This window comes from Nocardia cyriacigeorgica, assembly GCF_010868145.1.
Classification (GTDB): Bacteria; Actinomycetota; Actinomycetes; order Mycobacteriales; family Mycobacteriaceae; genus Nocardia; species Nocardia cyriacigeorgica_D.
This window is the reverse complement of sequence record NZ_JAAGUY010000015.1, coordinates 1-56,693: the sequence shown is the minus strand read 5'-3', so window position 1 is coordinate 56,693 and position 56,693 is coordinate 1. Positions and strand designations below refer to the sequence as shown.

Genomic DNA, 56,693 nt, shown 5'->3' with positions numbered 1-56,693 from the left:
GATCAGAACTGAACGTGGCGCACTGGATCGCGGAGCAGGGGCCCGGTGATCCCGCCCAGCCGGCTCGTGTCACGCGAACCCGTTGAGCGCGACGGTTTCTCGATGACACTCTGGCGTTCGCCGGGGTTGATGGCGATCTGTTCTCCGATTTCGAGCTGGTTACCTTGGGGTCGGTGGAATGGGATCTGGCGGCTCTCGGCCCGATCTGGAAGCCGCCTACGATCGTGGTGCGCGGCGCAACAGCATGCGGACGTTGGACGCGGGCGTGATGAGGTTCGTGAACGCCATTGGCATGCTGCGCGTCGTCGCCTATCTCGCGCTCGCCCCATAACTTCCAGTGTTGGTGGAGTACATGACGTCGGCGATCGAGCATTGGCGTGCGACGCCCTTCGCCGGGGGATTCGCCGAGTGATGCTCCCGATGTGGGCCGGGCGCCGCCTTACCGCGGGCGCGGCACGTTCTGCTCGAAGTTGCTGCGCCCTGTGACATTGCCGTGCTCCAGGTAGAGCGCGACGACGATGTGTTTGTTGTTCTTCGTGCTGAATCCGACACCGAGTCGCGTGCTCGCCTTCCATACGAGCTGGGTGAAATGGCCGGTGTTGTTGGCAAAGCCCGGGTTGTTGTAGTCGTAGTCGGCGATCTCGTCGTACCAGACCTGTGTCGCGACCTCGACATTGTGCACCGCATCCGAGGTGCCGCCCGTGGCCATGAAGAGGTTCTCGCCGGCGCCGTTCTTGTGCGGGCACGAGTGGTCGATCGTCCCTTTGTCGGCGTAGTACTGGGCGCATTTGCCTGCCCTGGTGACCAGATCCTGGGTCAGGGACATGGCCGGTGACCCGTGGCGGGCCCGATAGTTGTTGTGCGCGTCGAGCCCGGTGTGCGCGTACTGCGGGAAACCTTGCCCGGCGGCGGGACCCGCGATCGCGACGAGCGCGGCGAATACTCCCGCAGTGGTAATCGACAACATCCGACCAGTACGCACAGTGACTCCTCGATGTGGGTAGCACATGAGCAACAGACGATTCAGAGCTGGAATGCCAACGGCCCGCGTAGATCTGGGGCCGGAAGGAGCGTACCGCTCACCTCGTGCCAGGGCGATGTGCACGGAAACCCCCGTGATGGGAAGTCGGAAGCGAATGGTGTTCCCTCGGCTCGGTGCGGTGGACTCGAGCACACTCGACCCAGCGGGCGCCATGTGCCGCCGCGGGCGGGCCTGTGGCGAATACGCCGTTGCCCGCGACGACGCGTTCGGCGGACACGCTTGACCTGGAGTGCACTCCAGGTCATAGCCTGTGTCGCATCGGCTGCCGATCTGAGGAGATCATCGAATGGACCTCGGCTTTCACATTCCCAACTTCGACATCGACGGTGGTACCGGCGCGATTGCCGGCGAATTGGCCAGAGTGGGTGCGGCGGTAGAGGAGTCCGGTGCGACCTGGCTGTCGTTCATGGACCACTACTTCCAGATTCCGCCGACTGGTATGCCGGCAGAGGCGAACATGCTCGAGGGGTACGCCACCCTGGGATATCTGGCCGCGCACACCTCCACGGTCGAACTCGGCCTGCTCGTCACCGGTGTGACCTACCGTCATCCGGGCCTGCTCGCCAAGATCGTCACCACCCTCGACGTGCTGTCGGGCGGGCGTGCGGCACTCGGCATCGGTGCGGCGTGGTTCGACCGTGAACACGAGGGTCTCGGTGTCCCGTTTCCTGCCATCTCTGAACGCTTCGAACGCCTCGAGGAGGCGCTGCGCATCTGCGCCCAGATGTGGGATCCGCAGAACAACGGGCCCTTCGGCGGCAAGCACTACCAGCTCGCCGAAACCCTGTGTTCCCCACAGCCGATCCACCGTCCGAAGGTGCTCATCGGTGGCGGTGGTGAACGCAAGACGCTGCGCCTGGTCGCCGAATACGGTGACGCCTGCAACCTGTTCGCCACCTCACCCGCCGAGGTCGAACACAAACTCGGCGTCCTGCGCAAGCATTGCGACACCCTCGGTCGCGATTACGAAGCCATCCGCAAAACCGTCATGGCCGACCACTCCTATGCCACCCCGGACACCAGAGACGAATTCGTCAGGGTGATGGCCGACTATGCGAAGCTCGGCATCGACATGGTCGTGACGATGCCACTCGACGGCTCGCCCGCGAAGTGGATCGACAGCATGGCCCCGGTAGTTCCGCAACTCGCCGAACTCGGCTGAACCGCCGGCCGAGTCTCAGCGGCCGGCCGGTCCGAGGATGCGGTCGAGCAGGTGGTCGACCAGTTCGGCCGCGAAGATCGTCGCCGGATCCATACCGGCGACTCTTTCGGCCCGCCGGATCGGTCCACTGCGCCTATGTCAGCCGGTGCTCCTCGATCGCGGTGCTGAAGGCCGAGCCGTTGAGATCGAGGTACAGCAGGCGTTCGGTGACCGAGATGGTGGCATCGGTGCGGCGGTCGATGGCGGCGGCTGCGGACTCGATGACCTCGCGGTCGAAGCTGTAGAGGGGGATGGTGTCGGCGCGGTGGATGCGCTTGCCGGTGAGGGCGGCCAGGACTTTGGTGGGGTCGCGGTGGGTGTAGATGGCGACTCGGTCGGCGAGTTTGGCGGCGCGGTGGATGCGGTCGGCGTCGGGAGCACCGATGTCGATCCAGGTGGTGAGGCGGCCGGTGAGGTCGCGGACGAGGACGGCGGGTTCATTGGTGGAGGAGACGCCGCCGTCGCTGAAGGTGATGCCGTCCTCGTGTTCCAGGCAGTAGGCCAGCAGGCGAGTCAGCATGAACTCGGCGGTTTCGGACGGATGGCGCGCGACCCGCAACTCCAGGTCCTGGTAGACGCCGCGATCGACGTCGGCCAACTGGATGGTGAAGGTGTACAGAGTCGCGCTGAGGGCCATGAGCGGGAGCTTACGGTGGGCATGCGGCAGCTCGATGTCCGGCCGATCGCGCGCCACCAGCGGCCGTCGGCTGGAATGACAGCGCGCCGTCGACGGTCGCGAAAACCTCCGAGCCGGTGTGCTCAGCCGAGGTAGTACGCGAGGGTCACGGCGAAGTTCGCCGTGACGAGCGTGAGAGCTACCCCGGCGCCGATGAGATCGAAGTCGCGGACACGAAGATGGGCGATAATCGCGCACCCGAAATGCAGGACGAGCCCGCCGGCCGCGGCGATGCCAACGGCGGGCAGGGCGAACCCGGCGACCAACCCCAGCGCCCCGGCGAGAAACACGGTGCCGATCGGCCGCGTCCACGACAGCGGTACCCGAACCTGTTCGGCTGCGGCGACGGTCACCGGATGCCGGGTGAAGTTCATCCACACTCCGCCGAATGCGCCGAGCGCGGTGATGCAGGTCAGAGTCACGTACAGGGCGAACACGAGTGGGCCTTCCTTCTTCGACGAGATGCACATTCAGCCTTGCCGCCGACCCGGTTGCCCGTCCAATACCTGCATCCATAACCTGATGGCATGGATGTGGACACCCGGCTGCTGCGCTATTTCGTGGTGGTCGCCGACGAGGGCAACCTCAGCCGCGCGGCCGAACGGTTGTACGTGTCCCAACCCTCGCTCACCAAGCAGATCCGCCGGTTGGAGGAACTGCTCGGTGTGCCGCTGTTCGTCCGATCGCGGGCCGGAATGACGCTCACCGAACCGGGGCAGGTGCTGGCCCGTTCCGTGCCGCTGTTGCTGGTGGACTGGCAGCGTGCGGTGGCGGAAGTGAAAACTGCTGCGGCCGAACAGGATCGGGTGCTCAGGGTGGGATTTCTCGCCAGCGCGGCGAACGAGGCGACCCCCGACATCATCGGCGCGTTCGGTGAACTCCGGCCCGGCTGGCGGGTGGAGATGCGGCAGAGCTCCTGGGGGGATCCGACGGCCGGGCTGGCGGCGGGCGACGTCGACGCCGCGCTGCTGCGCGTGCCGTTTCCCGGCCAGGAATCCTGGCGTATCGAAGTCTTGTTGACAGAACCGCGCGGGGTAATGCTGCCGAGCACCCACCCCCTCGCCGGTGCCGACACCATCGCCTTCCATCAGCTGTGGGACGAGCCGTTCATCGCCGCCGTGGGCACGACCGGCGAATGGCGGGACTATTGGCTGGCCACCAGCGAACGCCAAGGGCATCCGGTACGGATCGGCGCCGTCACCGAGCACACCGATGAATGGCTCAGTGCGATCGCCAATGGTTACGGCGTCGCCCTCGCTCCGGAATCGTCCGGGCGCTACTTCCAGCGCCCTGGTGTCGTATACCGTCCGGTGACGGGTATTCCGTCGACTCAGGTGGCTGTCGCCTGGGACCCGGCGACCGGCGCTGCGTCCGCCGTCCACGACTTCATCGCGAGCTGCCTGCGCTTTCGCCAGGAGTGAGCGCCGGACCGCCGGCTGCTGTTGTCCGGTACTGGGGTCGACGCCGGCGCCACCACGACTTGCACGTCGCCGCTGTTTGCGCGGCGTCCGGAGGATCGGTGACGTGGCTCCGGTATCGATCGCCAATCGACGCAAAACCGCCCCTGGCGACGGTCGGTCTCGCTAGAGTGCCCGTAATGAGACGGCAGCGTCTCAATGCGGGAGCGGTGCGGCACCACGGTGTCATGCCGCCACAGTTCGATACCGAGGTCATTCCGATGCGCACAACACTCCATCGTCTCGCCATGGTGCTCGCACTCTCCGTGCCGGCCATGCTCTCGGCGGCGACCGTTCACGCGGCTCCGGCAGCTGGTGCGGAGTACGTGGCGCTCGGTGATTCGGGAGCCGCGACGACTGGAGTCGTGGACGTCGACCCGACGGCGCCGTTGGCGTGTATCCGATCGAACTCGAACGCACCGACGCTTGTGGCGCAGCGATTGGGCCTCGAACTGGACGACCGGACGTGCAGTTCCGCCAAAATCCCCGACCTGACCCGCTCACAAGCTCCCGGTGCCGGACCGCAATTGGACGCGCTTGGCCCGAATACCCGGATCGTCACACTGCACATCGGCGCCAATGACGCGAACATGACCCGCTACATCCTGGGCGGCTGCCATGCGGGTGCGGTGACCGGCGGTTGTGCGGCCGCCGCCGACCCACAGTGGGATGCCGATATCGACGCGATCGCCCCGGCATACGCCGCAGCGCTGGACGAGATCTCCCGCCGCGCACCGCATGCCACGATCTTCGTCGATGGCTGGCCGACCTACCTCGGTGCGTCCAGCTGCCCCGCGATGCTCGGTCTGCGCGACACCGACGCGCCCTACATCCAATCCAAGTTCGCCCGCCTCAACAGCGTCGTTGGCCGCGAAGCGGCAGCGCACGGCGCGATCTACATCGATACCGTCGTCGCCTCGCCGTCGGCGGGTATGTGCGCCGATCCGTCGGTGCGCTGGTTCGACCCGATCCTCGCCGATCAGACGCTGCTGCCGTACCACCCCACCCTGGCGGGCCACCGTGGCGTCGCCGACCGCATCGTCGCCGCGATAGGTGACGCCGGGATCGTCAACCGCTGACTTCTCCGCCAACGAACACCGGAAGGATCCTCGACGATGAGGCCGACCATCGCCCGGCGCGCCCTGCTAGCCGCGACCACCGTGCTATCGCTCGCGCTGGGCGCGGGCGTCGCCGCTGCCGCACCGGACAGCGCCGCCCCCGCATTGCGGCCATCGGTGCAGACCGTCGAGCAGGCACTCACCTGCACCGGCGACCTGAGTACCGGTCCGACGCCGCTGCTGCTGTTGCACGGCACCACCTCCACGTCCGTGGCGAACTGGTCGTGGAACTGGGACCGCTACCTGGACGCGCAGGGCTGGGCGCACTGCGATCTGCAATCACCGGACAACGCGACGGCCGATATCCAGATGAACGGTGAGTACGTTGCCCGCGCCATCCAGATCATGTTCGAACGCGCCGGGCGCCCGATCTCGATTCTCGGCCACAGTCAAGGTGGCATGGTGGCGCGGTGGGCGCTCGCGTTCTGGCCGGAAACCCGTGCCATGGTCGACGATTACGTCGGATTCGCCTCCTCGAACCACGGATCGCAGCACCCCGTGCAGGACTGCCATCGCACGAAGAAGTGCTCGGCCGCGCGATGGCAGCAGACCGGAGGCTCGAACTTCCTCACCGCCCTCAACAGTCAGCCCGAAACGTTCGCCGAGGTCGATTACACCGTGGTCGCGACCGAATTGGACGAGATCGTCATGCCCTACACCTCGGCTTACCTCCCGTCGGGCAGCAACGTCACCAATGTGGCGGTCCAGGACCTGTGTCCCGGTCGGCTGGTCGAACACTTCGGTATGGCCTACGACAACACCGCCTTCCAGCTGGCAGTCGATGCGTTCACTCATGACGGTCCCGCGCAACCCCATCGGGTGGGTGGCGCGGGCTGCGCCGACATGCTGATGCCCGGTGTCGATCCGGCGAGTTTCGTGCCGAATTCCGCTATGGCGCTGAACGAGTCGATCCAGGCGACGCTGTTCGCGCCGACCTTGGGCGGGGAGCCGCCGCTCATGCCTTACGCCCACTGAGGGGAATAGCGTACGGCCACCGCCATGCCTCGATGTCGAGCTCTCGTCCGGACGCGGCGCGGGGAGAAGACGTCGCCGTGTCGACGTTCATGGCGCTCGGGCGGCACATCACATATGCGGCCAGTCCGCCGGAACCATTCGTTTCGCCTGCACCAGCGGGATTTTCGCCTGATGTCGGATCGGGCAGTTGGTGGTGAGGCAGTGACGATGTTTCTGCATCACCAGATGCGCGGTGGTGACGTCCATGACCGGGAGTCTGGCGTGGCCGAGCAGCGGTTCCAACATGGATTCGGTGATCATTCGAAGGTCTCCAGATTCTTCAGCGGCCAGCGGGCGTACACGTGGAACGGATCGAGGGTGATCACATCGACCAGTTGCTCCAGTGCGCGGAAGGCGTAGTCGAGGTGCATCAGTGAGGGGACGAAAAGCGCTTCGGCGCGGTACCGGCGGATAGCGTCGGTGATATCGGATTCCCATAACGACGGTTCCGGCCCGAAGACGAAAATCGGATGCCCCAGCGTGTAGCCGAGGCGAGTGGCGAGCCGATGGATGCGCGCCTCGTCCCAGCGTGTCGTGGTTTTCAGTTCACTGCGAAACCGGATGAGCCCCAGCGCTACCGGTGTATCGTCGTCCACGTCATCCTCACGATTGGTTGGGAGCCGCCAGGGCCGGGGCGAGGGGCATCGCCATCCACAACCCGCGCTCCAGGCATCGTGCGAATGTCCGTTCCGGGGATCGGTAAGGGGTCCCATCCTCCCGGCTCGGCTGTCCCGGCCCTGGTGGCCGGCGACAGGAGAACACGGCTCTGCCAGCGGATTCCAGGTTTTGAGGGGTGCTCAGAGGAGTTCGTCGAGTTCCCCAGAGGGTCCTCCGTCAGCGGGCCGAATCCCATCCGCGAACGAGCGTGAATCCATCCAGAAGGGGGAAGGGGAACGATGACCACCAAGCCGATGCCGACCAATATCCCGCGCAGGCAACTCGGTCGGCAGCTACGGGAAATCCGCCAAGGAGCGGGGCTTTCCATCGAACATCTCGCCCGGCTGCTCGGGCGCGGCGCGACGACAGTGCAGAGGTTGGAGACGGGAACGGCGAACAGCATTCGTGTCAGCGATCTCGAAGGGATCTGCGAGCTTTGCAACGCGGAGGACAAGCTGGCGGGACTTGTGAGACTGTCGCAGGAAGCTGGCAAGCCGGACCAGGGATGGTGGCACCAGTACGAGGAGTTCCTCGCCGACAACTTCGCGTCGTATCTCAGCCTGGAGGCGAATGCGACGAGGTTGACGCAGTATCAGCCGTCACTGTGCCCAGGCTTACTCCAAACCCCGAGCTACATCCGAGCGTTGAGTCGGCTGAGTGATATGCCGCCCGAGGAGATCGACGACGCAGTAGCCATCCGAACGCGGCGGCAGAGGTTGGTCACACGGTCGAGGTCACCATTGCCGCTGGATGTCGTAGTGGAAGAAGCGGTCTTGCGTAGGGTGGTTGGCGGTCTGTCCGTTATGGCCGAACAAGCTCGGCACATGGCGGATATGTCGGAGAACGTCGAGCTGCGAGTGATACCAATCGGCGCACCCTATCCGTACGGTGGTCACATCGGATCGTTCGTGATCCTGGAGCTCGTGAATGAGCCATCGGTTGTTTACCTGGAGCAGCTGAATACCAACATCTACTACGATCACGTCCGCACGGTTCATGGATATCGGCAGGCGCACCAAGCATTGAAACGAGTAGCGTTGTCGCCTGGGGACAGCAAACTCCTCCTAAGACGAATAGCAAGGGAGTTTATGCAGTGAGCGTCGATGTCTTTGGGGCCGAGTGGTTCAAGTCCTCCATGAGTGCGCCGAACAGTGAGTGCGTCGAAGTCGCACATCTCGAGGCTGATCGCGTAGGCGTCCGCGACTCCAAGAACCCCACCGGCCCGGCCCTCATCTTCACCCCAACCGCCTGGGACGCCTTCCTCACCACCACCCGCTCCGGCCGCTTCGACCACCCATAACCCCGGCCCCTCGACCAGGAAGGGCCGCCCACCTCCGCAAGTAGTCTGCCAATCGGACGAGGGGGACATGAGACCGGCGGCATCGGCGTGTCACCCGCCTCATGTTCCCCTCGTCGGCCTGTGCTGTTGCCCATTGGTTGGAGCCGGCGGTCCCGCGCTCTGCTGCTCCTTCGGGATGTCGGTGGGTCCCGCTAGGGTCGCGGCCATGTCGGATGTGTGCCTGCGCCACGAACCTGTTACGGCCGAGAGCTACGGTGCCCCACCTCGATCGAGCGCAATGTATCGCGCGACTTCGGCGGCGGTGGTCGACCCCGACGATGAAGAATGCGGTTGCATCTGCACGGTGTTGCACTTATAAGTGAAATGCCCGTATCGTTGGCTCGGAACAGATGTCTTTGTACTGCGGAAATGAGAGGAGGCCAGGCTGTGGACACGCTACAACGTGATGGTCGCGCCACCGTGGCCGTGAGCCCGCGTGAGATCGAGCAGGCCCGCGAGGTACAAGCGTTTCTCGACGACACCGGATCGCTCCTCGCGAGTCTGGCGGTCGCCGCCGGGCCGAGTGCGAGCCGCAACCTGACGATGCCGTCCGAACTGTCGGCTCTCGTCTTTCACCTTGTCGATCTCATCGGTCGTGGCTGCACCGTCACCATCGGCAGCATCCCTAACGAAGTCACCACGACTGTCGCGGCACGGATGCTACGACTTTCCCGTCCGTCGCTGATGAAACTGATCCGGGACGGAAAGATTCCAGCCCATAAGGTCGGGTCGCACACGCGTCTGTACAGCAGGGACGTGCTCGAGTTCCGGCGCGCACAGCTGGAAGCGCAGAGTCAGGCCTTCGATGAACTGCGAGCGCTCGAAGAGGAGTGGGGAATCCGCGAGTGAACGATGACGAAGATTCCAGCGCGCGACGCGGTCGTCCGGTGCCCGGCGCTCACTGGGAGACCGAGTGCTGACGCGCGTTCTGGTGGACGCAAATATCCTGTACTCGAGGACGTTACGCGACTGGACCTGCATGCTCCAGGTCCGGGGCGGAGACCAGATGTTCGCGCTCTTCTGGACCGAAGACATCATGGCTGAGACGCTGTACAAGCTACGCAAAGCCAATCCGTTTCTGTCGGAGGAGCAGATCGGAGGGACTCGGCGTCGCATCATCGCAGCGCTGGGCGACGGGAGCCTGATCACCGGCTATACGATCGACCGTGCACTTGATTACCCCGATGTGTTCGACGCGCATGTACACTCCGCCGCACTCCACGGTCGGATCGACATGGTGTTGACCTCGAACGGTTCTGACTTCGAGGAGATTGATGACCTCGAGTACGAGGTCTACGGTCCAGATGCGTTCTTCGAACTCATCGACGACTCGAATCCGATGCTGATCCGTAAGGTCATGCATGAACAATTGGCGTACTGGGTGCCCCGGAAAGGCAAGTCTCTGCCCGAAGCTCTCCGTGACGCCGGCGCACCCGGATTCGCTGAGCGAATCCGTTGTTACCTCCAGAGCGCCGACGTGACCAGTATCCTTGCCGAGCAGCAAGTTTGATCGCTGCCTGATTCAGCGTAGCTCGCTAGTCTGTAGTGCCATGGGTTCGGCGTTCCGGGTGTGAGCGCCGTTGGCGCTCCTGGCTCGCCGATCCGGCCCCCGGCCAAGCGGCGGCTCTCGGATGTCGGTGGGTCCCGCTAGGGTCGCGGCATGCGAGCTAACGGAACGTTCAGCGTCAAGTCGTTCACGCCTACCGATGTCTCTCCCGAACCCGCGATCGCGACCGGTGCTCCGGTCGGGTTGGCGCGGATGGAAAAGCAGTTCGAGGGTGAGGTATCCGGACGTGCCGCTACCTTGTTCACCTCCGCATTCGACGAGGAACGCGGGGCGGGCACGTACATCGCGATGGAATCGTTCGAGGGCTCGATGCAAGGCGCGGCCGGCACCTTCTGCTTCGCCCATTCGGCCACCACCACGGGAACCGACCGCTCGGCGGAGTTTTTCGTCATCGTCGCGGGCAGCGGCACCGCCGCCCTCGCGGGCATCACCGGCACCGGCGGAATAGCCGTCGACCCCGACGGCACGCATCGCATCTGGTTCGATTACGAACTCGGCTGACACGACCCGCTGGTCATGGCGCGGATCGGTGGTACTGATGTGGCCGCTACGGACCCACTTCGCCGCTCCGCGCCAGTAGGTTGGGGCGATAATGCCCGAACTGCACGGAATCAACCATCTGACACTGTCCACCGCTGATCTCGACCGGCTCGTGCGGTACTACACCGAATTGCTCGGGGCGAGACTCGCGTTCGAGCGCGCGGCTACCGGCACTGATCCACGGATCGCCGTCGTCGATGTCGGTGGGGCCGATCACCTGCTGATTGTCGAAAACGGCAGCGGCTCGACAGCCGAACTCGACCCGTTGGGACGGGCCGGGTGGGGCTTACGAGTGGGAACATACGAACAGTTGGTGCAGGTTCGGGACCGACTCCTGGCCACCGGGTTGACGGTCGGGGAGATCGAGACCCTGCCGACGCAATGGACGATGACCGCCCGCGATCCGGACGGGCGACCGGTGGATATCCGTGCTCATCGCCCGCGCCCATCCTCGCCGTAATCGCTTGCTAGACGCGGCGAGTCCGCGTTGTGGTGCTCTCGGTGGGGTTGGGACCTGTCGGTGCCGGCGTGGGCCAGAGCGCTGGGGGACAGGCGTCCGACGATGGCCGGGGCCTCGCGGACGAGGGTGTCATCGGTGAGTGCCGCCACCATGAACAGGGCGAAATCCACGCGGCGGGTGAGGTTCGAGGCGAGGATCGGATCGCCGACGTGGCGGCTCCATACCGGTAGGCCTTGGCTCTCACCTTCCTCCAGATCGCTGCCGCGGACCAGGGTCCAGCGGCGGTCGCTGGCGAAGATGCGCCGGGCGGCCTCGACCTGGTCGTCGATTTCGACGGCGCGGACCAGGCGGGCCAACCAGGTGGTGATGCGGACGATCGTCTTGAACCGCCACGAGTAGCGGTCCTTGTCGTCGGGGGCGACGTGCCAACCGCACGAAAAGATCAGGCGCGCATCGGGTTCGGCGTAATCGAGGACGGCCTGCGCCGTGCCGGAGGAGTACTGCTGGATGCCCCATGGCGCCAGCACGGTCAGGACGCCGTCGCATCCGGCGACAGCCGTGCGGATCACCTCACGTTCGTTGGTCTGGCCGGCAACGATGGTGATTCGGTCGGCGTAGGCGTCGAGTTTGCCGACGCTGCGTTCCCGGCACACGCCGACAACCTCGTAACCGCGCTCCAGCGCGTGCTGAACCATGTACTGCCCGAGCTTGCCGGAGGCGCCGACGATGCACACCTTCCGGATCTGATCCGTGCTCATGTCCTGTGCTCCTGACTGCCTTGCCGTAGGGCGTACTTACGTTGTAAGTCACGGTAGGCTTACAACGTAAGTAGGTCAAGGGAAGGAGCTGAATGAGCGGGCAGGGCAGCAGGCGCGCACACCGGGAGCCGCTGAGCCGGGATCGGGTGATCGCCGCCGCGATGACGCTCGCCGACGAGAAGGGGGAGGCCGGAGCCACCATGCGGGCGATCGCCGGTCGGCTGGGCGTCGAGGCGATGTCGCTGTACAACCATGTGGCCGGGCGGGACGGCATCCTCGACGGGATGGTCGACGCGGTGTTCGGCGAGATCGATCTGCCGGCGCCAGGGGCCGACTGGAAGCAGGCGATGCGCGAGCGCGCCGCCTCGACTCGTGCGGCCTTGGGCAGGCACCGGTGGGCCGTCGGACTCCTCGATTCCCGCAGCCACCCCGGTCCGGCGACTCTGAGCCATCACGATGCGGTACTCGGCGTGCTGCGCGCAGCGGGCTTCTCCGTCGCGATGGCGGCGCACGCCTTCTCCGTAATCGACAGCTACGTCTACGGATTCGTCCTGCAAGAGCTCAGCCTGCCGTTCACCAACCGCGCCGAACTCGACGACGTCGCGGCCGACATCCTGCACGCCGCCCCGACCGACGCCTACCCGCACCTCAGCGAACTCATCACCGACCACGCCCTGCGCCCGGACTACACCTACGCCGACGAGTTCGACTTCGGCCTGACCTTGATCCTCGACGCCCTGCATCCCGACGAGGTGTGAATCGTTCCCGCCGCCACCGATGACTCCTGGTCGTGTACGTCGTCCTACCGAATACACGCGCTCGAGCGCATCCAGTTGGAAGTCATTGGAGGACACGATGAACAGCGAAGTCACCGACTACATCGGCAAGGCGGCGCCGTGGCAGGTCGCGGTCTGCGATGACCTGCGGGCCATGATCCACCGGGTCATTCCCGACGTCGAGGAGAAGATGCAATACAACAAACCGCATTTCCTCAAGGGCGGGCAGCACGCCGCGGTCATCCACGTCGCCAAGAACAAGGTGTCGTTCATGGTGTTCAACGCATCCGAGGTTGCGGCGGTCAAGGGCGTACTGCGGTCGATGGGCAACGGTGACCGCAAGACCGCCGATGTCGTAGAAGGTCAAGCCGTCGACTACGACCTGCTGGCCGGAGCGCTGGCGACGGCGAGCGAGGCCCTGTGACTCGAGCTCAGATGTACTCGGGTGGCGCCTCTCGTGGCTCGGACAGCCGATACGCGCGCTCACCGGCTCGCATCTGTTGGCGCGCTGCTTCGACGCGGGCCTGATCGTAGCCACCGCGCGGATGCCGCATCTGGTCGTTGGTGTAGAGCTCCATCGGTCCAACCTCCGTAGCCGCCGTCCCTGATAGGGAATCGGTACCCCAGCCGCCGCACGTACTCTTACCTGAACATCGGGCTGTCTGGGCGCGACGATCGGCATAGAGAGTCGACATCCCGGACAGCATCCCGGAATTGGCGTGAACGCGTGGAACCATGCGTCGAATGAGGCGTGTGACGCGGGGTTTCGGGTGGATGCTCTCGGTTGTGGTGGGGGCTTGCCTATCGGTGGTGGTCGGGGTGCCGCAGGCCCAGGCCGCGCCGGGCTGCACAGTGCAGGTTCGGGCAGTGGCGCTGCCGGTGGACGGAGAAACCGCCACCGGGCGGGTGTACGAGCCGAGTGGATGTGCGGGGCCGGGCGGTGGACTGGTGGTCGCGGTGCACGGGCATGACGGGTCGTCGGCGGACTTCGCGGAATACCTGAGTTCGATATCGCGGCGCAGTGCCACACCCGTGCTGGTGATGGATCTGCGCAGCGCGACCAGCGGTTGGCGGACCGGGGAATGGAATCTGTGGGCAGGCTGGCGCGATGTCGTAGCGGCGACGCAGTGGTACAAGAGTGAACATCCGATCAGCCGGACCGTGCTCTGGGGCTGGAGTCAGGGCGGAACGACGAGTGGGCTCGCCGCGGCACATGGTCCGCGGGGACTGTTCGACTACTGGGTGGACAACTACGGCCCGGCTGACGTGTTCACCCGATGGATGGGCGCGGCGGGTGACCCGGTGATGCGCGCGCAGATCGAACGTGATGCGGGTGGATGCGCACCGATGGTGTGCCCGCAGGCCTATGCCGAGCGGTCGCCCGCGCTGCTGGCCGGGCGGATGAGTGTGCGGCGGGCTTTCCTGATCCACGGTATCGCCGATCCGATCGTGCCGTACGCGGCGTCGATGCAGATGCGCGCCGCATTGCTGGCTTCGGGTAAGCCGAGCTCGTTGTACACGGTGGTCAGCGGCCGCGACCTCAACGGGGCCGTCATGCCCGGTGATCACAGCATCGGCCCCGCGTTCTTCGAGGGCGGCTGCGTGGTCGAACGCCTGCTTCTCGGCGCCGAACCCGTCGACGGCCCCGACCGGGACTACGTCGTCGACGTCGCCGCCAACGTCGTCACGGCCCCGCCCGCCCCACTGAATGCCAAGTGCGCGGCGTGATCGCCCGCGAGTGGCACCTGGCTGCGCGGCGTCGGGTTCGATGCCGCGCAGTGCCGGGGTTCATCGGCAGGCAGTCGCCGGGAAGCCGTCGGCGTCACACGAAGCCGCGTGGCACGACGCCGACGACTACGAATTCGCAGCATCGAATCCGTAGCCGCCCGCAGATCTGCACCACCTGCGTGAGCGCGCTGCCCGTCCGTGGCGGTGATACCGGTCGATGCGTGATGACTCGGCGGTTCGGCTAGCCGCGTCAGCGATCAGCGGGCGGCTGCGGTGGCTTGCCGTCAGGGCCGACCGGCGGCGGGCACGGCTTGCCGTCGGCGCCGATCGGCGGCGGCAGCGGCTTACCGTCCGGGCCGATCGGCGGCGGGAGCGGCCTGCCGTCCGGGCCCAGCGGGGGAGGCGGGCAGCCGTCGGCCGAGACGGCGGCGTGCGTGCCGCCGCCGACGGGCATGGCCATGGCCGATCCGGTGGCGATCATGCCGAAACCGGCGATCGCCGCCGAGACGAGGACGCTTGCGGTCCGAAGCCTCATATCGAAATCCTCACTCGAATGTGGTTGTCTTACAACGACTTGGACGCAGAACGAGGCGCCGGGTTCCCGATCGGTCTGCAATGTGACGCCAATCACCCGGTGCGGTGGTATGGCCACTCTGCCGGCCGTGTCACTGGGCACCCCCATGCCCTGAGCCCTGCACTCCGTGATGCCGTCCGCGCGGCAGTGGTCAGGGCCTCCGGTGTTCGCGGCGCCGGTGGAACATGCGTGGCCGCGCAGTGGTTGTCCGGGAGGACACTGCGACGAATCGAGGACCCATGAGTAAGCCTGCGGATCCGGCCCACCGCTGGGACGACGCCGAACTCGACCTGGACGCGTACCTGACCCGGATCGGCTTCGCGGGAGAGCGGATGCCGACACTGGCTGCCCTGCGGGCACTGGTGGCCGCGCACACCACCTCGATTCCGTTCGAAAATTTCGAGGCGGTGCTCGGCAGACCGGTGCCGCTGGATGTGGAGTCGTTGCAGGACAAGCTGGTCCGGCGGCGGCGCGGCGGGTACTGCTACGAGAACGCCGGGTTGTTCGCGGCGGCACTGGAACGACTCGGATTCGGCGTCACCGGGCTCAGCGGGCGGGTGACGATGGGATCCGGCGGGCTGCGCCCGGCGACGCACGCGCTGTTGCGGGTCACCACCACCGATGACGATCGAGTGTGGATCGTCGACGTAGGTTTCGGTGCCGGCCCCGCCCAGCCGTATGAACTCGCCGAGTCGAAGGGTGAATTCACTCTGGGGGACTGGCGATTCCGCCTCGAACGCGGCCACGGCGAACTCGGCACCGACCTGTGGACCCTGCACCAGTTCGCCCGCGACGGTTGGGTCGATCGCTACACCTTCACCCTGAACCCGCAGTACCGGATCGATTACGAGGTCGGCAACCACTTCGTCTCGACTTCACCGCGCTCGCCGTTCACCCAGCGACCCTTCGTGCAACGCTTCCACCCCGGCGCCCACCACATCCTCGACGGCACCACCTGGACCACCGAATACCCCGACGGCACCAGCGAATCCCGCGAACTCGAACTCGGCGAGCTCCCCAAGATCCTGACCGAGGTCTTCGATATCGACCTCACCGATGAGGACGCCAACGCACTGATCACGGCTGCTTGGACTCGGCGGAACCAGCCCAACTGAGGCTTCGTCGTTCCCAGTTCTGACAACACTTCGATGGCCGATTCGATGCGCTGCGGAGCGGCATCCTTTGCCCTGGTGGCGGGGCCTGAAGCAGTCGGAAGCGGGTACGCGGCAGGCTACGCTCTGCCAGTGATCTTGTGTGTACTGCTGTGGGCTCATCCGGGCCAGGACGAGGCGCTGGCGGACTATGAGGATCGGGTGCTGGCATTGATGCCGCGCCACGGCGGTCGGGTACTCAACCGGGTCCGCATCGTCGATCCGCAGGATGGTCCCACCGAGGTGCAGGTGCTGGAGTTCGACGCCGAGCAGGGGCTGGATACCTTCCTCGCCGATCCCGACCGGTTGCGTTGGGAGGATGTCCGCAGCGGTTGCATCGACCGGACCGAAATATTTCGCGGCATCGGCGCGCACATCTGACGATGACGACGGCAATCCGAGACACGCTCGGACCGCGGTCCCCGGCATGACATGGTCTGCATGGTTACCCTCGGGCGGGTGCGCACCGATCGGAAAGTCTTCGTGCTGCTGGCCTCCATCGCCTTCTTCTCGGCGGGGTGCTCGTCGGGGCCGGAACAGCCCGACACGGTGGCGGGGGAGTTCGTGGCGGCGCTGAACCGGGACGATCTGCCTGCGGCCGCGGCGCTCACCGATAATCCGGCGCAGGCCGGGGACGCGTTGCGCGGGCTGTACGAAGGACTCGGCTCGGAGGTCGTTTTTCACGTCGAGAGCGCCGACGACGACCGCTTCACCCTCGCCGCCACCTGGAAGCTCGGCAAGGACGGCAAGGACGAGTGGACCTACACCACCACCGGCACGGCGGCCGAATCCGGCGATGACTGGAAGGTGCGTTGGGATCCGGCCACCATCGCGCCCGGCCTCGCGACGGGACCGCTGACCTTTGCGCCGGTCTATCCAGAACCCGCACGGGTACTGGACGCGACCGGCGGGGAACTCATGACCGAACAGGTCGTCACGCTCGTCAACCTCGCGCCCGGCGCCGACACCGCGGCGGTCGCCGCCCTGCTCACCCCGCTGGCACCGACCATCACAGCCGAATCGCTGAACGCCGATCTGGCGAAGAGCGGTGGCCAACCGATCACCCCGATCAGCTTGCGCGCCACCGACATCGCCCCCATCCAGGACGCGCTGGCTGCGGTCCCCGGCGTCACCCTCGCCCCGCAAACCCGCCTGCTGACCACCGACAAGTCGCTGTCCGGGCCGACACTGTCGGGATTGAACGAGCTGTGGCGGCAGCGCGCCGACGACGCCGCGGGCTGGGCCGTGCGCGCGCAGACCACGGAGGGGACCGAACGCATCGCAGGCCAGGATGCGCAACCGACCACCGACATCACCACCACCCTCGACATCGATCTCCAACAGGCGGCCGAGGCGGCGCTGACACCCCTGGCGCAACCGGCCGCCATCGTCGCCCTGCAACCGTCGACCGGCAAGGTGGTGGCCGTCGCGCAGAACGACGCCGCCGACGCGCAGGGCCCGATCGCGCTGACCGGGCTGTATCCACCCGGTTCGACCTTCAAAACGGTGACCGGCTCGGCGGCGCTGGCCGCGGGAACCGTCACCCCGGACACCGTGCTGCCGTGCCCGGGCGAGGCGAACATCGAGGGCCGCCGCATTCCGAACGACGACAACTTCGACCTGGGCGAGGTGCCGCTGCACACCGCCTTCGCCCGCTCCTGCAACACCACCATGGCCCGGCTCGCGGTGAATCTGCCGCCGGACGCCCTGGCCACGACCGCCGAACAGCTCGGACTCGGCATCGACTACGTCACACCCGGCCTCACCACCGTCACCGGTTCGGTTCCGCCCGCGAACACACCCGCTGAGCGGGTCGAATCGAGCATCGGGCAGGGCACTGTCACCGCGTCGCCGTTCGGGATGGCACTCGTCGCGGCTTCGCTCGCGCACGGGAGCCCGCCGACCCCGATGCTGGTCACGGGTGCGCCGGGTGTCGCAGACCGGACACCGCAGCCGCTGGAAGCGGGGATCGCCGACCAGGTGCGGTCGATGATGCGCGAGACCATCACCGCGGGCACCGCCACCCAGCTCGCCGACATCCAGGGCCTGCTCGGCAAGACCGGCACCGCCGAGTACGGCGACAACTCCCATGCGCACGGCTGGTTCGTCGGGATCGACGGCGACCTGGCATTCGCGGTGTTCGTGGCGGATGCGGGCAGCTCCGCGCCGGCGGTCGAGGCGGCGGGTCGCATGCTGCGCGCGAGTCGCTGACCAGGGGCGTTAGGGTGCGTGCCCACGGGTGCGCGTGTGTGCCTGCTGTGTGGGGTTGCTGACGGGATGCGCTCATCGCCGGATGCGGTCCCGGTGCGGGACTGATGCTGCGCGCGGGTTGCTGAGGTCGGGTGGGCCAGACGTACACCCGGCAGCGTCGGCGGATGCGAGGGTTTGGTGCGCAGGGGAAGGTGACCGCATCCGGGCAAGATCGCGTGATGACGGCGGCGTCTGTCCCGGCGAGGGTGCACGGCAGCGGCACCGGCGGCCGATCGTGCCGGGCGGCGGGCCGGACATGCCATCGGCGTGTTGCACGGCGTGTCGCGGAGTGTGCGGAGATATCCGCCCAGGTATGAGCACAGTGCCCGCAGGTGGCGGGGTAGGGGCGGGCGCTGACGGGGCTCGAGGGGTGTATCAGTGGCCGGTGCGGCCCGCGCGCCCGCTACACTCGTGCCGAACGCGCGAGCGGTCAGTACGCGATTTGTCACATTTCGAGAAGGTTCGGAGTAGGCGCCATCGATACCGGTCAGTTGATCGCGGAGCATTACCGCCTGGTCGAGCGGATTGGTAGCGGCGGCACAGGCGTAGTTTGGCGTGCCATCGACGAGCGCCTGCAACGGTCGGTCGCGGTCAAGCAGATTCACATCAAGCCGAGCCTGCCCGAGGCCGAACGTGACGTGCTGCGTCAGCGTGCCATCCGGGAAGCACGCAACGCGGCCAGATTCCAGCATCCGAACGCGATCGTCGTCTTCGACATCACCGAACACAACGGCGACCCCTGCCTGGTGATGGAGTACCTGAAGTCGCGCAGCCTCGCGCAAGTGCTGTCGGCCCAGGGCGCGGTGCCGTTGAACCAGGTTGCCCGGATCGGTGAGCAGGTGGCCTCGGCGCTGATCGCCGCGCATCAGGCCGGAATCGTGCACCGTGACGTGAAACCCGGCAATATTCTGCTCGACGACCACGGCACCGTGAAGATCACCGACTTCGGTATCTCGCGTGCCGCGGGCGATGTCACCCTCACCGAAACCGGCCTGATCTGCGGTACCGCCGCCTATCTCGCACCCGAGGTGGCACGCGGTGCCGATCCCACACCCGCCGCCGACGTCTTCGCCTTGGGCGCCACCCTGTTTCACGCGCTCGAAGGTGAACCGCCTTACGGCGCAAGCTCGAACCCGCTCGCCGTGCTGTACGCGGCGGCCAACGGACAGGTCAGCGAGCCGCACAACGCCGGTCCCGCAACCGATTTCCTGCTGCAACTGCTGAGCCCGCAGCCCGAGGACCGGCCGACGATGCGGATCTCGCGCGATCAGCTCGCCGCCTTCGCCGACGCCGGTGAGGACGCCGTGCCCGCCGGATTCGTTCCGGCCAGTGAGGCTTACGGCCGCCGCAACGGCGAAGGCGCCACCGAGGTCGTCGCCACCAGAGCGCTGCGCACGCGTGCGGCCGCCGCGGGCCCCGCGACCGAGCGCCAGCGTCCGCCGGTGCGCAGCTCCGCCGCGGTCGACACCGCCGCGCACCGGCCGATGAAGCCGTCCCGCGACCAGTCCGACACCGACGCCCATCCGCGCACCACCGCCCAGCCGCGACCCACCTCGGGCGCAGCGGGGAAGAGACGCGCGGTGCTCATCGGTGCGCTGGCCGGCGCGGTCGTGGCCGTGTCCGCACTGTTGGTCAGCGCGTTCAACAGTGGGGATGAAGGGTCCTCGCCGCAGGACTCGGCGTCGTCGTCTGCGGTTGCGCCTTCGGATGATCCGAGCACGTCGGCTGCGATACCCGCTCTCGGGAGCACTCCGAGCGTCGGCGGCAAGGTCACCGATATCGGTGCCGCCGGACAGTTGGTCGAGCGGTTCTACAGCGATCCGCAGGGTTCCTGGTCGTTGCTGACACCCGCCGCGCAGAAGGTCTACACCGATCAGCAGGGCTTCCGGAAATACTGGAGCGCCGACGGTCGCACCATCCAGAGCTTCGGCCGCATCTACGCCCCCGGTGGCGTCAACAGCGACGGATCGGTCGACATGCTCGTCACCGGCCTCACCTACGGCGGCGAGAGCAAGAACCCCAGCCTGCGCATCATCGATGCGGGCGGCGGGCGACTGCTCATCGACAGCGACACCCGCTAGCGGGCTCGCAACCCTTTCGCCGGTCGAGCTCGCCGGATAGGCTCGGGCGCATGAGTATTCGGGGGATGCTGGCCGCGGAGCGAGCACAGCTGGTCGAGTTGTTGCGGGATCTGTCGGACGCGGAATGGGAATCACCGTCGCTGTGCGCGGGGTGGCGGGTGCGCGATGTGGTCGGGCACCTGCTGCAGGACACGTACTCGCCGCTCGGGTACGCGGCCGTGGTGGTGAAGAGCCTCGGGTCGGTCGACAAGACCAACAACGCGATCGTCACCACATCCGCCGCGTTGTCCACCGCGCAGCTGATCGATGCCATGGCGGGCGCGGGCCGACTGTCGAAATACGCGCCCACATTGATGCTCGCCGACCTGATGGTGCATCAACAAGACATCCGCCGCCCCCTCGGCCGCAGCCGCGAGATCCCCGAGGACCGGTTGATCACCGTCCTGGACCACCCGGACCCGTTCGCCCTGCCCGGCCGGCGCATGAAGGGGCTGCGGTTCGTCGCCACCGACGTGTCGTGGACCTCCGGTGACGGGCCCGAGGTGCGTGGATCGGGCGAGGCCATCGCGCTCGCGGTGGTCGGCCGCACCGTCGCCCTCGACGACCTCACCGGCGACGGTGTCGCAGAACTACGCCGCCGCTGCGCCTGAACACACCGAATCGGATACGGTCCCGCGTCGTAATACCCGCGCGTGGCAGACCGCACGCATAACCTGTGGCATCCGCCCATTAGGCTGGTAGACGCAACTTTCCTGTTGTGAACCAGCTGGAGACAAGGATCGACACCGATATGACATCCCGCATCGAGCTCGCCCGCGTCGATCTGCGCGGTCGCACTCCGTCTGCTGCCGAGCTGCGCACTGCGCTGCCGCGCGGCGGAGTCGACGTGGACTCGGTGCTGCATCAGGTGCGTCCGGTCGTCGAGGCGATCCGCGACCGTGGTGTGGCCGCCGCGCAGGAGTTCAGCGAGAAGTTCGACGGTGTCGCCCCACCTGCGGTGCGGGTTCCCGCGGCGGAATTGAGCGCCGCGCTCGAGCGGCTCGATCCGGCCGTGCGGGCCGCGCTCGAGGTCGCCATCGAACGCACCAGGGCCGTGCACGCCGATCAGCGGCGCACCGACACCGTCACCGAGGTGGTGCCCGGCGGCACGGTCACCGAGCGGTGGGTTCCGGTCGAGCGGGTCGGGCTCTACGTGCCGGGCGGTAATGCCGTCTACCCGTCCAGCGTCGTGATGAACGTCGTCCCGGCGCAGGCCGCGGGCGTGGAATCGCTGGTGGTGGCCTCGCCGCCGCAGGAGCAGTTCGGTGGGCTGCCGCATCCGACCATCCTGGCCGCGGCGCAGCTGCTCGGCGTCGACGAGGTGTGGGCCGTCGGCGGTGCCCAGGCCGTGGCGTTGCTGACCTACGGCGGCACCGACACCACCGGCGAGCAGCTCGCGCCGGTGGACATGATCACCGGCCCCGGCAACATCTATGTCACCGCGGCCAAGCGGCTGTGCCGCGGCCTGGTCGGCATCGACGCCGAAGCAGGCCCCACCGAGATCGCCATCCTCGCCGACGCCACCGCAGACCCGGTGCATGTGGCCGCCGACCTGATCAGCCAGGCCGAACACGATGTGCTCGCGGCGAGCGTGCTGGTCACCGACAGCGTCGCGTTGGCCGATGCCGTCGACGCCGCCCTCACCGCGCAGATGACGGTGGTCAAGCATGCGCACCGGGTCACCGAGGCGCTCACCGGCGCCCAGTCCGGGACGGTGCTGGTCGACGACCTCACCCAGGGTCTGCGCGTGGTCAACGCCTACGCCGCCGAACACCTCGAGATCCAGACCGCCGACGCCGCAGCCGTCGCTGCCCGCGTGCGGAGTGCGGGCGCGGTGTTCGTTGGCGCGTACGCCCCCGTCAGCCTGGGCGACTACTGCGCTGGTTCCAACCACGTGCTGCCCACCGCGGGCTGCGCGCGGCACTCGTCCGGGTTGAGCGTGCAGACATTTCTGCGCGGTATCCACGTCGTCGAGTACACCGAGGCGGCGTTGAAGGATGTCGCCGGTCACGTGGTCGCGCTGGCCAATGCCGAGGACCTGCCCGCGCACGGCCAGGCTGTGCAGGCGCGGTTCGAGGCGCTGTCGTGACCGCCGCCGTGCCCGGTGCCCGTATCGGTCTCGCTGATCTGCCGTTGCGGGAGAACCTGCGCGGTAAGAGCCCATATGGCGCACCACAGTTGACGGTGCCGGTGCAGCTCAACACCAATGAGAACCCGCATCCGCCCAGCCGCGCACTCATCGACGATGTCACCGAAGCCATTCGCTCCGCCGCCGCCGACCTGCACCGCTACCCGGATCGTGACGCGGTCGCCTTGCGCACCGATCTGGCCGCCTACCTGACGCGCCAGACCGGTATCGCGGTCGACGCGAGCAATGTGTGGGCCGCCAATGGCTCCAACGAGATCCTGCAACAGCTGTTGCAGGCCTTCGGTGGACCGGGCCGTCGCGCGCTCGGATTCGTGCCCTCGTATTCGATGCATCCGATCATCTCCGAGGGCATCGACACCGAATGGATCGCAGCCGAACGCTCCGCGGACTTCTCCCTCGATATCGATGCGGCCCTGGCCGCCATCGCCGAACGTCACCCCGACGTGGTGTTCGTGACCAGCCCGAACAACCCGACCGGGCACAGCGTTCCGGCAGCCGAGCTGGCGCGGATCCTGGACGCCGCGCCGGGCATCGTGATCGTCGACGAGGCCTACGGTGAGTTCTCCGCCGAGGCGAGCGCCCTCGGCCTCATCGATGAGTACCCCACCAAACTGGTGGTGAGCCGGACGATGAGCAAGGCCTTCGCCTTCGCTGGTGGTCGTCTCGGATACCTGGTGGCCGCGCCCGCCGTGGTCGACGCGCTGCTGCTGGTGCGGTTGCCGTATCACCTGTCGGTGGTCACCCAGGCCGCTGCTCGCGCGGCACTGCGCCATGCCGACGAAACCCTCGGCAGCGTGGCGGAATTGGCGGCCCAGCGGGATCGGGTGGCGGCGGAACTGGCCGCGCTCGGGTTCGAGGTCGTGCCAAGCGATGCCAATTTCCTGCTGTTCGGGCGGTTCACCGACGCGCCGCACGCCTGGCAGCACTATCTGGACGAAGGTGTGCTCATCCGGGACGTCGGCATTCCCGGCTTCCTGCGCACCACCATCGGCCTCGCCGCCGAGAACGACGAATTCCTGCGGGTCAGTGCGAAACTGGCCGGCACCGAACTGACCCCCGGGTCCGCCCGATGACCGGCACAACGGAAGCGAGCATGAACCGAACCGCGCGGGTGGAGCGCACCACCAAGGAGTCGAGCATCGTCGTCGAGTTGAACCTCGACGGCACCGGACGCACCGATATCTCCACCGGTGTCCCGTTCTACGACCACATGCTGACCGCGCTCGGCGCACACGCCAGCTTCGACCTGACCGTGCGCGCCGACGGCGATATCGAAATCGAAGCGCATCACACGGTGGAGGACACCGCCATCGTGTTCGGTCAGGCGCTGGGTCAGGCGCTGGGCGACAAGAAGGGCATCCGCCGCTTCGGTGACGCCTACATCCCGATGGACGAAACCCTCGCCCACGCCGCCGTCGACGTCTCCGGGCGGCCCTACTGTGTGCACATCGGGGAGCCGGAACACCTGCTGCACGCGGTGATTCCCGGATCGCCGGTGCGCGGGCGCAGCGAGCCGGGCGCACCCTATTCGACGGTGCTCAACCGGCACGTGTTCGAATCGATCGCGCTCAACGCGCGCATCGCGCTGCATGTGCGCGTGCTATACGGGCGCGATCAGCATCATGTGACCGAGGCCGAATTCAAGGCCGTGGCACGGGCCCTGCGCGCGGCTGTCGAACCCGATCCGCGCGTCAGCGGTGTGCCGTCGACGAAGGGTGCGTTGTGAGCACGTCGGTGGTGTTGCTGGACTACGGCTCCGGCAATCTGCATTCGGCCGAACGCGCCCTGGTGCGGGCCGGTGCCCAGGTGGAGGTGACCGCCGACCCCAAAGCCGCGCTTGCCGCCGATGGGCTGGTGGTGCCCGGCGTCGGTGCGTTCGCAGCTTGCATGGCGGGGCTGCGTGCCGTGCGCGGGGAGCGCATCATCGGACAGCGACTGGCCGGCGGACGTCCCGTGCTCGGCATCTGCGTCGGCATGCAGATCATGTTCGACCGCGGCGTGGAATTCGATGTGGAAACCGATGGCTGCGGCGAATGGCCGGGTACCGTCGCCCGCCTCGACGCCCCCGTGCTCCCGCATATGGGCTGGAACACCGTCGATGCGCCCGCCGACAGCGTGCTCTTCGCAGGCATGGATGCCGACACCCGCTTCTACTTCGTGCACTCCTACGCGGCCCAGCAGTGGGACCTGCCGCCCAGCGAGCACCTCGCCGCACCGAAGCTCACCTGGGCCGAACACGGCACCAAGTTCCTGGCCGCCGTCGAGAACGGCGCGCTGTCGGCCACCCAGTTCCACCCGGAGAAGTCCGGTGATGCGGGGGCGCATCTGCTGCGCAACTGGGTGCGGTCGCTGTAAGTCAGCTCGCTACCGACCGTTGCCAGATGCGCTCGGAGAACGCGTGTGGTCGGTGTCCTGCGCGCTTCTGGTCGACCGGTCGGGGCTTCCGGAACGCGGCGGCACCCACCACCGGCCCGATCACCGCGCTGTATCGGTAGCGCCCCGGGAACGGGCGAGCGCCGCACCACCGAGTGTCGTGCCGATGAGGCCGAGGGTGATGGCGATCCAGGCGCCGACGATGCCATTGCCGGTACCGGGGCCGCCGGCCGCGGTGGCGGCGAACCAGGTGCCCACAACCACGGCGACCGTTCCCGCTGTCAGCGCGACGGTGCCTGCTCGGCCCCTGGCCGCACGGCGGCGGGCGCGGGCCAGCGCCAGGCTGCCTGCGACCACACCGATCATTCCGACCAGCGCAGTCAGCGTTGGGCCGAGCCGTCCGGAGGTCATTCCGGTCGGTGCGGACTGGTGCACCGCGGCTGCCGCGGGCGCTACGGCAGCTGCTCCGGCGGACAGCGCAGCTGCCAACAGGGCGAGCAATGCACGCATGGACATGAGAGGCTCCTTCATCGATCCGGATGATCCGGGTTCGATCATGCGCGTCGCCACCGCCGCTGATCATCGTGCGGGAGTAGGCAATTCGCCCTGCGGATGCGGCGGTAACCGGGTACCACGATCGCAGTGGTGCACGGGTGGTACTACCGCGGACGCGGTAGTGCTGAATCATCCGAGTACCGGATTCGCCGGCGCGGTCGGCCCGTTAGGGTTCAGGAATGACGAGGGGCTCGCTCGGCGACTCGGTGATCGCCGTCGTGGTGGCGGCGATTCTGCTCGTCGCCGGGCTGTCCGACCACGCCGACGCCGGCGCTCTCGCCCCGCTTGGCTACCTGTCGCTGGCAGGTAGCGGCCTGGCCTTGGCCGCGAGCCGACGGGCGCCGTTGGCGGTGCTGGCGGTGACCGGGCTGTGTGCCCTCGGCTACCGCGCCCTCGGCTTCGAGGTGCCCGCCGTGGCGTTCCTGTTCGCGGTGTACGCCGCGGTGCGGGCCGGACACCGCGTGCTCACAGTGGCAGCCTCGGTGCTGCTGCTCATCGCGTTCCAGCTCGCAGCCTTGGCCGAGCTGCGCGATCCCGCAGCCGCGTTCGCGCAGGCCCGCGGTGCGCTCGAGCTGGCCTGGCTGCTCGCGGCGGGTGCGGCCGGGGAAGCGTTGCGGCAGGCCGAGCGTCGCGCCGACGAGGCCGAACGGACCCGGGAGCAGGCCGCACGGCGCCGCGCCGATGAGGAGCGACTGCACATCGCGCGCGAACTGCACGATTCGCTGACTCATCAGATCTCGGTCATCAAGGTGCAATCCGAGGCCGCGGTCCATGTCGCCCGCAAACGCGGTGACGAGGTGCCGTCGGCGCTGCTGGCGATCCGTGACGCGGGCAGGGAAGCAGCCCGGGAGCTGCGCGCGACCCTCGCGGCGCTGCGCGATGACGGTAAGACCCCGCCGCACGGTCTCGCCGAAGTGCCTGAACTGGTGAACCGGGCCCGCGCGAACGGAGTGGACGCGACGCTCACCATTGCCGGCGAGCGCCACGACCTGTCCGCCGCGGTGGACCGGACCGGCTACCGGATCGTGCAGGAGTCGCTCACCAATATCGCCCGCCACGCCGCCGCCGACACGGTGTCGGTGCGCATCGACTACCGGCCCGACGCCCTCATCATCCGGGTCGATGACAACGGCACGGCAACCCCGGACCGCAGGCCGGCCCCCGGTGTCGGGCTGCTCGGAATGGGTGAACGCGTCACCGCCCTCGGCGGGCGGCTGCGGGCCGCGCCACGCAGCGAAGGCGGCTTCTCCGTCCACGCCGAACTCCCCGTGGAGCGAGCATGATCCGCGTTCTGCTGGTCGACGACCAGCCGCTCATCCGCAGCGGATTCCGCGCGCTGCTCGACCTCGAGGACGATATCGATGTGGTGGCCGAGGCCGGCGACGGCAGCGAGGGGCTGGCGCTGGCCCGGCAGCATCGTCCCGATATCGCGCTCATCGACATCCAGATGCCGGTCCTCGACGGCATCGAGACGACCAGGCACATCGCCGCGGACCCGGAGCTGGCGAGGGTGCACGTCGTCATCCTGACCAACTACGGCCTGGACGAGTACGTCTTCGAGGCGTTGCGGGCCGGCGCCGCCGGATTCCTGGTCAAGGACATCGAGCCGGAGGACTTCCTGCACTCGGTTCGAGTCGCCGCGCGCGGGGACGCGCTGCTCGCGCCGTCGATTACGCGCAGGTTGATCGATCGGTACGTGAGCACCCGCCCTGTCGCCGTTGGCGGCGGCGCCGGGCTGGACGAACTGACCAACCGGGAGCGTGAGGCCGTCGCTCTGGTCGCACGCGGCCTGTCCAACGATGAGGTCGCCGAGCAGATGGTGATCAGCCCACTGACCGCGAAAACCCACGTCAACCGGGCGATGACGAAGTTGCGCGCCCGCGACCGCGCCCAGCTGGTCGTGCTTGCCTATGAATCCGGTCTGGTAGCGCCGCGCGACCGGTGATCGCGGCGTATCGGCGTCCACCAACGATCGCGCCCACGACCACGGTCGTCGAGCCGCCGAGGTCCGGACCGTGACCGCCCGTACCCGCAGGCCCGGGGCCGGGTTGCCGAGGGTGAGCTACTAGGCTGTTCGGAGTGAGTCTTGTGCTGCTGCCCGCCGTCGATGTCGCCAATGGAGAGGCCGTGCGCCTGGTACAGGGGGAGGCCGGTAGCGAGACCAGCTACGGCTCGCCCCGTGAGGCCGCGCTCGCCTGGCAGGAAGCCGGCGCGGAATGGGTGCATCTGGTGGATCTGGACGCCGCGTTCGGGCGCGGATCGAATCGGGAGCTGCTCGCCGACGTCGTCGGTGAACTCGATGTGAAGGTGGAGCTCTCCGGCGGAATCCGCGACGACGAATCGCTGAAGGCCGCCATGGCCACCGGCTGCGCGCGAGTCAACCTCGGCACCGCCGCGCTGGAAGATCCGGTGTGGTGCGCCCGCGCCATCGCCGAGTACGGCGAGCGCGTCGCGGTCGGCCTTGACGTGCGCATCATCGACGGCGAATACCGGCTGCGCGGACGCGGCTGGGTCAGCGACGGCGGCGACCTGTGGGAGGTGCTCGAACGCCTCGAGCGCGACGGTTGCTCGCGCTACGTCGTCACCGACGTCACCAAGGACGGCACCCTGACCGGCCCCAACCTGGATCTGCTGCGCGAGGTCTGCGCCGCGACCGATGCCCCGGTCATCGCCTCCGGCGGTGTGTCCACCATCGCTGACCTGGAGGCCATCGCCGAACTGGTGCCCGAAGGGGTGGAGGGCTCGATCGTCGGCAAGGCGCTCTACGCGGGCCGTTTCACGCTGCCCGAGGCGCTCGCCGCGGTGCGCTGAGCCCGCCGAGATGACCGTCCCGAACCCCGATCCCGCAGCGCTGCTGCCCATTGCCGCCGAAGTGCTCGACGCCGCCGCGGTGCGGTTCGTCGACGGCCTCGGCGCACCGAGCGCGGTCGACAAGGGCCACAACGATTTCGCCACCGAACTCGATCTGGAACTGGAACGCACCATCTCCGCGCGGCTGCACCAGCTCACCGGTATCGAGGTGCACGGCGAGGAATTCGGCGGCCCCCAGCTCACCTCCGGTACCGCGTGGGTGCTCGATCCCATCGACGGCACGTTCAACTATTCGTCGGGGCATCCGCTGTCGGGCATGCTGCTCGCGCTGGTTCGTGACGGTGAACCAGTGCTGGGTTTGACGTGGCTGCCGGTCCTCGGCCGCCGTTACGCCGCCGTCGCCGGTGGCCCGGTGCTGCTCGACGGTGTGCCGCAACCGCCGCTGCCGACCGGGACCCTCGCCGAGGCGATGATCGGCTTCGGCGCGTTCAATGTGGACTCGGCGGGCCGCATCCCCGGCCGCTTCCGCTTCGATCTGCTCGGCGCGCTGAGCAGGCTGTCGTCGCGGGTGCGGATGCACGGCTCCACCGGCATCGACCTGGCCTTCACCGCCTCCGGTGCGCTGGGCGGGGCGATCGTCTTCGGGCACCATCCCTGGGACAACGCCGCAGGGGTGGCGTTGGTGCGCGCCGCGGGCGGTGTGGTGACCGACCTGGCCGGTGCCCCGTGGCATATCGAATCCGGATCGGTGCTGGCCGCCGCGCCGGGCGTGCACGCCGAACTGCTGGAGATGATCGGCGCGGTGTCGGCGGAAACAGAACCCACCGCCGCGGGCGGTGGCAGGGAAGGATGAGGCGATGACGGTCGCGGTACGCGTGATTCCGTGCCTGGATGTGGATGCGGGCCGGGTGGTCAAGGGCGTCAAGTTCGAGAACCTGCGCGATGCGGGCGATCCAGTGGAACTGGCCGCCCTCTACGACGCCCAAGGCGCCGACGAGCTGACCTTCCTCGACGTCAGCGCGTCCTCCGGTGACCGCGGCACCATGATCGACGTGGTCACCCGCACCGCCGAGCAGATCTTCATTCCGCTCACCGTCGGCGGTGGCGTGCGCACCGTCGACGATGTGGACCGGCTGCTGCGCGCCGGCGCCGACAAGGTGTCGGTCAATACCGCGGCCATCGCCAGGCCGGAGGTGCTGCGGGAGATGTCGCAGCGGTTCGGTTCGCAGTGCATCGTGCTCTCGGTCGACGCGCGCACCGTCCCCGACGGCCAGCCCGACACCCCGTCCGGGTGGGAGGTCACCACCCATGGCGGTAAACGCGGCACCGGTATCGACGCGGTCGAATGGGCGGTGCGCGGCGCCGAACTCGGCGTGGGCGAGATCCTGCTCAACTCGATGGACGCCGACGGCACCAAAGCGGGCTTCGATCTGCCGATGATCCGGGCGGTGCGTGCCGCGGTGTCGATCCCGGTCATCGCCAGCGGCGGCGCTGGTGCGGTCGAGCATTTCGTGCCCGCGGTAGAGGCCGGTGCGGACGCGGTGCTGGCGGCGAGTGTGTTCCACTTCGGTGATCTGAGCATCCCCGAGGTCAAGGACGCGATGCGCAAGGCGGACGTCGTCGTCCGGTAGCACCTCGCGTGCGGAGTCCCACCCAGGGTGGGATCGCGCGCACCCTTGGGGTTCGACGCGGGTCACCTGAGGTTCCTGTTTCCGGGCCGGTGGATCGGACAGAGTCATAGTTCCCAGCTATGGCCACCTCCACCGCGAAGGAATCCCCCGTGCACGACGGCTACGTTCAGCATGTCCGGCAGCAAGTCGCCACGTACGGCGACACCAGGTCCTACACCTACCTCCGTGAGAACGGCCGCGCACTCGTCGAGGAGACCGCGAGCTTCCGTGACCTCGATCGCGAGGCCAGGGCGCTGGCCGTATGGCTGGCCGGTCAGCCGGAATCGGCGCAGCCGGTCGTGCTGCTCTATCTCGACGGGATGGCGTTCCTGCGGGCGTTCCTCGGCTGCCTGTACGCGGGTGTCGTCGCGGTCCCCGCACCGATTCCGTACGACGAGCGCAGTGCCGAGCGGGTCGAAGGTGTGATCGCCGATTCCGGCGCAGACCTGGTGCTCACCACTTCCGACCTCCAGCCGCTGATCGCGGGCGCGACGTCGACGATGGTCGCCACCACCGACCGACCACTGGGCGATCCCGACGCATGGCGCATGCCCGACATCGACACCGCGACGATCGCTTTCCTGCAGTACACCTCGGGATCGACCGGAACGCCGAAGGGTGTCGTGGTGACCCACGGCAATCTGCTGCACAACGAAGCCGCCATGGCCGCACTCGGCGTCGACGACACCTCGATCGGGGTCAGCTGGATCCCGCACTTCCACGACATGGGCCTGATCGGCATGCTGCTCGGTGGGTTGTACTCCGGGGGAAATCTGGTGTTCATGGCGCCGACCACCTTCCTCAAACGGCCGGTGCGCTGGCTCGAGGCGATCGACACCTATCGCGCAACCATCACCGCCGCACCGAATTTCGCGTACGAACTGATCGCCCGCCGCGTCACCGACGAGCAGTTGGCGCGACTTGATCTGTCCAGCCTGGAGATCGCGTTGTGCGGTGCCGAACCGGTGCGCGAACGAACCATCGCCGCCGTACAGAACCGGTTCGCACCAGTCGGCTGGAAGTCGACCGCCTTCCGGCCCGCCTACGGGATGGCCGAGGTCACCTTGCTCGCCAGCGCCAGCCCGCGCGCCACGGACCCGGTGTTTCTCGACGCAGGCGACGAGACCCGCCTCGTAGGCTGCGGCCAGGCGGCCCGCGGAATCGACATCCGCATCGTCGATCCCGTCACCGGAAAGCCCGTGCCGGACACGGTTGTCGGCGAGATCTGGATTCGCGGTGACAGCGTCGCCGCCGGCTATTGGAACCGCCCCGAAGAGACCGCGGCAGATTTCGACGCCTACATCGGCACCGAGGGACCGTTTCTGCGCACCGGCGACCTCGGCGTACTTCAGAACGGGGAATTGTTCGTCGCGGGCCGCCGTAAGGACCTGTTGATCGTCAACGGCCGCAATATCTATCCGCAGGACATCGAGGAGCTGGTGCGCGGTCTGCACCCGGCGCTCGCGGGCGCCGGTGTCGCGGTGTCGGTCGACGCGGGGGATCGGGAACGACTGGTGGTGCTGCACAGCGTCAAACCGGCGTTGCTGGACGGCGCCACATTGACGGAGCTGACCTCTGCGATCAAGACCGCGGTGGCCCGCGGATTCGACGTGCCCGCGCCGAATGTCGTGCTCGTAGAACCCCGCTCGGTGCACCGCACCACCAGCGGCAAGGTGCAGCGCAGCTCGATGCGCTCCGCGTTTCTGCGACGCCGCGTCGACGGTGTGCTGCACCAGGATATCGAACCGGCGCTGAGCCGATGACCTTCCACCCCGACGACCGATACCCCACCGAGGAACCGCAGATGTTCGACACCGCACCCACCGCCCATCCGGCCACGATCACCGGCTGGCTCGCCGAGCGAGTCGCCGACTACACCGAGCGTGCGCCGCATCAGGTGGATCCGGCCGTCCCGCTGGCCGAACTCGGCATGGACTCCGTCTCGGCGGTCGCACTGTGCGGCGAGATCGAGGACCGATGGGAACTGGACGTGGACCCGACGCTGGTCTTCGACTATCCGACCATCGCCGATATCGCCGCCTTCCTCGCGGCCGAAACCGCCCTTGCCGCATGAGCACCGACCAACCAAGCGATATCGCGATCGTCGGGCTCGACTGCCGGTTCCCGCACACCCCCGATCCGGCCGCGCTGTGGCAGCTGCTGATGGGCGGCGGTGAGGTGATCTCGGAGGTCCCGGCGAACCGGTGGAACGCCGACGACTTCCACGACCCCGCCGGCGCTCCAGGCACCATCAACGCGCGCAGCGGCGGTTTCCTCGACGACGCCGACGCCTTCGATCACGAGTTCTTCGGCATCGCTCCCCGCGAAGCCGAAGCGATGGATCCGCAACAGCGGCTGCTGCTACAGACCGCGTGGCGGGCGTTCGAGGACGCAACGCTCGATCCGCGCGCCCAAGCCGGTTCCCGGACCGGCGTCTACGTCGGCGTGATGGCCAACGAATGGGCGAACCTGCAGATGGGCGACTACGCGGCGATCACAGCGCAGCACGGTTCGGGCAACGGCTACTTCATGACGGCGAACCGGCTGTCCTATCAGCTCGATCTGAAGGGCCCCAGCATGGCGGTCGACACCGCCTGCTCGTCATCGCTGGTCGCGATCCATCTCGCCTGTGCTGCCCTTGCTGCGGGTGAGTGTGATCAGGCGCTCGCCGGTGGGGTCAATCTGGTATTGACGCCCGCGGTCGGCATCTTCTACACCCAGGCCGGACTGTCGGCTCCCGACGCCCGGTGCAAACCGTTCAGCGCGAACGCCGACGGGATCGTGCGCGGCGAGGGGGCCGCGGTCCTGGTGCTGCGACGACTGGCCGACGCCGAGGCGGCGGGCCTGCCGATCTACGCGGTGATCAAGGGGAGCGCGGTCAACTCCGACGGCCGAAGCAACGGCATCACCGCACCGAATCGGTGGGCGCAGCAGCAGGTCGTCGAACAGGCCTATCAGCGGGCCGGTGTGCGACCGCAGCAGGTGGACTTCGTCGAAGCGCACGGCACCGGAACCGTCCTCGGCGACATGATCGAGGTCAAAGCGCTCGGCGCGTTGCATTCGAGCGACCGCGCCCAGCCGTGCGGAATCGGTTCCATCAAAGGCAATCTCGGCCACACCGAAGGTGCCGCGGGTGTCGCAGGCCTGATCAAGGTCGCACTCGGCCTGCATCACGGTGTCGTGCCGCCGTCGCGATTCGCCGACACCGAGAACCCGAAGCTACGGATGGCCAAGCACGGTCTGCGGCTGCTCGCCGAGCCGATGCCGCTCGGTGAGCCGTCGGTCGGCGGGGTCAGTAGCTTCGGTGTCGGCGGGACGAACGCGCACATCGTGCTGGCGAGCGCACCGGCTGTGCCGACGGTCGACGACCGCGATGCCTCGCCGGACGCGTCCGCCATCGGGGATGGGTTCGGCGGTCGGTCCGGACTTTCGTCGGATTCTGCCGACGGGTTGGGAAATTCGTCCGGCGGGGTGCTGACCCTGTCCTCGGACAACGCCGACGGGCTGCGTCGCAATGCGCTGCGGATGGCCGACGCGCTGGCGACCGTGCCCGGCGACCAGTTCGCGCAACTGTGCTGGACCAGCAACCAGGTGAAGTCCTCCGGCCGCAACAGGCTCGCGATCGTCGCCGCCGATCGGGACGAAGCGATCGCGCAGTTGCGCGGCGGCCCGGAAGCCGGTGTCGCGCAACCGGTTACCGCAGGCTGGATGTTCAGCGGGCAGGGTTCGCAATTCAGCGGCATGGGCCGGGCGCTGCACGCGGCGAGCCCGGGTTTCCGGCGCGCCCTCGGCATGGTAGACGAGGCCATGGCCCCGCACCTCGGCCGCTCGGTGCGGGAGCTACTGCTCGACGATCAGGCCCGCATCGACAGCACCGAACTGGCACAGCCGGCGATCTTCGCGATGGAATACGCGCTCGCGCAGTCGTTGGCCGAGCTGAGGCTGCGGCCCGCCTGGCTGGTCGGACACAGCATCGGCGAATACGCGGCCGCGGCGGTCGCGGGTGTCTTCGACCTCGACGACGCGTGCCGGCTGGTCGTAGCGCGAGGCGCCCTGATGCGGCAGCTACCCGAGGGGGGAGCGATGGTGGCGGTGCGCGCGGCCGCGGCGGCGGTCGCCGACTTGCTCGCGGCCGAACCGCGGGTCGCGATCGCGGCCGTCAACGGTCCGGCCGATCTCGTGCTTTCCGGCGACGCCGCCGCGATCGCGCGGATCAGGGCGGACCTGGACGCGCGTGCGGTGATCACGAAGCCGCTCACCGTGTCCCACGCCTTTCACAGCCCGCTGATGGAGCCGATGCTGGCCGAGTTCGAGGCGGCCGCGGGCGCATGCACCTATCGGGCGCCCAACCTGCCGATCTATTCGACCGTGCGCGGGCGCCTGCTCGAGCCCGGCGAGCCGATGGACGCCACCTACTGGACCGAACACATCAGTGCCACTGTCCGTTTCGGCGAAGCCATCGACGCCGCACTGGCCACTACGCCGACCCACATCGTCGAGGTAGGGCCGCGTAAGGTGCTGACCCCGCTGGTCGGCCGGAACCAGCCGGATTCGGCTACTCGCTGCCTGGCGCCGAGCCCCGGCCCCGGAGCCACGGGCCGCGAGCTTTCCGACGTCGTCGCCGCGCTGCACCGGGACGGCTTCGACCCCGACTGGGAACCGCTCTACGAACCCGGCCAGCGGGTGCGCCGCCGCCTGCCGGCATATGAGTTCTCCACCGAGCACCGGTTCTGGCTCGAGCAACCGGCGGGCGTCACGTCGCCGGCGCAGCCCGAACCGGGCATCGACTCGAATTCTCCAGTACGACAAGAACTCCGAACCATCACGACTTCCCAAGCACAACCCGAGGACACCACCATGGATCAGATGATCGCGCTCTTCCGCGAACAGAACGCGCTGCTGGCGAGGCTTGCGCACGCCCCCGCTGATTCGCCCGCGCCCTCGTCGATCGCCGGGGCGGCTGTCGGCGCCGCTGTCGCCGATGTCCCGGGCGTCAGCGAGCCGGTGGTCGGCACCGGTGCCGGCCGAGGCGCCATCGGCATCGCGCACGCCGCCGGAATCGTCCACGCGGAAGCGGCCAGGGTGACCGGATATCCGGCCGATCGGCTCCGTGACGGTCACACCCTCGGTGGTGACCTCGGATTCGATTCGATCATGACCGCCGATCTGTTCACCGGAATCTCCCGGCGGGCGACAGGGCTGATCATCGACCCGGCTCGATTCGGGGAACAGGCGACGCTCGGCGATATCGTTGCCTACGTGGCGGACCGAGGCGCGCCGGTTGGGAACCGCGGCGCCGATGGCATGCTTCAGCACGTGAATCCGGGTGCGCCGGTCCAGGATTCGGCGCTCACCGTGACGACCACGGAACACGAGCTGTCTGGGACGATGCCGAATCCCACGATCGCTCCGATGACATCCGATCCCGCGCCCGAGCTCCCGCTCGTCGAGCCGGAGTACAGCATCAGAGATTTCGCCGAGGTGAAAGCGATCGAGGGACGGCTGGCCGGCGCCGAGGCCATCGGGCTGTCCAATCCGTACTTCTTGGTCAACGACGGTGTCACGCGGGATACCTCGGTGATCGACGGCCGGCCGGTCGTCAACTTCTCCAGCTACAACTACCTCGGCCTGTCCGGGCATCCGGCCGTGGTCGACGCGGTCCAGGACGCCGTCGCACGCTACGGCAGTTCGTGCTCGGCGAGCCGGGTGCTGTCCGGGGAGAAGCCGGTGCACCGCGAGCTCGAGGCCGAACTCGCCGCGCTGCTCGGCACCGATGACGCGATGGCGCTGGTCGGTGGTCACTCCACGAACGTCACCATCATCGGGCATATCGTCGGACCGTCCGATCTGGTGATCCACGACAGCCTGGCCCACGACAGCATCCTGCAGGGTTGCAAGCTGTCCGGTGCCACGCGCAGGCCGTTCCCGCACAATGATCATGCCGCGCTCGACCGGTTGCTGACCGAGCTGCGGCCCCGGTACCGCCGGGTCCTGATCCTCATCGAAGGGGTGTACAGCCAGGACGGCGATATCCCCGACCTGCCAGCGATCATCGAGATCAAGAAGCGGCACAAGGCGATGCTGATGATCGACGAGGCGCACAGCGTCGGCGTGCTCGGCGCGAACGGTGGCGGCATCGGCGAGCATTTCGATGTCGACCGGCGCGATGTCGAGTTGTGGTCGGGCACCATGTCTAAGGCACTGGCCGGATGCGGTGGTTACGTGGCGGGTAGCGCCGAGCTGATCCGCTTCCTGAAATACACGACGCCCGGATTCGTCTACAGCGTCGGCATGACCCCGATGAACGCGGCGGCCTCCGCCGAGGCGATCCGTCAGCTGCGGACCGATCCCGAACCGCTCGAACGTCTGCGGCGCAATTCCCAGCTGTTCCTGACGCTGGCACGGGAGGCGGGCATCGATACCGGTGACAGTCGCGACACCCCGATCATCCCGTGCATTGTCGGTGACTCACTGAAGACGCTGAAGCTGTCCAACGCACTGCTTGGACGCGGCGTCAACGTCAATCCGATCCTGTACCCGGCGGTCCCCGAAGACCTCGCGCGCCTGCGGTTCTTCGTCACGGCCTGCCACAGCGAGCAGCAGATCCGCGAGACCGTCGTGATCCTCGCCGAGGAGATGGCACTGCTATAACGGTGACATGACACTCGACCCCGCCATCGCCGCCCGCCTCAAGCGCAACGAGGCGGGCCTGTTCGCCGCCGTCGCGCAGGAACGCGGCACCGGCGACGTGCTGATGGTCGCGTGGATGGACGACGAGGCGCTGGCCCGCACGCTGGCCACCCGCAAGGGCACCTACTACTCCCGCTCCCGGCAGCAGTACTGGGTCAAGGGGGAGACGTCCGGACACACCCAGTACGTGCACGAAGTGCGCCTGGATTGCGACGGCGACACCGTCCTGCTCGTGGTCGACCAGGAGGGTGCGGCCTGCCACACCGGCACCCACACCTGTTTCGATTCCGACGTACTACTCGCCGCGCAACCCTGACCGCGGCCCCGGATCAGTAGCCTGCGGTGTCGTCCGTCGTCCGGATGGGACTGCCGAGGCCGTCGGAGAGCTGGGTCGTCATCGCCTCACCGAGCTCGGCGAGGGTGGCGGTCTGACCGGCGTCCAGCCCGTCGAGGACCAGCCTGCGGACCGCATCCAGATAGCCGGGCGTGGCCTCGACTACTTTCTTGTATCCGTCGTCGGTGAGCACGGCCTGGACACCGCGGCGTCCGGCGGTGACGGTTCGCTCGGCCAAGCCCATGCGCTCCAGCTTCGACACCACATGAGACAGTCGCGATAGCGATGCATTTGCCCTGTGGGCAAGCTCACTCATCTGAAGTCGGTGCCCCGGCTCCTCCGACAACAGCGACAGCACCCAGAATTCGAAGTGGGTGACGCCGGACTCGCGTTGCAGCTGGGTGTCCAAAGCGCCCGGCAGGCGTGTCGTCAACGCGACAATCGCCCGCCAAGCTCGTTGTTCTACTGGATTTAGCCACTTCGTCACTGTGCGCCTTCTCTCGAGCCAAGTGACGTGGTTTCGCACTAACAGTCACCCGCGCACACGAGTTTGCCACGACTTCGCTCGGTCGTCTGCGAGACGCTGAATGACGTGAGGTCACTCACAGGTTTTCCGGGCGGTGAGCCTCGGTTCCGGGAGCGAGGCCGGTCTTGCCGACTGTCTCGGCCGGTTCGATCGGTGCCGCCCAGCCCGCCTCGACGGCCGCCTTGGCTTGCGCGCGGCGCCGCCATCCGCGTTTGACCACCAGAACCACCACGGCGAGGAAGATCAACAGCCCGATGAGGGCGCCCGCCAGTGCGGCGCCGCGGAACGCGGGAGCGTCGACGTCCATGATGCGTTCGCCCGCGTGCGCGGCGTTGTTGCCACCGAGCACCACTGTCAGTGTCATCAGGTTCGGGATCGCGAAGATGACGGCGAGCACCACCGCGCCGCCCGCGATGACCTTGCCGCCGCGGCGCTTCCAGACCAGTACCGCGACCAACAACAGGAACAACGGAACGGCGGTACACAGACCGCCGTAGACCAGACCCCAGCCGATGCCCTTGGAAAAACTGCCGCCGACCATTTCGCCGACGCGTTGGGCCCACCAGCGAGGAATGAACGCCGCGAGGATGAGGTAGGCGACGATCAGCACCACGACCAGGACGGTTCCCGCGATGATCCGGGTGCGCCAGGAGATCGAGGTGGATGTCCGCGTGTCCGGCGTGCGCTCGGGCGTGGTCATGAATCCAGCGTAGGTCGCACCGGTGCGGGCGTGCCGGTGATCGGCCCGGTGTTTCGGCAGGAAAAGTGCCGGTCCAGGATGGTCCCGGACCGGCGGAGGATCAGCTGGTGCGTTCGCGCAGGAAGCGCAGGGCCTCGTCGGCGTGCACGTTGGCGCGCAGTTCACCGGTGATGACGGTGAGCACGGTCCGGTCCTTATCGATGACGAAGGTCTGACGCTTGACCGGCGCGAGCTTGCCGAGCAGTCCGCGCTTGACACCGAACTGCTGGGCCACCACGCCGTCCGGGTCCGAGAGCAGCGGGTACTCCAGGCGCTGCTTGCCCGCGAACCCGGCCTGGGTGTCGACCGCGTCGGCGCTGATGCCAGCGCAGCTCGCACCGGCCGCGGCGAACTCCTCGGCCAGATCACGGAAATGGCAGGCCTCGGCGGTGCAGACCGGGGTATTGGCAGCGGGATAGAAGAAGAGCACGAGCGGGCCGTCGACGAGCAGGGCATCGAGGGAACGCGGGGTGCCGGATTGATCGGGGAGCTCGAACTGCGGAGCGAGCTGGCCAGTCTTCATGGATCGACAGTACCGACGGGTGCGCTCATCGGCCGGTCGGACCGGCCTGGGATGATGGACCGATGCAGGGCGCATCCCACCGCCAGGACACCACGACCACGACGACCCGCGAGCAGTTCCATCAGCTCGCCGCCGAACACCGGGTGGTCCCGGTGACCCGAAAGGTGCTGGCGGACTCCGAGACTCCGTTGTCGGCCTACCGCAAACTGGCCGGTGACCGGGCGGGCACCTTCCTGTTCGAGTCCGCGGAGAACGGACGATCCTGGTCGCGCTGGTCGTTCATCGGTGCGGGCAGCCCCTCGGCGCTGACGGTGGTCGACGGTGAGGCCGCCTGGCTCGGCACCACCCCCGCCGACGCCCCGTCCGGCGGTGATCCGCTCGACGCACTGCACGAAACCCTCGAACTGCTGCGTACCGAGCGCATGCCCGGGCTACCGCCGCTGACCGGAGGCATGGTCGGCTACCTCGCCTACGACGCGGTACGGCGAATGGAGCGGCTGCCCGCACTGGCCACCGATGATCTGCAACTGCCCGATCTGGTGCTGCTGCTTGCCACTGATCTCGCCGCCTTCGATCACCATGAGGGCGCAATCACCCTCATCGCCAATGCCGTCAACTGGAACGGCACCGCCGATCGGGTCGACGAGGCCTACGACGACGCCGTCGCCCGGCTGGACCGGATGACCGCCGCGCTCGCCACGCCCGCGCCGTCGACGGTGTCGGTGTTCGGCCAGCCCGAACCGGAGTACCTGCGCCAGCGCACCACCGAGGAGTACGGCGCCGGGGTGCGCAGGCTGGTCAAGGAGATCGAAGCGGGCGAGGCCTTCCAGGTGGTGCTGTCGCAGCGCTTCGAGATGGACTACGACGGCGCGCCGATCGACCTGTACCGAATGCTGCGCGCGTCGAACCCGAGCCCGTACATGTACATGCTGCATGTGCCCGATGGCTCCGGCGGCACCGCATTCTCCATCGTCGGTTCCAGCCCCGAATCGCTGGTGACGGTGAAAGAAGGCGTCGCCACCACGCATCCGATCGCCGGTACCCGCTGGCGCGGCGCCACCGAAGAGGACGATCTGCTGCTGGAGAAGGGCCTGCTCGCCGACGAGAAGGAGAATGCCGAGCATCTGATGCTCGTCGATCTCGGCCGCAACGATCTGGGCCGGGTGTGTCAGCCGGGCACGGTGCGCGTCACCGACTACCGGCACGTCGAGCGTTACAGCCATGTCATGCATCTGGTGTCGACGGTGTCCGGGCGGTTGGCGCCGGGCAAGATCGCGCTGGACGCGGTGCGTGCCTGCTTCCCCGCTGGCACCCTGTCCGGTGCGCCGAAGGTGCGCGCGATGGAGCTGATCGAGGAGCTCGAGCCCACCCGTCGCGGGGTGTACGGCGGCGTGGTCGGCTATCTCGATTTCGCCGGTGACGCCGATACCGCGATCGCCATCCGAACCGCTCTGCTCAAGGACGGCACCGCCTACGTGCAGGCCGGCGCCGGTGTCGTCGCCGATTCCGAACCCGAATACGAGGACACCGAATCGCGGAACAAGGCCATGGCGGTGCTGCGCGCGGTCGCGGCCGCGAAGACGGTGCGAGCCTATGGTTCGGATCAAGCCGGCGACGAGGCCCCCGAATGAGCGCCGAGCACGATCCGGATACCGGCAGTTCGTCGGAGGAAGGGGTCGCGGCGGCGGTTCCTGTCGCGGCACGGCGGCGGTATCCCGTTGTCCCGGTCGTGCTGCTCGCACTGGCCGCGGCTGCCCTGTGGGGCTCGTCGCGGATGACGTGGGTGAGTGTCACCTCCTCCGACGGCCTCACCGAACCACGCACCGACGATCTCGACGGTGGTACGTGGTTCGGCGCGCTCACCCCGCTGGCCCTAGTGCTGCTGGCCGCCATCGCGGCGGTACTGGCCACCAAGGGCTGGCTGCGTCGCGTGGTCGGCGTGCTGGTGGCGCTGGTCGGCGCCGTCGTCGCGGTGCCAGCGCTCGCTGTCCTCACCGGTTCCGGTGCGACATCGCAGCGTGCGGCCACCCTCGCCGAACTCCCCGGACGCGCACAGGTCGACGAGGTGACCACCTCCGCCCTGCCCGCCATCCTGACCATGGTCGGCGCGCTGGCCGCTTTCGCCGCGGGCGTGCTGCTTGCCAGGATGCCGAAGGAGAGCGCACCGCTGTCCGGCAAGTACGACACTCCGGTCGTCCGTCGCGCCGCCGCCACCGACCTGGTCACCGGCCGCGGCCCCGACGATGACGGCACTGCGGCACCGGTTACCGAGCGGGTGCTCTGGGACGCGCTCGACGCCGGCACCGACCCCACCGAAGATTGCCCGAACCACGGCCGCGACGACGACGCGTCCAGGCCCGACGACAGATGATCCGATGGCCGGGCGACCCGCCGCAGCACAAGTGGCGGGTGCCCGCAACCCGGGTGCCAACCCCGGCGTACGCGCGCCACACCCACCCCTTTACTCTTGATCAGCACCGGTGAGACAGCGCCTGGGGGGATTTCTCAGGCAGTGAGTCCGTCTCCCCAGAAAGGATTCGAGCCAGATGACGGTACTCGACTCGATTCTCGACGGGGTCCGCGCGGATGTGGCCGCACGGGAATCCCTGCTGGATTTCCAGGCCATCAAGGCCGCTGCGGCCGCCGCGCCGCCACCCCGGGATGCGCTCGCGGCGCTGCATGAAGACGGCATCGGCGTCATCGCCGAGGTCAAGCGGGCCAGCCCGTCCAAGGGTGCGCTCGCCGAGATCGCCGATCCGGCCAGTCTGGCCAAGGCCTATGAAGACGGCGGCGCCCGCATCATCAGCGTGCTCACCGAGGGCCGTCGCTTCCACGGCTCGCTCGACGACCTGGACGCAGTCCGCGCCGCCGTGAACATCCCGGTGCTGCGCAAGGACTTCGTCGTCGGCCCGTACCAGATCCACGAGGCCCGCGCCCACGGCGCCGACGTCATCCTGCTGATCGTCGCCGCCCTGGAGCAGGACACGCTGAGCTCGCTCATCGATCGCACCGAATCGCTCGGGATGACCGCGCTGGTCGAGGTGCACACCGAAGAAGAGGCCGACCGTGCGCTCAATGCGGGCGCCTCGGTGGTCGGTATCAACGCACGCAACCTCAAAACCCTGGAAGTGGACCGGGACTGCTTCGCGCGGATCGCGCCCGGGCTGCCCACCGAGGTCATCCGCATCGCCGAGTCGGGTGTGCGCGGTACCGCCGATCTGATGGCCTACGCCGGTGCGGGCGCGGATGCCGTGCTCGTCGGCGAGGGCCTGGTGACCAGCGGCGACCCGCGTGCCGCGGTCTCGCAGCTGGTGACAGCTGGCACTCACCCGTCCTGCCCGAAGCCTGCCCGGCGGGCTCGGTAATGGCGGGCGGCGAGCTGCCTGCTGCCAGCGCGGGCGTAGCCCACCGGAGCGGACACGAGCCCGACAGCGGCGGCCACTTCGGCGTCTACGGCGGCAGGCATGTGCCCGAGGCGCTGATGGCGGTCATCGAAGAGGTCACTGCCGAATACGACAAGGTCCGTGCCGACCCCGGTTTCCTGACCGAGCTCGACCGGCTGCAGCGGGACTACACCGGGCGTCCGTCGCCGGTGTTCGAATGCGCCCGGCTGGCCGAGCATGCCGGTGGCGCGCGCATCCTGCTCAAGCGTGAGGACCTGAACCACACCGGTTCACACAAGATCAACAATGTGCTCGGGCAGGCGCTGCTGGCCAAGCGCATGGGCAAGACCCGCGTCATCGCCGAAACCGGCGCGGGCCAGCACGGTGTGGCCACCGCGACCGCCTGTGCGCTGCTCGGCCTCGACTGCATCATCTACATGGGTGCGGTCGATACGGCCAGGCAGGCGCTCAACGTCGCCAGGATGCGGCTGCTCGGCGCCGAGGTCGTCTCGGTGACCACCGGCTCGCAGACGCTCAAGGACGCCATCAACGAGGCGCTGCGCGACTGGGTCTCCAACGCGGACAACACCTACTACTGCTTCGGTACCGCCGCGGGACCGCATCCGTTCCCGCTCATGGTGCGCGACTTCCAGCGCGTCGTCGGTCTCGAGGCCCGTGAGCAGGTGCAGTCGCTGACCGGCAGGCTCCCTGACGCCGTCGCCGCCTGCGTGGGTGGTGGCTCCAACGCCATCGGCATCTTCCACGCCTTCATCGACGATCCCGGTGTGCGCCTGGTCGGCTACGAGGCCGCCGGTGACGGCGTCGAGACCGGTCGCCACGCCGCCACCTTCACCGGTGGCACGCCCGGCGCCTTCCAAGGCGCCTACTCGTACCTGCTGCAGGACGAGGATGGGCAGACCATCGAATCGCATTCCATCTCCGCGGGCCTTGACTATCCGGGTGTCGGTCCCGAGCACGCCTATCTCAAGGACACCGGCCGCGCCGAGTACCTGCCGGTCACCGATACCGCCGCGATGGACGCGCTGCTGTTGCTCAGCCGCGCCGAGGGCATCATCCCGGCAATCGAATCCGCGCATGCGGTGGCCGGTGCGCTCGAACTCGGCAAGCAGCTCGGACCCGGCGCCATCATCCTGGTGAACCTGTCCGGGCGCGGGGACAAGGATATGGACACCGCCGCCCGCTGGTTCGGACTGTTCGACGACGACGCCGCAGAGGGCAAGGGGAACGCGTAGTGAGCCAGCAGTCCAGACTCGCCAACACCTTCGCGGCCTGCCGCGCCGACCACCGCGCGGCGCTGATCGGCTACCTGCCCGCCGGCTACCCCGATCTGGATGGTTCGATCGCCACCGTGCGGGCCATGGTCGAGGCCGGCTGCGACATCGTCGAGGTCGGCGTGGCCTACTCCGATCCGGTGATGGACGGGCCGACCATCCAGCAGGCCGCCGAACAGGCGCTGCGCGGCGGCGTGCGGGTGCGCGATGTGTTCTCCGTGGTCGAGGCCGTCACCGCGGCCGGTGCGCAGGCCGTGGTCATGAGCTACTGGAATCCCGTGCTCAAGTACGGGGTGGACCGGTTCTCGCGTGATCTGGCGGCCGCCGGCGGCGCGGGCATCATCACCCCGAACTTGATCCCGGACGAGGCCGATGAATGGTTCGTCGCCTCGGCCGCCCACGATCTGGACCGGATCTTCCTGGTCGCGCCGTCGTCCACCGAGGAGCGGCTGGCCAAGACCCTGGAAGCCTCGCGTGGCTTCGTCTATGCCGCCTCCACCATGGGTGTGACCGGCGCTCGTGACGCCGTGTCCTCGGCCGCGCCCGCGCTGTGCGCACGGGTCCGCGCGCATTCCGATATCCCGATCGGTGTCGGGCTCGGTGTGCGTTCGGGTGCCCAGGCCGCCGAGATCGCCGCCTACGCCGACGGTGTGATCGTCGGGTCGGCGTTGGTCACCGCCGCGGCCGAAGGGTTGGATGCCGTGCGCACGCTGACCGCGGAACTGGCCGAAGGCGTACGTTCGGCGACCGTCGCGTCCTGACCCGAAGGCACACCGGCCCGCCGCTCGACTACGGTGGCCCCCGTGACCTTACGAGTCCTGGCAGACAGTGTTTCCAGCATCGGCACGCGCGGTGACGGCGTTCTGAGCGCAGGCGCCGCCGACGTGCTCGCCTATCTCCCGAGCCCGCCGCAGGGCGTATGGCAGATCGGGCCGTTCCCGCTGCGGGCGTATGCGCTGTGCATCATCCTCGGCATCGTCGTCGCCATTTGGTGGGGTGAGCGGCGCTGGCGCGAGCGGGGCGGGCAGCAGGGTGCGGTGCTGGATGTCGCGATGTTCGCCGTCCCGTTCGGTCTCATCGGTGGCAGGCTGTACCACGTCGCCACCGACTGGCAGAAGTATTTCGGCGCCGACGGCAACCCGATGGACGCGCTCAAGATCTACCAGGGCGGCCTCGGCATCTGGGGTGCGGTGTTCCTCGGCGGTATCGGCGCCTGGATCGGCTGCCGCGTCTACAAGATCCCGCTGCCAGCCCTCGGTGACGCGATCGCCCCGCCGATCCTGCTGGCCCAGGCCATCGGCCGCCTCGGCAACTACTTCAACCAGGAACTGTACGGTCGCGAGACCGAGGTGCCCTGGGGTCTCGAGATCTACCAGCGCTTCGACGATCAGGGCCGCCTGGACATGATGAACGGGGTCTCCACCGGAGTGGTGGAGAAGGTCGTGCATCCGACGTTCCTGTACGAACTGGTGTGGAATGTGGCCGTCGTGCTGCTGCTGGTCTACATCGACAAGCGTTTCCGTATCGGCCACGGCCGCCTGTTCGCCCTCTATGTCGCCGGCTACAGCTTCGGCCGCTTCTTCGTCGAGCTCATGCGCGACGACGAGGCCACCCAGATCGCGGGCATCCGCATCAACTCCTTCACTTCCGCCCTGGTCTTCCTGGCCGCCATCGCCTACTTCGTCTTCGCGACCAAGGGCCGCGAGACCCCCGAGCAACTTCAGCCCGGCGCGGAAAAGCGGCCGTGGCCGTGGCAGATCGGAGCGCTGCGCCGCGCCGGTGCGGCGTCGGCCGTGGCCGCCGAGAAGGACGGCGTCGAGAGCGTCGCGGCCGACGCGGCCGACGATGAGGCCGAGACTGCCGACAAGGCCGAATCCGATGAGGAGGCGAAGCCGGGCACGAAGTCGGACAAGGACGCGAAGTCCGGCAAAGACGCGGCGGGCGAGGACGCAACATCAGGCGATGACGCTGAGTCCGGCGATGACGCCGAGTCCACGACCGAAAACTCCGGCACCACCGAGTCGAGCAAGGATGCCGACGCGAGTGATGTCGCCGAGTCGGGCGAAAACACCGAGGCCGGTGAGGACGCGAAGTCGGCCGAGGGCGTCGAGTCGAGCGATGACGCCGGGGCCGGTGAGGGTACGGAGTCGAGCGAGGCTGCCGGGGTGAAGAAGGGCAGCTGATCGGCAGGCTATCGCCCGGACCCGCGCGCGTGCGGGCGTATCGTGCTGCCGGACCCCGTTCGCGCGACAGCGATGGCGCCCGCCCGACAGAATGGACGGTAGGCCCGCACGGGCCGGGTATGGGCGAGGACGAGTATCGGGGGGCGGCGCGAGCGCCCGCAGGACAGGAGGACGCGAGTGGCCGAGTCAGATCAGCAGGTGCCGGGATCCGGGGGACCGCAGTACGGTCCGCCCGGCACCGGGCCGAGTCTGCGCAAGGCCACCGATCCGCCGCCGAGTGCGCATCCTGGGGATCAGGCGTATCCGGCCGACGGCGGTCCGGCGCAGCCGGGCGCGTTCTCGGGCTATCCGCAGCAGCCTGCAGGCCCGCGACCCACGGCCGCGTTCCCGCCGGTGCCGAGCGGGATGTACCCGGCCATGCTGCCAGGCATGCCCGGAGCGATGCCGATGGGAGTGCCCGGTGGGTTCCTGATGTCGATCGGCGATATCGGCATCTCTGAGGACTCCGTCACAACCCCAGCAGGCAGCATGCCGTTGCGCGGCGCGATCTGGACGATCACCGATATGTCGCAGACCTCCGAGAAGATCCCGACCTACGCGGTGGTGCTGGCCATCCTGCTGTTCCCGCTGTGTTTCCTCGGCCTGCTGTTCCTGCTGGTCAAGGAGAAAACCACAGTCGGCTACGTACAGGTGACGGTCACCAGCGAGGGCCGCTACCACTCCACGATGATCCCGGCGCAGAACCAGCAGACCTTCCCGATGCTGCTGCATCAGGTGAATTACGCGCGCGCGCTCAGTGCGCGGTGAGCGCGACTGTTCCCAGCCGCGGCGACTCGGCACGGCCACAACGCGCCCCACATCCGTGTCGGGACTAGGCTCTACTCGTGATGCGACGGACGAAGATTGTGTGCACCCTCGGCCCGGCCACTGCCACCGAGGACCGTATTCGAGAACTCGTCGAGAGCGGTATGGATGTGGCGCGGCTGAATTTCAGCCACGGTGAGCACTCGGACCATGCCGATAACTACAAGAAGGTGCGGCAGGCCTCCGACCATGTCGGCCGCGCCGTCGGCATTCTCGCCGATCTCCAGGGCCCCAAGATCCGACTCGGCCGATTCATCGAAGGCCGGACCGTCTGGGCGACGGGCGAAGAGGTGCGCATCACCGTCGAGGACTGTGACGGCACCCATGACCGCGTCTCGACCACCTACAAAGAACTCGCCGAGGACGCCAAGCCCGGCGACCGCCTGCTGGTCGACGACGGCAAAGTGGGCCTGACCGTCACCGCTGTCGACGGCAACGACGTGGTGTGCCGGGTCACCGAGGGCGGCCCGGTCAGCAACAACAAGGGCGTCTCGCTGCCCGGCATGGACGTGTCGGTGCCCGCACTGTCGGACAAGGACATCGAGGACCTCGAGTTCGCCCTGAAACTGGGCGTCGACTTCATCGCGCTGTCCTTCGTGCGATCGCCCTCCGATGTCGAGCTGGTGCACGACGTGATGGACCGCGTCGGCCGCCGCGTTCCGGTGATCGGCAAGCTGGAGAAGCCCGAAGCCATCGACAACCTCGAGGCCGTCGTGCTCGCCTTCGACGCGGTCATGGTCGCGCGCGGTGATCTCGGCGTGGAGCTGCCGCTCGAGCAGGTGCCGATCGTGCAGAAGCGTGCCATCCAGATGGCAAGGGAGAACGCCAAACCCGTCATCGTGGCGACCCAGATGTTGGAGTCGATGATCGAGAACTCGCGCCCCACCCGGGCCGAGGCCTCCGACGTCGCCAACGCGGTGCTCGACGGCGCCGACGCGGTGATGCTGTCCGGTGAGACCTCGGTCGGCGCGTACCCGATCGAGACGGTGCGCACCATGGCGCGCATCGTGCACGCGGTGGAAACCGAATCCACCCGGGTGCCGCCGCTGACGCATGTGCCGCGCACCAAGCGTGGTGTTATCTCCTACGCGGCCCGCGATATCGGCGAGCGGCTCAACGCCAAGGCATTGGTGGCCTTCACCCAGTCCGGTGACACCGTGCGCCGCCTGGCCCGGCTGCACACCCCGCTGCCGTTGCTGGCGTTCACTCCGCTGCCGGAGGTGCGCAGCCAGCTGGCGCTGACTTGGGGTACCGAGACCTTCATCGTCCCGACGGTCGACAGCACCGACGCCATGATCAAGCAGGTCGATCAGGCGCTGCTGAGTATGAATCGGTATCAGAAGGGCGACCTGGTGGTTATCGTCGCGGGCTCCCCGCCCGGTACCGTCGGTTCCACCAACCTGATCCACGTGCACCGTATCGGTGAGGAGGACCATTAGAGTGAGCACTTCGGCACCCATGCGTCAATCCGACTTGGACGTATTGCTGGATCTGCTGGATCTGGACCAGACCGGCGAGGACGTCTTCGTCGGTCAGCATCCGGAGAAGGTATGGAGCCGTACGTTCGGCGGACAGCTGGTGTCGCAGGCGATCATGGCGGCGGGCCGGACGGTCGGGGATCGTCCGGTGCATGCCGTCAACGCGCATTTCGTGCGTGGCGGCGATGTGAAGAAGCCGATCGAGTACCGGGTCGACCGGCACCGCGACGGTCGTTCCTTCGCCAACCGCACGGTCACCGCCAGCCAGGACGGCCAGGAGCTGTTCGTCATGCTGGCTGCCTTCCAGGACTGGGGCAAGGGTCTCGAACACGCCCATGAGCAGCCCGAGGTCCCGGACCCGGAGACGCTGCCGAGGGTGGAGGAGAGCTTCGAAGGCTTGGAGGACAAGCTGGAGATGTTCGTCAAGGCGCCGCATCCGATCGATATGCGCTACACCAATGATCCGTCCTGGATCCTCAAGGGCACCGGTGAGCGGCTCAACCACAACCGGGTGTGGATGCGCGCGGACGGCACCCTGCCCGATGATCCGCTGATCCACGTGGCGACCCTCGGCTACTCGTCCGACACCACGGTGCTCGATTCGATCATCACCACCCACGGCCTGTCCTGGGGTCTGGACCGGATCGTGGCGGCGACGGTGAACCACTCCATCTGGTTCCACCGTCCCTTCCGATTCGACGAGTGGGCGCTGTACGCCACCGAATCCCCGGTCGCGGCGGGTTCGCGCGGCCTTGCCACCGGCCGCTTCTACTCCCGTACCGGCGAACTGCTTGCGACGACGGTGCAGGAAGGGCTGATCCGCCACTTCCCGTCCCGCCGCTGAGCGTGCACGGCCTGCGCCCGGATACTGCGGGCGCAGGCCAGTTCAGATGCGTTCGATGGTGGGGTAGAGGTCGACGTCGGTGCGCTGATGCGCGTGAACGTGGAACGGCACCTCCTGTGCGGTTGCCCCGGTGATGCCGGCCCGTAGCCGAGCTTGCAGGACGGCCGTATCGGAATCGGTGAGCTCGGCGGGATCGCCGACCAAGCTCAGGGCGATCTCGTAGGTGCCGTATTCGGCCGGTAGCGCATCGGAATTCTCTGCGCGCCAGTTATTTTCGAATTCTCTGTGGAGCGGGTCGTCCGGGGCCGCCGGTAGCGTGAAGCGCCAGGCGAAGACGTCACGGTCTTGTAGGTGGTCGTCGAGTGCCGTTCGTACGGCCTCGACGATGCGCTCAAGGTTTTCCGGTGTCACATAAACATGGAGCGAAACATCCGAAATGCGTTTCGGCATGTCTGATTCCTGTCGTGTGTTCGGAGGGCGCCACCGGGTCGAAACCTCGATGGCGGAAGTCTTTTCGCGGGAGTGTAGTCCTTTCCGGCGCGGGCGTCAGGCATACCAGCCGGTGCGCTGGGCGGCGAGAAATGTGGCCAGCGGCGCGGGTCCGTGTGCGGGTTGCAGCACCAGTCCCGCACGCTCGTCGTCGGCGAGTGGTGGAACGTCGGTGTGGAGGGCCAGCAGTAGCGGCAGCAGGGCCTCGGCGATGCGGTCACCGACGGCGCAGAAGGCCGGTTCGGACAGTCCGACCGGGTCGGCGATGTTCTCCCGGCCGACCAGTGACAGGTCGTTGCGGGCCTGCTGCAGATCGGCGACTGTGCGGGCGCCGGTGACCTTGGCGATGCGGTGGGCCTCGAGCAGGGTGAAGGTGCGCGCGGCGGCGCCGAAAGCCATGCTCGCGGCGTGCTCGCGGATGGGTTCGGTCATGGCCAGGACCAGGTCGGCGCGGTCGATGTGCTCGGGTGTGAGCTTGCGCGCACGGAAGTTGTCCGGGTCCGCGCCGAGCCCGGCGATCGTTTGGGCGGCCAGCGGTTCGACGGGGAATCCGACCAGCGCCCTGGTGCCCGCACTCTCGGCGGTGAGCCCGGTGAGGCCGTGTTCGAGCGCAATGGCGCGTGCGAGCCGTTCGGCGATCACCGAACGGCACACATTGCCATTGCAGACGAACAGGACGTGCATGCGGATACGGTAAATCGCGCGATTACCGACCAGAAGTACGTAAAGTGCAATATCACACTCGCACGGCCACATATTCATCTGCGCTTAGCACGCTGTACACAATCGCCGCGCGGGCTCCGATTCGTGTTCGGGTGTGTTTGCGGGGCGTGCGAATAGCTGCGGTCGGTCGTTATCCTACGGAATCGCCGGGGTAGTAATCGTTTTCGGTCACCACCGGTGGGTATGCCGGAGGTTCGCCGTGCACCCGGCCGCGGGTGGAGAACATGCGGCCGCGGCTGGCCTTGACAGGTGCGAACCGGGCCAGCCCGGTCGGGGTGGTCATATCGTCGTACATCGCGTCGATGCCGCCGCGCAGGAAGTAGGCCTCGTGCCAGAACCCGGTGCCGCCGGAGTCGCGCAGGAACTGCTGCCACCAGTCCCGGTGCGGCGCGGACCGGGTCCAGCGTTCGAGGCTGTCGAGGTCGCGCCAGTACTGCCGCGCCCCCCAGTGCGGCGGAAACAGCGACCAGACGACATCCTCGTGCAGCAGCAGCCCGTCGGGCCGATCCCGATGCGATTGATACAGTTTCGGCCCCACTCCGAGCAGCCGAAGCATTCCCCGCGGCTTGTTCACCCGCATGCCGAGATAGATCACCACGAGGTCCGGATACCCCGACAGATCCACCGTCGACCTGGTCACCCGCATGCGTTACCTCCACGACGTCGTAGAGGGGATACGCACGCGCGTCGGCTGGAGTTCAACAGAGTGGGGAAATTACCTCAGCCCTTGGTGCCGAGCGTTCCGCGGCTGTCGGGTGTCGTCGAGTCGCCTCGGCGCGGTCCAGCGCAGGCGCGGCGAGGCGCAGCGGTCATCGTCGGTCCGGCACCACCGGAAAAAGGGCAGCGAGCCGCAACCGCGACGCCAACCGGCGAGCGCAATAGCGAGCGGGGTGTGGGCGCGGGCGTTGATGCGGCAGATCCTCGAGGCTGGTGTGGCCGGGCTACCGACGATCTCCCACCGGCGGCTTGTCCGCAACGGCAACGATATAGTCCAGCCAAGGAGCCCAGAGCGCGACTCCTTTTCGGCCGAAAAAGCTCCGAGTCAACGGATTGATTCTCTTCATTTCGGGCTGCTCGAATCTGCGGCTGACGTATTCCGCATATTGAGGGAAGACGTGATGGCGGATGGAGTAGACTCGCACATCTTCGAAGCCCGCTGCTATGAGCGCTTCGCGGTATTCCGCCGCATTGGTGTGATTCTGGCGGGCAGTCGTGAATATGCCGTGCACCACCTTGCCCAGGAGGCGTGACCGGCTGGTTCCGCTCGGAACATACTCGTTTGCGAGCGGCACAACATCGGCGGTCACCAATCGACCGCCAGGCGCTAAGACTCGGAATGCTTCATCGAAAAATTGTGACCGCGACGGAAAGTGAAGCGCTGATTCGAGCGCGGTAACTTTCGTTGCGGACCCATCGGACCGAGGCAGTTCGCTTGCTGACCCGTGCGTGTACTCGATGGCATCGCTGAGTCCTAATCCAGCGGCTCGTGCGGTCGCTATCTCGACCTGTTTCGCGGATATATTCACCCCGATAATTCGTTTCGGGCCGAACTCATCCGCCCAGAGAAAATCTTGATCGCCGAATCCGCAGCCGACGTCGATCACCACATCATCGGCCCCGAGGCACGCTTCCGTCGCCACCAGCCGAGCCAACGCCGCGCTTGCTTGATCGATATTCTGGGGACTGTCCTTCCAATAACCCAGGTTCAGAAACAGCGATTCCTCGCCCAGCGTGTTGGATGCAGTAAGAAAATCGTCGTACAGTCGGCTGAATCGATCGGGAATCGCGGGTACGAAGGCCAAGGACGCAAACCGTCCCCATTCTCGAGACCACCGCACAATGCGTCGGGCCGAGCTCTCGGCGTCGCGAAATTCCATAACTGTCATGGTGTGCCCCCTCCAGGCGATGGAACCCAGCCGATATGCGGGGCCACTCGCCGATGCTAGCAGTCTGTCCACGCCATCGTCGGAACATGTTCACCAGTCGACGTCGGTCCGAACAGCGGCATAGAAGGAGGTGTACGTCGGAGTTCGTCGCAATTGCTTGCGTCAGACAGGAACGTGTTCTACCTTGATGAAGAGGCTCTGACCGGCCCGACGATCCTGCCGGGCACGGGCACAACGGCTTCGGGGATCAACCGTCCCTGGGAGCGCGCCCGTGCTGACTTTCGGGTTCTGCTCGCCAGTTCGGCCAGGTCCGAGGGTGGGAATCGGGTATGAGGAGTCATATGTCGGCGATTGCGGCGTTTCGGATATTGGATGCCTACGCCCATCATTGCGAATGCAGTGTCGACCTTGTGGATGCGACTGCTCGGCACGAAATGTCGATGGTTCCTCGGCTCGATCCGATTTCAGCGGCCTACGCCTCGGCGAGCACCTAGAAATCCAGGGCCTGGTTCGATCCTGGGTTGGTCCAGCCCGCAACACGCCAGATCGTCGACGTGGCCGATGTCCTTCACGACCATGTCGTGGTTTATCCCGACGGATACCTGCCACAACACATCGCAACCCAACTTCACTCGACTTGGATAGGGGATTGGTATGACTCGGGTATATCCAGGGCGCGCTGAGCTTCTCGATGATGAGCCCGAGCCGACGCAGCCGATCGCGATAGTGGGTACAGGCTGCCGGTTTCCAGGCGGTGTGGAGTCGTCTGAAGACCTGTGGCAGTTGGTAATCGACGGTCGTGATGGTCTATCGGATTTTCCGGCAGACCGCGGCTGGGACCTGGAACACCTGTACGACCCGGAGCCGGGTGTGCCGGGCAAATGCTATGTGCGCGTGGGCGGGTTCCTCCATCGATCTTCCGAGTTCGACGCCGAGTTCTTCGGGATCAGTCCTCGCGAGGCGCTAGCGATGGACCCGCAGCAGCGGTTGCTGCTCGAAACCGCATGGGAGGCGCTGGAATCGGCGGGCATCGACCCATCGGCACTGCGCGGAAGCGACACCGGAGTGTTCTGCGGGGTGATGCACAACGACTACGGGGTCGGCGCCGGCGGACAGGTTCCGGTCGACGTCGAGGGCTATCAATTGACCGGCGGTTCATCCAGTGTGGTGTCGGGTCGGGTGTCGTATGTGCTGGGGTTGGAGGGCCCGGCAGTTTCGGTGGACACTTCGGCCTCGTCATCGTTGGTGGCGCTGCATCTGGCGGTCCAGGCGTTGCGGTCGGGGGAGTGTTCGCTGGCATTGGCCGGAGGTGTGACAGTGATGTCCACACCCGCGACGTTCGTCGAGTTTTCCCGGCAGCGGGGGCTCGCTGCCGACGGCCGGTGTAAACCGTTCGCCGACGCTGCCGACGGGACGGCGTGGGGTGAGGGTTCGGGTGTGCTGGTGCTGGAGCGGTTGTCCGATGCGCATCGCAACGGGCATCAGGTGTTGGCTGTGGTCCGCGGCAGTGCGGTGAACCAGGATGGTGCGTCGAGTGGTTTGACCGCTCCGAACGGGCGCTCCCAGCAGCGGGTGATTCGGCGTGCGTTGGCCAACGCGGGGGTGTCCGCCACTGAGGTCGACGTGGTGGAGGCACACGGCACGGGGACCAGGTTGGGTGATCCGGTCGAGGCGGAGGCGTTGCTGACCACTTACGGGCAGGACCGGCCGGCGGATCGGCCGGTGTGGTTGGGGTCGATCAAATCCAATATCGGGCATACCCAGGCCGCGGCGGGTATGGCCGGTGTGATCAAGATGGTGCACGCGCTCCGTCGGGGAATCCTGCCCAAGACGTTGCACGTGGATATGCCGTCCACCCATGTGGATTGGGATGCCGGGCGGGTGGAACTGCTTACCGAGCACCGTGATTGGCCGATGGTAGATCGGCCGCGTCGCGCCGCGGTATCGGCATTCGGCCTGAGCGGCACCAATGCGCACGTCATCCTCGAACAGGCACCCGTACACGAAGAACAGACTCCGGCGACCGGGGAAACGATGCCGCCGATCGCATCCGAACCGGAGCCCGCGCCGGAGTGGGCACCGTTGGTGTGGGTGGTGTCGGCACGGACCCGCGACGGACTGCACCGCCAGGCACGACGGCTGTTGGAGTATGTCCAGCAACATCCCGACCTGTCGCCGGCGGATGTGGGCTATTCGCTGTTGACGACTCGGTCGTTGTTCGACCATCGCGCAGTAATGGTGGGATCCAATCGTGAGGAGCTGCTCGGTGAGCTGCGCGAACTAGCGGAGCCCGGGATCGTCACCGCGCACTCGGCGGCGACCAGGTCGGGGAAGATGGCGTTCGTTCTGCCGGGTCAGGGCTCGCAATGGGTCGGAATGGGCAGGGAACTGTATGAGACGTTCCCGGTATTCGCCACAGCCATGGATGCCGTGCTCGCCGAGCTCGAGCCGTATCTGGGGGGCGAATTGCGTGCGGTGCTATGGGGGTCGGATGAGAAGAAGCTCACGCGAACAGTATTTGCCCAAACGGGTTTGTTCGCGGTCGAGGTTGCCTTGTTCCGGCTGTTCGAGGATTGGGGTGTGACACCGGATTTCCTCATCGGTCACTCTGTCGGAGAACTGGCCGCTGCGCATGTATCCGGCGTTTTGTCGCTCGAGGATGCGGTGCTGCTGGTCGCGACGCGTGGCCGGTTGATGCAACGGCTACCGGCAGGTGGCGCGATGCTCGCGGTACGCGCCGGCGCGGACTATGTCCGCCCGATGCTCGAGGACCTGGCGATCAACGACGTCGACATTGCTGCGGTCAACGGACCGGACGCCGTAGTTGTCGCGGGTGTTGAACACTCGATCGAACAGATTGGTGAGTATCTTCAACGGCATTCCGTCCAAGCGACACGTTTGAATGTCTCACACGCGTTCCATTCACCGATGATGGAGCCGATATTGGGCGAGTTCGCGGAATCGGCGGCGACTCTCGCAGCGGCCGAGCCCGCGATCCCACTGGTGTCCAATGTGGATGGCCGCCTGGCGGGTCCAGGATATGGGACAGCACAGTATTGGGTACGCCATGTTCGAGAGACCGTATGTTTCGGGGCCGGATTGGACCTGCTCCGTGAGCTGGGGGTAACCAAGTTCATCGAGCTGGGTCCTGCCGCCGGACTGGCAGGTTTGGTCGGTCAGTCGTCTCCGGCAAGTGATGTGCTGACATTAGCGACAATGCGGAAACGGCGACCAGAAGCGCTGGCTGTGATGCATGCCCTGGCCCGGGCCTTCGAAGCGGGCACTTCGGTCGAGTGGGTGAAGCTGTTTCCGGGCGGACGCCGGGTAACGTTGCCGAGCTATGCCTTCAGGCGGGACCGGTTCTGGCTGGCCAACACGCACGCAACCGCCGCGACATCGGTGAGTGCTGACCGCGATTCAGGCATGCTCGATACCGATCAGCGCCTGGACACGCAGCCGTTGGCAATCGAGGACTCGGGTGTGGCGCGGCGACGGCTGGCTCACCTTCCAGTGGACGAAGCTCGGGCTCTGCTCACCGAAATCATCCGGGGTGAGAGTGCGCTGGTTCTGGGGCACAGCAGGGCCGCGGCCATTGACACTGACCAAAGTTTCCGGGATCTGGGTTTCGATTCCTTGACCGCGGTCGAACTCTGTCATCGGTTGAACACCGTCACCGGGTTGCGGCTGCCTGCGACGTTGGTCTTCGACTATCCGACGCCGGACGCGGTGACCGCGCACATCCTCACCCAGCTCACCGATTCCGATGTCGCTGCGGCATCGGAATCGGCGCGGGTGGTATCACTGTCGTCGTCGGAGGCGGTGGCGATTGTGGGCGTGGGGTGCCGGTTCCCGGGCGGGGTGTCATCTGCGGAGCAATTGTGGCAGTTGGTGGTTGACGGGCGTGACGCGATTTCGGGGTTCCCGGCCGATCGTGGTTGGGACGGGGTATTCGATGCCGCGCCCGGTGTTGCGGGTAAGTCGTACACGAATGAGGGCGGATTTCTTTACGACGCGGCCGAGTTCGACGCGGAGTTCTTCGGTATCAGTCCGCGCGAGGCGATCGCGATGGACCCCCAGCAGCGGATACTGCTGGAAACGGTGTGGGAGGCACTCGAACACGCCGGAATCCAACCGGCCACGTTGCGCGGCAGCGACACCGGTGTATTCGCCGGCGTGACCGACCATTCGTACGACGCCGGTTCGGGTACCGGCGACGTAACCGGGTCCGAGGGTTATCGGTTGACCGGCGGTTCGGCGAGTGTGGTGTCGGGTCGGGTGTCGTATGTGTTGGGGTTGGAGGGCCCTGCGGTGTCGGTGGATACGGCGTGTTCGTCGAGTCTGGTGGCGGTGCATCAGGCGGTGTCGGCGTTGCGTGCGGGGGAGTGTTCGCTGGCGTTGGCCGGTGGGGTGACGGTGATGTCCACTCCGTCAATGTTTGTGGAGTTCTCCCGGCAGCGGGGGTTGGCACCGGATGGTCGGTGTAAGCCGTTCGCCGAAGCCGCCGACGGGACGGCGTGGGGTGAGGGTTCGGGTGTGTTGGTGCTGGAGCGGCTATCCGATGCGCAGCGCAATGGGCATCAGATACTGGCGGTGGTGCGCGGCAGCGCGGTGAATCAGGATGGTGCGTCCAACGGTTTGACTGCGCCTAATGGGCCGTCGCAGCAGCGGGTGATTCGGCGTGCGTTGGCGAATGCGGGGGTGTCTGCTGCTGAGGTTGATGTGGTGGAGGCGCATGGTACGGGGACCATGTTGG

The 56,693-nt window shown here is 67.3% G+C and carries 58 protein-coding genes and 1 pseudogene (1 of these 59 running past the window's edge); 43 read left to right on the top strand and 16 right to left on the bottom strand.

All coding sequences use genetic code 11. The features are described from left to right. Positions 1-86, top strand: the final stretch of a protein-coding gene (locus GV792_RS30120; protein WP_306044008.1) for a hypothetical protein. The gene continues 223 nt to the left of window position 1, outside the view; the window shows 86 of its 309 coding nt (coding positions 224-309); the start codon falls outside the window, past its left edge; the stop codon is at positions 84-86. 92 nt (positions 87-178) lie between these two features. Next, positions 179-331 carry a hypothetical protein gene (locus GV792_RS30115; RefSeq protein ID WP_306044007.1) on the top strand — a complete coding sequence of 51 codons (153 nt, stop codon included), beginning with the start codon at positions 179-181 and terminating at the stop codon, positions 329-331. A gap of 108 nt (positions 332-439) precedes the next feature. Here GV792_RS30115 and GV792_RS18265 read toward each other — a convergent pair whose 3' ends face one another. Next, a complete protein-coding gene (locus tag GV792_RS18265; protein ID WP_163825346.1) occupies positions 440-982 on the bottom strand; it encodes a CAP family protein in 543 nt (180 codons plus the stop codon). Positions 983-1,328: 346 nt separating this feature from the next. Between GV792_RS18265 and GV792_RS18260 the strand changes: the two genes are divergently transcribed. Continuing rightward, on the top strand, positions 1,329-2,204 hold the full coding sequence (locus tag GV792_RS18260) for an LLM class F420-dependent oxidoreductase (protein WP_163825345.1): 876 nt from the start codon (positions 1,329-1,331) through the stop codon (positions 2,202-2,204). A 133-nt stretch (positions 2,205-2,337) separates the two neighbouring features. On the opposite strand, the gene GV792_RS18255 is transcribed toward GV792_RS18260, so the two are convergent. Both GV792_RS18255 and GV792_RS18250 read right to left on the bottom strand, forming a co-directional pair. Beyond that, entirely contained in the window at positions 2,338-2,880 is a 543-nt protein-coding gene (locus GV792_RS18255) for a YaeQ family protein (RefSeq protein WP_163825344.1), read from the bottom strand. A 122-nt stretch (positions 2,881-3,002) separates the two neighbouring features. After that, complete coding sequence (locus tag GV792_RS18250; protein ID WP_163825343.1) at positions 3,003-3,356, bottom strand: DoxX family protein; 354 nt, start codon at positions 3,354-3,356, stop codon at positions 3,003-3,005. Positions 3,357-3,446: 90 nt separating this feature from the next. On the opposite strand from GV792_RS18250, the gene GV792_RS18245 reads away from it, so the two are divergent. The 3 genes from GV792_RS18245 to GV792_RS18235 all read left to right on the top strand — a co-directional run bounded on the left by GV792_RS18245 (position 3,447) and on the right by GV792_RS18235 (position 6,469). Next, positions 3,447-4,340 carry a LysR family transcriptional regulator gene (locus GV792_RS18245; protein ID WP_163825342.1) on the top strand — a complete coding sequence of 298 codons (894 nt, stop codon included), beginning with the start codon at positions 3,447-3,449 and terminating at the stop codon, positions 4,338-4,340. 176 nt (positions 4,341-4,516) lie between these two features. Beyond that, on the top strand, positions 4,517-5,455 hold the full coding sequence (locus GV792_RS18240) for an SGNH/GDSL hydrolase family protein (RefSeq protein ID WP_256673838.1): 939 nt from the start codon (positions 4,517-4,519) through the stop codon (positions 5,453-5,455). A 36-nt stretch (positions 5,456-5,491) separates the two neighbouring features. Continuing rightward, a complete protein-coding gene (locus tag GV792_RS18235; RefSeq protein WP_163825341.1) occupies positions 5,492-6,469 on the top strand; it encodes an esterase/lipase family protein in 978 nt (325 codons plus the stop codon). 108 nt (positions 6,470-6,577) lie between these two features. Here the strand turns inward: GV792_RS18235 and GV792_RS18230 are convergent, their stop codons facing one another. Together GV792_RS18230 and GV792_RS18225 are read right to left on the bottom strand one after the other, a co-directional pair. Next, the gene (locus tag GV792_RS18230; protein ID WP_163825340.1) at positions 6,578-6,769 is read right to left on the bottom strand and encodes a hypothetical protein; all 192 of its coding nucleotides are present in this window, start codon (positions 6,767-6,769) and stop codon (positions 6,578-6,580) included. Next, positions 6,766-7,104 carry a hypothetical protein gene (locus GV792_RS18225; protein WP_163825339.1) on the bottom strand — a complete coding sequence of 113 codons (339 nt, stop codon included), beginning with the start codon at positions 7,102-7,104 and terminating at the stop codon, positions 6,766-6,768. The genes GV792_RS18230 and GV792_RS18225 overlap by 4 nt, the downstream gene beginning before the upstream one ends. Before the next feature lie 300 nt (positions 7,105-7,404). Between GV792_RS18225 and GV792_RS18220 the strand changes: the two genes are divergently transcribed. From GV792_RS18220 to GV792_RS18195, 6 genes are all read left to right on the top strand, one after another. Next, complete coding sequence (locus tag GV792_RS18220; RefSeq protein ID WP_163825338.1) at positions 7,405-8,262, top strand: helix-turn-helix domain-containing protein; 858 nt, start codon at positions 7,405-7,407, stop codon at positions 8,260-8,262. Beyond that, complete coding sequence (locus tag GV792_RS18215; RefSeq protein ID WP_163825337.1) at positions 8,259-8,465, top strand: DUF397 domain-containing protein; 207 nt, start codon at positions 8,259-8,261, stop codon at positions 8,463-8,465. Before GV792_RS18220 ends, GV792_RS18215 begins: the two co-directional genes overlap by 4 nt. 426 nt (positions 8,466-8,891) lie before the next feature. Beyond that, complete coding sequence (locus tag GV792_RS30110; RefSeq protein ID WP_163825336.1) at positions 8,892-9,353, top strand: helix-turn-helix domain-containing protein; 462 nt, start codon at positions 8,892-8,894, stop codon at positions 9,351-9,353. Positions 9,354-9,417: 64 nt separating this feature from the next. After that, positions 9,418-10,014 (top strand): PIN domain-containing protein, encoded by a 597-nt coding sequence (locus tag GV792_RS18205; RefSeq protein WP_163825335.1) that lies wholly within the window; start codon positions 9,418-9,420, stop codon positions 10,012-10,014. Positions 10,015-10,164: 150 nt separating this feature from the next. Next, positions 10,165-10,572 carry a DUF3224 domain-containing protein gene (locus tag GV792_RS18200; protein WP_163825334.1) on the top strand — a complete coding sequence of 136 codons (408 nt, stop codon included), beginning with the start codon at positions 10,165-10,167 and terminating at the stop codon, positions 10,570-10,572. A 91-nt stretch (positions 10,573-10,663) separates the two neighbouring features. Beyond that, positions 10,664-11,071, top strand: coding sequence for a VOC family protein (locus tag GV792_RS18195; protein WP_163825333.1), 408 nt, complete (start codon positions 10,664-10,666; stop codon positions 11,069-11,071). On the opposite strand, the gene GV792_RS18190 is transcribed toward GV792_RS18195, so the two are convergent. Then, entirely contained in the window at positions 11,044-11,829 is a 786-nt protein-coding gene (locus GV792_RS18190; RefSeq protein WP_163825332.1) for an NAD(P)-dependent oxidoreductase, read from the bottom strand. The genes GV792_RS18195 and GV792_RS18190 overlap by 28 nt on opposite strands. 92 nt (positions 11,830-11,921) lie before the next feature. Between GV792_RS18190 and GV792_RS18185 the strand changes: the two genes are divergently transcribed. Both GV792_RS18185 and GV792_RS18180 read left to right on the top strand, forming a co-directional pair. After that, positions 11,922-12,587: a TetR/AcrR family transcriptional regulator C-terminal domain-containing protein gene (locus GV792_RS18185; RefSeq protein WP_175583023.1), complete on the top strand. Its 666-nt coding sequence runs from the start codon at positions 11,922-11,924 to the stop codon at positions 12,585-12,587. A gap of 97 nt (positions 12,588-12,684) precedes the next feature. Further along, the gene (locus tag GV792_RS18180; RefSeq protein WP_163825331.1) at positions 12,685-13,029 is read left to right on the top strand and encodes a DUF1801 domain-containing protein; all 345 of its coding nucleotides are present in this window, start codon (positions 12,685-12,687) and stop codon (positions 13,027-13,029) included. Between the two features lie 7 nt (positions 13,030-13,036). Here the strand turns inward: GV792_RS18180 and GV792_RS18175 are convergent, their stop codons facing one another. Beyond that, positions 13,037-13,183: a hypothetical protein gene (locus GV792_RS18175; protein ID WP_163825330.1), complete on the bottom strand. Its 147-nt coding sequence runs from the start codon at positions 13,181-13,183 to the stop codon at positions 13,037-13,039. Between the two features lie 166 nt (positions 13,184-13,349). On the opposite strand from GV792_RS18175, the gene GV792_RS18170 reads away from it, so the two are divergent. Continuing rightward, complete coding sequence (locus GV792_RS18170) at positions 13,350-14,333, top strand: alpha/beta hydrolase family protein (RefSeq protein WP_256670646.1); 984 nt, start codon at positions 13,350-13,352, stop codon at positions 14,331-14,333. Between the two features lie 250 nt (positions 14,334-14,583). Here the strand turns inward: GV792_RS18170 and GV792_RS18165 are convergent, their stop codons facing one another. Then, positions 14,584-14,868 (bottom strand): hypothetical protein, encoded by a 285-nt coding sequence (locus GV792_RS18165; RefSeq protein WP_163825329.1) that lies wholly within the window; start codon positions 14,866-14,868, stop codon positions 14,584-14,586. A 278-nt stretch (positions 14,869-15,146) separates the two neighbouring features. Here GV792_RS18165 and GV792_RS18160 point away from each other — a divergent pair, with 278 nt between their 5' ends. The 9 genes from GV792_RS18160 (at position 15,147) to hisH (ending at position 24,932) form a co-directional block, all read left to right on the top strand. Beyond that, positions 15,147-16,022 carry an arylamine N-acetyltransferase family protein gene (locus GV792_RS18160; RefSeq protein ID WP_163825328.1) on the top strand — a complete coding sequence of 292 codons (876 nt, stop codon included), beginning with the start codon at positions 15,147-15,149 and terminating at the stop codon, positions 16,020-16,022. Between the two features lie 129 nt (positions 16,023-16,151). Continuing rightward, positions 16,152-16,439, top strand: coding sequence for a hypothetical protein (locus GV792_RS18155; protein WP_163825327.1), 288 nt, complete (start codon positions 16,152-16,154; stop codon positions 16,437-16,439). A 51-nt stretch (positions 16,440-16,490) separates the two neighbouring features. Beyond that, complete coding sequence (locus GV792_RS18150; protein WP_375154469.1) at positions 16,491-18,269, top strand: penicillin-binding transpeptidase domain-containing protein; 1,779 nt, start codon at positions 16,491-16,493, stop codon at positions 18,267-18,269. Between the two features lie 530 nt (positions 18,270-18,799). After that, positions 18,800-20,389: a serine/threonine-protein kinase gene (locus GV792_RS18145; protein WP_163825325.1), complete on the top strand. Its 1,590-nt coding sequence runs from the start codon at positions 18,800-18,802 to the stop codon at positions 20,387-20,389. Between the two features lie 50 nt (positions 20,390-20,439). Continuing rightward, positions 20,440-21,039, top strand: coding sequence for a maleylpyruvate isomerase family mycothiol-dependent enzyme (locus tag GV792_RS18140; protein ID WP_256668372.1), 600 nt, complete (start codon positions 20,440-20,442; stop codon positions 21,037-21,039). A 140-nt stretch (positions 21,040-21,179) separates the two neighbouring features. Further along, positions 21,180-22,517, top strand: coding sequence for a histidinol dehydrogenase (hisD, locus tag GV792_RS18135; protein WP_163825324.1), 1,338 nt, complete (start codon positions 21,180-21,182; stop codon positions 22,515-22,517). Continuing rightward, positions 22,514-23,650 (top strand): histidinol-phosphate transaminase, encoded by a 1,137-nt coding sequence (locus GV792_RS18130; RefSeq protein WP_163825323.1) that lies wholly within the window; start codon positions 22,514-22,516, stop codon positions 23,648-23,650. Before hisD ends, GV792_RS18130 begins: the two co-directional genes overlap by 4 nt. Before the next feature lie 20 nt (positions 23,651-23,670). Continuing rightward, positions 23,671-24,303, top strand: coding sequence for an imidazoleglycerol-phosphate dehydratase HisB (hisB, locus tag GV792_RS18125; RefSeq protein ID WP_163825322.1), 633 nt, complete (start codon positions 23,671-23,673; stop codon positions 24,301-24,303). Beyond that, the gene (gene hisH, locus GV792_RS18120) at positions 24,300-24,932 is read left to right on the top strand and encodes an imidazole glycerol phosphate synthase subunit HisH (protein WP_163825321.1); all 633 of its coding nucleotides are present in this window, start codon (positions 24,300-24,302) and stop codon (positions 24,930-24,932) included. Before hisB ends, hisH begins: the two co-directional genes overlap by 4 nt. A 120-nt stretch (positions 24,933-25,052) precedes the next feature. Here the strand turns inward: hisH and GV792_RS18115 are convergent, their stop codons facing one another. After that, positions 25,053-25,466 carry a DUF6223 family protein gene (locus tag GV792_RS18115; RefSeq protein ID WP_163825320.1) on the bottom strand — a complete coding sequence of 138 codons (414 nt, stop codon included), beginning with the start codon at positions 25,464-25,466 and terminating at the stop codon, positions 25,053-25,055. A gap of 218 nt (positions 25,467-25,684) precedes the next feature. Between GV792_RS18115 and GV792_RS18110 the strand changes: the two genes are divergently transcribed. The 9 genes from GV792_RS18110 (at position 25,685) to hisI (ending at position 36,992) form a co-directional block, all read left to right on the top strand. After that, positions 25,685-26,788, top strand: coding sequence for a sensor histidine kinase (locus GV792_RS18110; RefSeq protein ID WP_163825319.1), 1,104 nt, complete (start codon positions 25,685-25,687; stop codon positions 26,786-26,788). Next, entirely contained in the window at positions 26,785-27,450 is a 666-nt protein-coding gene (locus GV792_RS18105) for a response regulator (protein ID WP_163825318.1), read from the top strand. Before GV792_RS18110 ends, GV792_RS18105 begins: the two co-directional genes overlap by 4 nt. A 134-nt stretch (positions 27,451-27,584) precedes the next feature. Continuing rightward, positions 27,585-28,316, top strand: a complete 732-nt coding sequence (priA, locus tag GV792_RS18100) for a bifunctional 1-(5-phosphoribosyl)-5-((5-phosphoribosylamino)methylideneamino)imidazole-4-carboxamide isomerase/phosphoribosylanthranilate isomerase PriA (RefSeq protein WP_163825317.1) — start codon at positions 27,585-27,587, stop codon at positions 28,314-28,316. A gap of 10 nt (positions 28,317-28,326) precedes the next feature. Further along, entirely contained in the window at positions 28,327-29,169 is an 843-nt protein-coding gene (locus GV792_RS18095) for an inositol monophosphatase family protein (protein WP_163825316.1), read from the top strand. Between the two features lie 4 nt (positions 29,170-29,173). Then, the gene (gene hisF, locus GV792_RS18090; RefSeq protein WP_163825315.1) at positions 29,174-29,947 is read left to right on the top strand and encodes an imidazole glycerol phosphate synthase subunit HisF; all 774 of its coding nucleotides are present in this window, start codon (positions 29,174-29,176) and stop codon (positions 29,945-29,947) included. A 119-nt stretch (positions 29,948-30,066) separates the two neighbouring features. After that, a complete protein-coding gene (locus GV792_RS18085; protein ID WP_175584522.1) occupies positions 30,067-31,749 on the top strand; it encodes a fatty acyl-AMP ligase in 1,683 nt (560 codons plus the stop codon). A 41-nt stretch (positions 31,750-31,790) separates the two neighbouring features. Then, complete coding sequence (locus GV792_RS18080; protein ID WP_163825426.1) at positions 31,791-32,060, top strand: acyl carrier protein; 270 nt, start codon at positions 31,791-31,793, stop codon at positions 32,058-32,060. Then, a complete protein-coding gene (locus tag GV792_RS18075; protein WP_163825314.1) occupies positions 32,057-36,637 on the top strand; it encodes a type I polyketide synthase in 4,581 nt (1,526 codons plus the stop codon). Before GV792_RS18080 ends, GV792_RS18075 begins: the two co-directional genes overlap by 4 nt. A gap of 7 nt (positions 36,638-36,644) precedes the next feature. Further along, the gene (gene hisI / locus GV792_RS18070; protein WP_163825313.1) at positions 36,645-36,992 is read left to right on the top strand and encodes a phosphoribosyl-AMP cyclohydrolase; all 348 of its coding nucleotides are present in this window, start codon (positions 36,645-36,647) and stop codon (positions 36,990-36,992) included. Between the two features lie 13 nt (positions 36,993-37,005). Here the strand turns inward: hisI and GV792_RS18065 are convergent, their stop codons facing one another. The 3 genes from GV792_RS18065 to GV792_RS18055 all read right to left on the bottom strand — a co-directional run bounded on the left by GV792_RS18065 (position 37,006) and on the right by GV792_RS18055 (position 38,798). Continuing rightward, complete coding sequence (locus GV792_RS18065) at positions 37,006-37,497, bottom strand: MarR family winged helix-turn-helix transcriptional regulator (protein ID WP_163825312.1); 492 nt, start codon at positions 37,495-37,497, stop codon at positions 37,006-37,008. 115 nt (positions 37,498-37,612) lie between these two features. Then, the gene (locus tag GV792_RS18060; RefSeq protein WP_163825311.1) at positions 37,613-38,236 is read right to left on the bottom strand and encodes a permease; all 624 of its coding nucleotides are present in this window, start codon (positions 38,234-38,236) and stop codon (positions 37,613-37,615) included. A gap of 100 nt (positions 38,237-38,336) precedes the next feature. Continuing rightward, entirely contained in the window at positions 38,337-38,798 is a 462-nt protein-coding gene (locus tag GV792_RS18055) for a peroxiredoxin (protein WP_163825310.1), read from the bottom strand. A gap of 62 nt (positions 38,799-38,860) precedes the next feature. On the opposite strand from GV792_RS18055, the gene GV792_RS18050 reads away from it, so the two are divergent. From GV792_RS18050 to GV792_RS18010, 9 genes are all read left to right on the top strand, one after another. Beyond that, complete coding sequence (locus GV792_RS18050) at positions 38,861-40,429, top strand: anthranilate synthase component I (RefSeq protein ID WP_163825309.1); 1,569 nt, start codon at positions 38,861-38,863, stop codon at positions 40,427-40,429. Next, positions 40,426-41,169, top strand: coding sequence for a TIGR02234 family membrane protein (locus GV792_RS18045; RefSeq protein WP_163825308.1), 744 nt, complete (start codon positions 40,426-40,428; stop codon positions 41,167-41,169). The genes GV792_RS18050 and GV792_RS18045 overlap by 4 nt, the downstream gene beginning before the upstream one ends. A gap of 175 nt (positions 41,170-41,344) precedes the next feature. Continuing rightward, the gene (gene trpC, locus GV792_RS18040; RefSeq protein WP_163825307.1) at positions 41,345-42,163 is read left to right on the top strand and encodes an indole-3-glycerol phosphate synthase TrpC; all 819 of its coding nucleotides are present in this window, start codon (positions 41,345-41,347) and stop codon (positions 42,161-42,163) included. After that, positions 42,163-43,434, top strand: coding sequence for a tryptophan synthase subunit beta (gene trpB / locus GV792_RS18035; RefSeq protein WP_163825306.1), 1,272 nt, complete (start codon positions 42,163-42,165; stop codon positions 43,432-43,434). Before trpC ends, trpB begins: the two co-directional genes overlap by 1 nt. After that, on the top strand, positions 43,434-44,234 hold the full coding sequence (gene trpA, locus GV792_RS18030) for a tryptophan synthase subunit alpha (protein ID WP_163825305.1): 801 nt from the start codon (positions 43,434-43,436) through the stop codon (positions 44,232-44,234). The genes trpB and trpA overlap by 1 nt, the downstream gene beginning before the upstream one ends. A 42-nt stretch (positions 44,235-44,276) precedes the next feature. After that, complete coding sequence (gene lgt / locus GV792_RS18025; RefSeq protein ID WP_309139125.1) at positions 44,277-45,656, top strand: prolipoprotein diacylglyceryl transferase; 1,380 nt, start codon at positions 44,277-44,279, stop codon at positions 45,654-45,656. Between the two features lie 177 nt (positions 45,657-45,833). After that, positions 45,834-46,463 carry a hypothetical protein gene (locus tag GV792_RS18020; RefSeq protein ID WP_163825304.1) on the top strand — a complete coding sequence of 210 codons (630 nt, stop codon included), beginning with the start codon at positions 45,834-45,836 and terminating at the stop codon, positions 46,461-46,463. Positions 46,464-46,540: 77 nt separating this feature from the next. Beyond that, on the top strand, positions 46,541-47,959 hold the full coding sequence (gene pyk, locus GV792_RS18015; protein ID WP_175583022.1) for a pyruvate kinase: 1,419 nt from the start codon (positions 46,541-46,543) through the stop codon (positions 47,957-47,959). A gap of 19 nt (positions 47,960-47,978) precedes the next feature. Continuing rightward, on the top strand, positions 47,979-48,842 hold the full coding sequence (locus GV792_RS18010; protein ID WP_163825424.1) for an acyl-CoA thioesterase: 864 nt from the start codon (positions 47,979-47,981) through the stop codon (positions 48,840-48,842). 42 nt (positions 48,843-48,884) lie between these two features. Here GV792_RS18010 and GV792_RS18005 read toward each other — a convergent pair whose 3' ends face one another. The 4 genes from GV792_RS18005 to GV792_RS17990 form a co-directional block, all read right to left on the bottom strand. Then, complete coding sequence (locus GV792_RS18005; RefSeq protein ID WP_163825303.1) at positions 48,885-49,292, bottom strand: hypothetical protein; 408 nt, start codon at positions 49,290-49,292, stop codon at positions 48,885-48,887. Between the two features lie 96 nt (positions 49,293-49,388). Continuing rightward, entirely contained in the window at positions 49,389-50,015 is a 627-nt protein-coding gene (locus GV792_RS18000; RefSeq protein WP_163825302.1) for an arsenate reductase/protein-tyrosine-phosphatase family protein, read from the bottom strand. 169 nt (positions 50,016-50,184) lie between these two features. Further along, on the bottom strand, positions 50,185-50,700 hold the full coding sequence (locus tag GV792_RS17995) for a monooxygenase family protein (protein WP_163825301.1): 516 nt from the start codon (positions 50,698-50,700) through the stop codon (positions 50,185-50,187). Between the two features lie 295 nt (positions 50,701-50,995). Further along, positions 50,996-51,931 carry an SAM-dependent methyltransferase gene (locus tag GV792_RS17990; RefSeq protein WP_256670635.1) on the bottom strand — a complete coding sequence of 312 codons (936 nt, stop codon included), beginning with the start codon at positions 51,929-51,931 and terminating at the stop codon, positions 50,996-50,998. Between the two features lie 684 nt (positions 51,932-52,615). Between GV792_RS17990 and GV792_RS17985 the strand changes: the two are divergent. Next, a pseudogene (locus tag GV792_RS17985) lies at positions 52,616-56,693 on the top strand (type I polyketide synthase); the annotation flags it as partial.

Bases quoted from the DNA above. Each gene is read 5' to 3' on its own strand.
- GV792_RS30115 (WP_306044007.1), top strand. From the start codon at position 179: ATGGGATCTGGCGGCTCTCGGCCCGATCTGGAAGCCGCCTACGATCGT.
- GV792_RS18260 (WP_163825345.1), top strand. From the start codon at position 1,329: ATGGACCTCGGCTTTCACATTCCCAACTTCGACATCGACGGTGGTACC.
- GV792_RS18255 (WP_163825344.1), bottom strand. From the start codon at position 2,880: ATGGCCCTCAGCGCGACTCTGTACACCTTCACCATCCAGTTGGCCGAC.
- GV792_RS18245 (WP_163825342.1), top strand. From the start codon at position 3,447: ATGGATGTGGACACCCGGCTGCTGCGCTATTTCGTGGTGGTCGCCGAC.
- GV792_RS18240 (WP_256673838.1), top strand. From the start codon at position 4,517: ATGAGACGGCAGCGTCTCAATGCGGGAGCGGTGCGGCACCACGGTGTC.
- GV792_RS18235 (WP_163825341.1), top strand. From the start codon at position 5,492: ATGAGGCCGACCATCGCCCGGCGCGCCCTGCTAGCCGCGACCACCGTG.
- GV792_RS18230 (WP_163825340.1), bottom strand. From the start codon at position 6,769: ATGATCACCGAATCCATGTTGGAACCGCTGCTCGGCCACGCCAGACTC.
- GV792_RS18220 (WP_163825338.1), top strand. From the start codon at position 7,405: ATGACCACCAAGCCGATGCCGACCAATATCCCGCGCAGGCAACTCGGT.
- GV792_RS18200 (WP_163825334.1), top strand. From the start codon at position 10,165: ATGCGAGCTAACGGAACGTTCAGCGTCAAGTCGTTCACGCCTACCGAT.
- GV792_RS18195 (WP_163825333.1), top strand. From the start codon at position 10,664: ATGCCCGAACTGCACGGAATCAACCATCTGACACTGTCCACCGCTGAT.
- GV792_RS18190 (WP_163825332.1), bottom strand. From the start codon at position 11,829: ATGAGCACGGATCAGATCCGGAAGGTGTGCATCGTCGGCGCCTCCGGC.
- GV792_RS18185 (WP_175583023.1), top strand. From the start codon at position 11,922: ATGAGCGGGCAGGGCAGCAGGCGCGCACACCGGGAGCCGCTGAGCCGG.
- GV792_RS18180 (WP_163825331.1), top strand. From the start codon at position 12,685: ATGAACAGCGAAGTCACCGACTACATCGGCAAGGCGGCGCCGTGGCAG.
- GV792_RS18175 (WP_163825330.1), bottom strand. From the start codon at position 13,183: ATGGAGCTCTACACCAACGACCAGATGCGGCATCCGCGCGGTGGCTAC.
- GV792_RS18170 (WP_256670646.1), top strand. From the start codon at position 13,350: ATGAGGCGTGTGACGCGGGGTTTCGGGTGGATGCTCTCGGTTGTGGTG.
- GV792_RS18165 (WP_163825329.1), bottom strand. From the start codon at position 14,868: ATGAGGCTTCGGACCGCAAGCGTCCTCGTCTCGGCGGCGATCGCCGGT.
- GV792_RS18160 (WP_163825328.1), top strand. From the start codon at position 15,147: ATGAGTAAGCCTGCGGATCCGGCCCACCGCTGGGACGACGCCGAACTC.
- GV792_RS18150 (WP_375154469.1), top strand. From the start codon at position 16,491: ATGGTCTGCATGGTTACCCTCGGGCGGGTGCGCACCGATCGGAAAGTC.
- GV792_RS18140 (WP_256668372.1), top strand. From the start codon at position 20,440: ATGAGTATTCGGGGGATGCTGGCCGCGGAGCGAGCACAGCTGGTCGAG.
- hisD (WP_163825324.1), top strand. From the start codon at position 21,180: ATGACATCCCGCATCGAGCTCGCCCGCGTCGATCTGCGCGGTCGCACT.
- hisB (WP_163825322.1), top strand. From the start codon at position 23,671: ATGAACCGAACCGCGCGGGTGGAGCGCACCACCAAGGAGTCGAGCATC.
- GV792_RS18115 (WP_163825320.1), bottom strand. From the start codon at position 25,466: ATGTCCATGCGTGCATTGCTCGCCCTGTTGGCAGCTGCGCTGTCCGCC.
- GV792_RS18110 (WP_163825319.1), top strand. From the start codon at position 25,685: ATGACGAGGGGCTCGCTCGGCGACTCGGTGATCGCCGTCGTGGTGGCG.
- GV792_RS18105 (WP_163825318.1), top strand. From the start codon at position 26,785: ATGATCCGCGTTCTGCTGGTCGACGACCAGCCGCTCATCCGCAGCGGA.
- GV792_RS18095 (WP_163825316.1), top strand. From the start codon at position 28,327: ATGACCGTCCCGAACCCCGATCCCGCAGCGCTGCTGCCCATTGCCGCC.
- hisF (WP_163825315.1), top strand. From the start codon at position 29,174: ATGACGGTCGCGGTACGCGTGATTCCGTGCCTGGATGTGGATGCGGGC.
- GV792_RS18085 (WP_175584522.1), top strand. From the start codon at position 30,067: ATGGCCACCTCCACCGCGAAGGAATCCCCCGTGCACGACGGCTACGTT.
- GV792_RS18080 (WP_163825426.1), top strand. From the start codon at position 31,791: ATGTTCGACACCGCACCCACCGCCCATCCGGCCACGATCACCGGCTGG.
- GV792_RS18075 (WP_163825314.1), top strand. From the start codon at position 32,057: ATGAGCACCGACCAACCAAGCGATATCGCGATCGTCGGGCTCGACTGC.
- hisI (WP_163825313.1), top strand. From the start codon at position 36,645: ATGACACTCGACCCCGCCATCGCCGCCCGCCTCAAGCGCAACGAGGCG.
- GV792_RS18060 (WP_163825311.1), bottom strand. From the start codon at position 38,236: ATGACCACGCCCGAGCGCACGCCGGACACGCGGACATCCACCTCGATC.
- GV792_RS18055 (WP_163825310.1), bottom strand. From the start codon at position 38,798: ATGAAGACTGGCCAGCTCGCTCCGCAGTTCGAGCTCCCCGATCAATCC.
- GV792_RS18050 (WP_163825309.1), top strand. From the start codon at position 38,861: ATGCAGGGCGCATCCCACCGCCAGGACACCACGACCACGACGACCCGC.
- GV792_RS18045 (WP_163825308.1), top strand. From the start codon at position 40,426: ATGAGCGCCGAGCACGATCCGGATACCGGCAGTTCGTCGGAGGAAGGG.
- trpC (WP_163825307.1), top strand. From the start codon at position 41,345: ATGACGGTACTCGACTCGATTCTCGACGGGGTCCGCGCGGATGTGGCC.
- trpB (WP_163825306.1), top strand. From the start codon at position 42,163: ATGGCGGGCGGCGAGCTGCCTGCTGCCAGCGCGGGCGTAGCCCACCGG.
- GV792_RS18010 (WP_163825424.1), top strand. From the start codon at position 47,979: ATGCGTCAATCCGACTTGGACGTATTGCTGGATCTGCTGGATCTGGAC.
- GV792_RS18005 (WP_163825303.1), bottom strand. From the start codon at position 49,292: ATGCCGAAACGCATTTCGGATGTTTCGCTCCATGTTTATGTGACACCG.
- GV792_RS18000 (WP_163825302.1), bottom strand. From the start codon at position 50,015: ATGCACGTCCTGTTCGTCTGCAATGGCAATGTGTGCCGTTCGGTGATC.
- GV792_RS17995 (WP_163825301.1), bottom strand. From the start codon at position 50,700: ATGCGGGTGACCAGGTCGACGGTGGATCTGTCGGGGTATCCGGACCTC.
- GV792_RS17990 (WP_256670635.1), bottom strand. From the start codon at position 51,931: ATGGAATTTCGCGACGCCGAGAGCTCGGCCCGACGCATTGTGCGGTGG.